This is a genomic window from Streptomyces sp. NPDC001536, from assembly GCF_042894505.1.
Classification (GTDB): domain Bacteria; phylum Actinomycetota; class Actinomycetes; order Streptomycetales; family Streptomycetaceae; genus Streptomyces.
The window spans coordinates 284613-341207 of sequence record NZ_JBIAVQ010000002.1 but is presented as its reverse complement, the minus strand read 5'-3'; the positions used below and the strand labels follow the sequence as shown (position 1 = coordinate 341207).

At 71.2% G+C, this 56595-nt stretch carries 46 protein-coding genes (1 of these 46 cut by a window edge); 23 read left to right on the top strand and 23 right to left on the bottom strand.

Annotated features, from left to right (window positions below; genetic code table 11):
• Positions 1 to 2 precede the first annotated feature (2 nt).
• Positions 3 to 1991, top strand: a complete 1989-nt coding sequence (locus ACFY0U_RS06745) for a PE-PGRS family protein (RefSeq protein ID WP_388631273.1) — start codon at positions 3 to 5, stop codon at positions 1989 to 1991.
• A gap of 105 nt (positions 1992 to 2096) precedes the next feature.
• Here the strand turns inward: ACFY0U_RS06745 and ACFY0U_RS06740 are convergent, their stop codons facing one another.
• Positions 2097 to 3479, bottom strand: coding sequence for a hypothetical protein (locus ACFY0U_RS06740; protein ID WP_388631270.1), 1383 nt, complete (start codon positions 3477 to 3479; stop codon positions 2097 to 2099).
• A gap of 111 nt (positions 3480 to 3590) precedes the next feature.
• Here ACFY0U_RS06740 and ACFY0U_RS06735 point away from each other — a divergent pair, with 111 nt between their 5' ends.
• Positions 3591 to 3959, top strand: a complete 369-nt coding sequence (locus ACFY0U_RS06735; RefSeq protein WP_388631268.1) for a VOC family protein — start codon at positions 3591 to 3593, stop codon at positions 3957 to 3959.
• Between the two features lie 58 nt (positions 3960 to 4017).
• Entirely contained in the window at positions 4018 to 4476 is a 459-nt protein-coding gene (locus ACFY0U_RS06730) for a hypothetical protein (protein WP_388631266.1), read from the top strand.
• Between the two features lie 51 nt (positions 4477 to 4527).
• Here ACFY0U_RS06730 and ACFY0U_RS06725 read toward each other — a convergent pair whose 3' ends face one another.
• Positions 4528 to 5316 (bottom strand): alpha/beta fold hydrolase, encoded by a 789-nt coding sequence (locus tag ACFY0U_RS06725; protein WP_388631263.1) that lies wholly within the window; start codon positions 5314 to 5316, stop codon positions 4528 to 4530.
• The gene (locus ACFY0U_RS06720) at positions 5313 to 5912 is read right to left on the bottom strand and encodes a TetR-like C-terminal domain-containing protein (RefSeq protein ID WP_388631260.1); all 600 of its coding nucleotides are present in this window, start codon (positions 5910 to 5912) and stop codon (positions 5313 to 5315) included. Before ACFY0U_RS06720 ends, ACFY0U_RS06725 begins: the two co-directional genes overlap by 4 nt.
• A gap of 179 nt (positions 5913 to 6091) precedes the next feature.
• Between ACFY0U_RS06720 and ACFY0U_RS06715 the strand changes: the two genes are divergently transcribed.
• Positions 6092 to 6814: a VOC family protein gene (locus ACFY0U_RS06715; protein ID WP_388631257.1), complete on the top strand. Its 723-nt coding sequence runs from the start codon at positions 6092 to 6094 to the stop codon at positions 6812 to 6814.
• A 246-nt stretch (positions 6815 to 7060) separates the two neighbouring features.
• Here the strand turns inward: ACFY0U_RS06715 and ACFY0U_RS06710 are convergent, their stop codons facing one another.
• Complete coding sequence (locus ACFY0U_RS06710; RefSeq protein ID WP_388631254.1) at positions 7061 to 8380, bottom strand: jacalin-like lectin; 1320 nt, start codon at positions 8378 to 8380, stop codon at positions 7061 to 7063.
• 143 nt (positions 8381 to 8523) lie between these two features.
• On the opposite strand from ACFY0U_RS06710, the gene ACFY0U_RS06705 reads away from it, so the two are divergent.
• Both ACFY0U_RS06705 and ACFY0U_RS06700 read left to right on the top strand, forming a co-directional pair.
• Entirely contained in the window at positions 8524 to 9123 is a 600-nt protein-coding gene (locus tag ACFY0U_RS06705) for an ArsR/SmtB family transcription factor (RefSeq protein ID WP_388631251.1), read from the top strand.
• A complete protein-coding gene (locus tag ACFY0U_RS06700) occupies positions 9120 to 10610 on the top strand; it encodes an MFS transporter (RefSeq protein WP_388631248.1) in 1491 nt (496 codons plus the stop codon). Before ACFY0U_RS06705 ends, ACFY0U_RS06700 begins: the two co-directional genes overlap by 4 nt.
• Here ACFY0U_RS06700 and ACFY0U_RS06695 read toward each other — a convergent pair.
• From ACFY0U_RS06695 to ACFY0U_RS06650, 10 genes are all read right to left on the bottom strand, one after another.
• Positions 10576 to 11742: an MFS transporter gene (locus ACFY0U_RS06695; RefSeq protein WP_388631245.1), complete on the bottom strand. Its 1167-nt coding sequence runs from the start codon at positions 11740 to 11742 to the stop codon at positions 10576 to 10578. The two genes, ACFY0U_RS06700 and ACFY0U_RS06695, sit on opposite strands and share 35 nt — an antisense overlap.
• Positions 11739 to 12539: an ABC transporter permease gene (locus tag ACFY0U_RS06690; RefSeq protein WP_388631242.1), complete on the bottom strand. Its 801-nt coding sequence runs from the start codon at positions 12537 to 12539 to the stop codon at positions 11739 to 11741. Before ACFY0U_RS06690 ends, ACFY0U_RS06695 begins: the two co-directional genes overlap by 4 nt.
• Before the next feature lie 5 nt (positions 12540 to 12544).
• A complete protein-coding gene (locus tag ACFY0U_RS06685; protein ID WP_388631239.1) occupies positions 12545 to 13348 on the bottom strand; it encodes an ABC-2 family transporter protein in 804 nt (267 codons plus the stop codon).
• A 1-nt stretch (position 13349) separates the two neighbouring features.
• Positions 13350 to 14345, bottom strand: coding sequence for an ATP-binding cassette domain-containing protein (locus ACFY0U_RS06680; RefSeq protein ID WP_388631237.1), 996 nt, complete (start codon positions 14343 to 14345; stop codon positions 13350 to 13352).
• A 124-nt stretch (positions 14346 to 14469) separates the two neighbouring features.
• Positions 14470 to 17328, bottom strand: a complete 2859-nt coding sequence (locus ACFY0U_RS06675; protein WP_388631234.1) for a glycoside hydrolase family 2 TIM barrel-domain containing protein — start codon at positions 17326 to 17328, stop codon at positions 14470 to 14472.
• Positions 17329 to 17356: 28 nt separating this feature from the next.
• Positions 17357 to 18244 (bottom strand): carbohydrate ABC transporter permease, encoded by an 888-nt coding sequence (locus ACFY0U_RS06670; protein ID WP_388631231.1) that lies wholly within the window; start codon positions 18242 to 18244, stop codon positions 17357 to 17359.
• Positions 18241 to 19206 carry a carbohydrate ABC transporter permease gene (locus ACFY0U_RS06665; protein WP_388631228.1) on the bottom strand — a complete coding sequence of 322 codons (966 nt, stop codon included), beginning with the start codon at positions 19204 to 19206 and terminating at the stop codon, positions 18241 to 18243. The genes ACFY0U_RS06670 and ACFY0U_RS06665 overlap by 4 nt, the downstream gene beginning before the upstream one ends.
• A gap of 20 nt (positions 19207 to 19226) precedes the next feature.
• Positions 19227 to 20483, bottom strand: a complete 1257-nt coding sequence (locus ACFY0U_RS06660; protein ID WP_388631225.1) for an ABC transporter substrate-binding protein — start codon at positions 20481 to 20483, stop codon at positions 19227 to 19229.
• A gap of 231 nt (positions 20484 to 20714) precedes the next feature.
• A complete protein-coding gene (locus ACFY0U_RS06655) occupies positions 20715 to 21950 on the bottom strand; it encodes an ROK family protein (RefSeq protein ID WP_388631222.1) in 1236 nt (411 codons plus the stop codon).
• Positions 21951 to 22141: 191 nt separating this feature from the next.
• Positions 22142 to 23395 carry an FAD-binding protein gene (locus tag ACFY0U_RS06650; protein WP_388631219.1) on the bottom strand — a complete coding sequence of 418 codons (1254 nt, stop codon included), beginning with the start codon at positions 23393 to 23395 and terminating at the stop codon, positions 22142 to 22144.
• 106 nt (positions 23396 to 23501) lie between these two features.
• On the opposite strand from ACFY0U_RS06650, the gene ACFY0U_RS06645 reads away from it, so the two are divergent.
• From ACFY0U_RS06645 to ACFY0U_RS06630, 4 genes are all read left to right on the top strand, one after another.
• A complete protein-coding gene (locus ACFY0U_RS06645) occupies positions 23502 to 24509 on the top strand; it encodes a hydroxyacid dehydrogenase (RefSeq protein ID WP_388631215.1) in 1008 nt (335 codons plus the stop codon).
• Positions 24510 to 24602: 93 nt separating this feature from the next.
• Positions 24603 to 25274: a pyridoxamine 5'-phosphate oxidase family protein gene (locus ACFY0U_RS06640; protein WP_388631213.1), complete on the top strand. Its 672-nt coding sequence runs from the start codon at positions 24603 to 24605 to the stop codon at positions 25272 to 25274.
• 58 nt (positions 25275 to 25332) lie between these two features.
• On the top strand, positions 25333 to 26652 hold the full coding sequence (locus tag ACFY0U_RS06635; protein ID WP_388631211.1) for a radical SAM protein: 1320 nt from the start codon (positions 25333 to 25335) through the stop codon (positions 26650 to 26652).
• A gap of 263 nt (positions 26653 to 26915) precedes the next feature.
• Positions 26916 to 28379, top strand: coding sequence for a cellulose binding domain-containing protein (locus ACFY0U_RS06630; protein WP_388631208.1), 1464 nt, complete (start codon positions 26916 to 26918; stop codon positions 28377 to 28379).
• Between the two features lie 27 nt (positions 28380 to 28406).
• On the opposite strand, the gene ACFY0U_RS06625 is transcribed toward ACFY0U_RS06630, so the two are convergent.
• Positions 28407 to 29384: an anti-sigma factor RsbA family regulatory protein gene (locus tag ACFY0U_RS06625; protein ID WP_388631206.1), complete on the bottom strand. Its 978-nt coding sequence runs from the start codon at positions 29382 to 29384 to the stop codon at positions 28407 to 28409.
• Between the two features lie 394 nt (positions 29385 to 29778).
• Between ACFY0U_RS06625 and rsgA the strand changes: the two genes are divergently transcribed.
• The 3 genes from rsgA to ACFY0U_RS06610 all read left to right on the top strand — a co-directional run bounded on the left by rsgA (position 29779) and on the right by ACFY0U_RS06610 (position 32859).
• Positions 29779 to 30870, top strand: coding sequence for a ribosome small subunit-dependent GTPase A (gene rsgA, locus ACFY0U_RS06620; RefSeq protein ID WP_388631203.1), 1092 nt, complete (start codon positions 29779 to 29781; stop codon positions 30868 to 30870).
• Positions 30871 to 31021: 151 nt separating this feature from the next.
• Entirely contained in the window at positions 31022 to 32380 is a 1359-nt protein-coding gene (locus tag ACFY0U_RS06615) for a DNA-3-methyladenine glycosylase 2 family protein (protein ID WP_388631200.1), read from the top strand.
• Positions 32377 to 32859, top strand: a complete 483-nt coding sequence (locus tag ACFY0U_RS06610) for a methylated-DNA--[protein]-cysteine S-methyltransferase (protein WP_388631198.1) — start codon at positions 32377 to 32379, stop codon at positions 32857 to 32859. The genes ACFY0U_RS06615 and ACFY0U_RS06610 overlap by 4 nt, the downstream gene beginning before the upstream one ends.
• A gap of 20 nt (positions 32860 to 32879) precedes the next feature.
• On the opposite strand, the gene ACFY0U_RS06605 is transcribed toward ACFY0U_RS06610, so the two are convergent.
• The 3 genes from ACFY0U_RS06605 to ACFY0U_RS06595 form a co-directional block, all read right to left on the bottom strand.
• Positions 32880 to 33260 (bottom strand): PPOX class F420-dependent oxidoreductase, encoded by a 381-nt coding sequence (locus tag ACFY0U_RS06605; RefSeq protein WP_388631195.1) that lies wholly within the window; start codon positions 33258 to 33260, stop codon positions 32880 to 32882.
• A gap of 67 nt (positions 33261 to 33327) precedes the next feature.
• Complete coding sequence (locus ACFY0U_RS06600; RefSeq protein WP_388631192.1) at positions 33328 to 33810, bottom strand: DUF456 domain-containing protein; 483 nt, start codon at positions 33808 to 33810, stop codon at positions 33328 to 33330.
• Between the two features lie 65 nt (positions 33811 to 33875).
• Positions 33876 to 34856, bottom strand: a complete 981-nt coding sequence (locus ACFY0U_RS06595) for a helix-turn-helix domain-containing protein (protein ID WP_388631190.1) — start codon at positions 34854 to 34856, stop codon at positions 33876 to 33878.
• A 204-nt stretch (positions 34857 to 35060) separates the two neighbouring features.
• On the opposite strand from ACFY0U_RS06595, the gene ACFY0U_RS06590 reads away from it, so the two are divergent.
• The 3 genes from ACFY0U_RS06590 to ACFY0U_RS06580 all read left to right on the top strand — a co-directional run bounded on the left by ACFY0U_RS06590 (position 35061) and on the right by ACFY0U_RS06580 (position 42162).
• Entirely contained in the window at positions 35061 to 38753 is a 3693-nt protein-coding gene (locus ACFY0U_RS06590; protein ID WP_388631187.1) for a S8 family serine peptidase, read from the top strand.
• A gap of 181 nt (positions 38754 to 38934) precedes the next feature.
• Positions 38935 to 40392, top strand: a complete 1458-nt coding sequence (locus ACFY0U_RS06585) for a protein phosphatase 2C domain-containing protein (RefSeq protein ID WP_388631185.1) — start codon at positions 38935 to 38937, stop codon at positions 40390 to 40392.
• A gap of 27 nt (positions 40393 to 40419) precedes the next feature.
• Positions 40420 to 42162, top strand: coding sequence for a pyruvate dehydrogenase (locus ACFY0U_RS06580; protein WP_388631182.1), 1743 nt, complete (start codon positions 40420 to 40422; stop codon positions 42160 to 42162).
• Here ACFY0U_RS06580 and ACFY0U_RS06575 read toward each other — a convergent pair.
• Positions 42159 to 43562: a helix-turn-helix domain-containing protein gene (locus ACFY0U_RS06575; RefSeq protein WP_388631179.1), complete on the bottom strand. Its 1404-nt coding sequence runs from the start codon at positions 43560 to 43562 to the stop codon at positions 42159 to 42161. The genes ACFY0U_RS06580 and ACFY0U_RS06575 overlap by 4 nt on opposite strands.
• 225 nt (positions 43563 to 43787) lie before the next feature.
• Here ACFY0U_RS06575 and ACFY0U_RS06570 point away from each other — a divergent pair, with 225 nt between their 5' ends.
• Positions 43788 to 44402 (top strand): hypothetical protein, encoded by a 615-nt coding sequence (locus ACFY0U_RS06570; protein ID WP_388631177.1) that lies wholly within the window; start codon positions 43788 to 43790, stop codon positions 44400 to 44402.
• A gap of 826 nt (positions 44403 to 45228) precedes the next feature.
• Positions 45229 to 45681 (top strand): ATP-binding protein, encoded by a 453-nt coding sequence (locus tag ACFY0U_RS06565; RefSeq protein ID WP_388631175.1) that lies wholly within the window; start codon positions 45229 to 45231, stop codon positions 45679 to 45681.
• Positions 45682 to 45753: 72 nt separating this feature from the next.
• Here the strand turns inward: ACFY0U_RS06565 and ACFY0U_RS06560 are convergent, their stop codons facing one another.
• Positions 45754 to 46800, bottom strand: coding sequence for a DUF2637 domain-containing protein (locus ACFY0U_RS06560; RefSeq protein ID WP_388631173.1), 1047 nt, complete (start codon positions 46798 to 46800; stop codon positions 45754 to 45756).
• A gap of 303 nt (positions 46801 to 47103) precedes the next feature.
• On the bottom strand, positions 47104 to 47949 hold the full coding sequence (locus ACFY0U_RS06555; RefSeq protein WP_388631171.1) for a (2Fe-2S)-binding protein: 846 nt from the start codon (positions 47947 to 47949) through the stop codon (positions 47104 to 47106).
• 168 nt (positions 47950 to 48117) lie between these two features.
• On the opposite strand from ACFY0U_RS06555, the gene ACFY0U_RS06550 reads away from it, so the two are divergent.
• Complete coding sequence (locus ACFY0U_RS06550; protein WP_388631169.1) at positions 48118 to 49002, top strand: FCD domain-containing protein; 885 nt, start codon at positions 48118 to 48120, stop codon at positions 49000 to 49002.
• A gap of 255 nt (positions 49003 to 49257) precedes the next feature.
• Here the strand turns inward: ACFY0U_RS06550 and ACFY0U_RS06545 are convergent, their stop codons facing one another.
• Together ACFY0U_RS06545 and ACFY0U_RS06540 are read right to left on the bottom strand one after the other, a co-directional pair.
• Positions 49258 to 50031 carry a hypothetical protein gene (locus ACFY0U_RS06545; RefSeq protein WP_388631166.1) on the bottom strand — a complete coding sequence of 258 codons (774 nt, stop codon included), beginning with the start codon at positions 50029 to 50031 and terminating at the stop codon, positions 49258 to 49260.
• Positions 50032 to 50158: 127 nt separating this feature from the next.
• Positions 50159 to 51832, bottom strand: a complete 1674-nt coding sequence (locus ACFY0U_RS06540) for a PucR family transcriptional regulator (protein WP_388631163.1) — start codon at positions 51830 to 51832, stop codon at positions 50159 to 50161.
• 367 nt (positions 51833 to 52199) lie between these two features.
• Between ACFY0U_RS06540 and ACFY0U_RS06535 the strand changes: the two genes are divergently transcribed.
• The 4 genes from ACFY0U_RS06535 to ACFY0U_RS06520 form a co-directional block, all read left to right on the top strand.
• Positions 52200 to 53090, top strand: a complete 891-nt coding sequence (locus tag ACFY0U_RS06535; RefSeq protein ID WP_388631160.1) for an FAD binding domain-containing protein — start codon at positions 52200 to 52202, stop codon at positions 53088 to 53090.
• On the top strand, positions 53090 to 53692 hold the full coding sequence (locus ACFY0U_RS06530; protein WP_388631158.1) for a (2Fe-2S)-binding protein: 603 nt from the start codon (positions 53090 to 53092) through the stop codon (positions 53690 to 53692). The genes ACFY0U_RS06535 and ACFY0U_RS06530 overlap by 1 nt, the downstream gene beginning before the upstream one ends.
• Before the next feature lie 2 nt (positions 53693 to 53694).
• A complete protein-coding gene (locus tag ACFY0U_RS06525; RefSeq protein ID WP_388631155.1) occupies positions 53695 to 56091 on the top strand; it encodes a xanthine dehydrogenase family protein molybdopterin-binding subunit in 2397 nt (798 codons plus the stop codon).
• Positions 56092 to 56313: 222 nt separating this feature from the next.
• Positions 56314 to 56595: the beginning of an NCS2 family permease gene (locus ACFY0U_RS06520; RefSeq protein ID WP_388631152.1), read on the top strand. The gene runs 1176 nt beyond the window's last position; only the first 282 of its 1458 coding nucleotides appear in the window; it begins with the start codon at positions 56314 to 56316; the stop codon falls past the right edge of the window.

Here is a 56595-nt window from a genome sequence, read left to right as displayed (position 1 = left end):
TCATGGGTGGGACGGAAGAACTCATAGAACTGCTGGGCCGGGCCGGGCTGGAGGTCGTGGGGGAGCGGCGGGTCGAGGAGGTGTTGCCGGCTCCGTTCGCGTGGCGGCATGTCGTCGGGTGGGAGGCGGAGCCGGCCGTGGCGGTGGCGTCCGACCGGGCCGATCTGGTCGCCGAGGTCAATGGTCAGTGGTTCCGGCTGGCGTCCGAGGCGGGGATTCTCGGTGGGGACGGGGTGTTCCTGGTCGACGTAGGGGGTTCGGACCGGCGGTGGGTACGGGTTCGGCTCGGCGCCGACTGGGATCTGGCCGGGGTTCTCGGTGAGCGGCCCGGGCAGCCGGAGTTCCTCACGATGTCACTGGACGGGGACACTCTGCTGGGCGTCACGACCGAGGAGTACGCCGTCTGGCTCGTCGCCGTGGACCGGATCAGGGAGCGGCAGGAGGAGGCCGCGCGAGCCGCGGGGCGGGAGACGGCGGAGGAGCGGGCGGCCGCCTGGGAGTCGCTGTTCCAGGGTCCGAAGCCCCCGGAGAAGATCCTGGACGCCTGGGCGAGCGGGCTCTCGCTCAACGCGGCCACCCCGAAGGAGCTCCGGGCCAAGTTGGTGGACAGGTCACCGTATGCGATATACAGCGCATTGCCTACGGAAGCCCTGGACGCCGTCCTGGCCCATCCGGACTGGAAGACGCGGATGGGGGCGGCCGAGCACCAGCCGAACATCACTGCCGAGCAGTGGGCCCGACTGATCCTCGGCGAACAGGAGGAGCGCCGGCGATGGCTGCTCACCATGATCGCCGCCGAGCGCTGGGCCGAACTCGACGAGGACACCTGCCGCGGCCTCGCCGCCGATCCGTCCCCGCGCGTGCGCTCCGAGGCCGCTCGCTTCCAGGGCCTGCCCGTCGATCTGTCGGTCGCGTTGGCCGCCGATCCCGACGGCGGCGTGCGGGCCGTGGCCTGCCAGGAGGCCTGGCCCCATCTCGACGCCGCCGCACGGGAGGCGCTCCTGGCCGATCCGCACGGCACCGTGCGCGTCCGGTCACTGCTGCTGCACCATCGGCAACACCCCATGCCCCGGGCCGTGTTCGAGGCGCCGGAGGTCCAGGACGTCCAGGACATCCGGCGCCAGGCACTGGAGACGTGCCGTCTGGAGCGCGGTCTCGCCGAACACCTGGCACGGCACGGCGAGTCGCACGAGCGCCGCTCACTGGCCCGCAACCCGCGTCTGGACCCGGACCTCGTCGCCCTCCTCGCCGAGGACCCCGACGCCGACGTGCGCTCCCTCGTGGCGGTACGGGCCGACCTCACCGAGGAGCAGCGCGCGCGCATCGACTACGAGTTCGACCCGAACCTGCACTCCTGGGCCCTCGACTGGGTCGTCGCCCTGCACCAGGACGAGGACGCCATGCGCCGCCTGGCCGCCTCCTCCCACCCCCTCATCCGCAGAAGCGTCGCCCGCGCCCGCCGTCTGCCGCCGGACGCCGTCGCACGCCTCGCCCGGGACGAGGACCGTGTCGTCCAGCTCTTCCTGGCCGAGTCCTGCGACGACGCGCCCGCCGACATGCTCCTCGCGGTGTGGCAGTGGTGGACCGGCAGCCTCAGCACCCCCGACCGGCCGCGCGGCCACCCCAACTTCCCCCGCCACGACCTCCTGCGCTACGCCGACGACCCCAGCCCGCGCATGCGCCGACTGGCCCTGGACGACCCGGAGTCGACGCCCGAACTGGTGGAACGGCTCAGCCGGGACCCCGCCGAGGAGGTGCGCTACCGCGCCGCGACCGACCCACGGCTGTCGGCGGCGGCCGCCGCGAGGCTGCTGGAGGACCCGCACGAGCACATCCGGCACGCCGCCGCGCTCCACCCTCGGTTGCCCGCCCGGCTCCTGGTCTGGCTGCTGAGAGGTACCGGTGCGGAGACGGCTGCCCGGAACCCGGCGCTGCCGGTCGAGGTCATGCGCCGGATGGTCGGAGCGCTCGTCGCACCGGCAGATGACTGACGCCGACGAACGTCGCCAACAGCGCCACAGTCGTTGACGCGTAGACGCAGTACTGCACCCACGACGAGTGGGAGGCAGGCGGCACGGCGTGCATGAGCCGGACTCTCAGGGAGCGAGGCGCGTGATCTTCAGCGTCTTCGTCGTCGGTGACGCCCCGTTGAGGGCCGTCGCGTACGACGGGGTGACGGGTACGGACGCCCAGGTCAGTGTGCCGTCCTTCTGGACCGCGATGTCACCGGTGATCCGGGTGTTCACGACCTTGTCCGCGCCCTGGAACTTGCCGTTCCAGTCGATGAGACGCAGATGGGTGCCCGCGAAGGTGCCGGTGCAGGTGCCGGCCGTGCACTTGGCGTTCTTGACGGACTCCCAGGAGAGCAGGAGGCGGTCCTTGCCGTACGGGGCGAGGCGGACGTTGACGTGGTCCGTGCCCTTGGTGGTGGAGAGGTAGACCGCCTTGCCGGGACCGGAGTTGCGGTTCTTCATGAACGCGACCGCGACCTGGTGGGTGCTGGTCCTCGGGGTGACGGACCAGCCGCGTCCGCTGGAGTCGTCGGGGTTCTTCTTGGCCGACGCGGCACCGCGGGAGGCGAACGCGGTGGCGTAGCGGCCGGTGGCGGACTTCACCAGGTCGCCCGTACGACCCGGGAACGTACCGCCGCAGTAGCCCGCCCAGCACTGCTCACGCTGCACGACCGGCGCGACGTCGGGGGCGCCGATGCCGGTGGACACGAACAGACCCGAGCGCCAGTCGTCGAAGCAGAGGGAGGTGAAGGCGCCGGACGTCTCGGCGTGCAGGGCGATGCCCTCGTTGTGGCTGCACCCCCAACTCCAGCCGCCGCTCAGCTTCTTGCCCTTGCCGCTGATGTACGACAGCTTGTCGCCGAAGTGCCCGTCGGCGAAGCCGCCCGCGCCGTGGACCACGAAGTAGGCGCCGTACTTGGTGCCGTTCCAGGTGAGCTGTCCGTCGAGCGTGGGGGACGTGTCGTTGGTGGCGGTGCCGGTGAGCTTGGTCTGGAAGGTCTTCTTGCCGTTCGCGTAGCGGACGATCGCGGCCGCCGTCTCCTTCCACTTGTTGGTGTCGGAGACCCGGGTGAGCAGCGCGAACCCGTCGTTGTGCGCGACCAGCCCGCCGACCTCCTTGGCGCCCTTGACGACCGTGTCCGCCCCCGAACGCTTGCCGGCCGCCGTCAGCGGGGTGACGTGGATGCCGTCGGAGGCGGGCCAGGCCACACGCAGGGTGCCGTTCGGGGCGGCCGCCGTCGCCGTACGCGTCCACTCGCGGCTGTTGTTGTAACCCGCCGACAGATAGGGGAACTTGGCGGCCAGGGACATCGTGGTCGTGGACACGGTGAGCCCGGTGGCCGTGCTCGCCCCCGCGGTCGCGTACCAGGCGCCGACGAGCGCGGCCGTGGCGGCGAGCCCCGCGATCAGCGGCTTGCGGGCGCCCCGGATACGGCGGTGGCGCGTGGTGCGTCGTGCTGAAGTCATGCCCTGAAGTGGCCGCAGGTGAGGGAATGGTTGCCGCGCGCGTCGATCTCTTCGAAAGGCACTTCGAAAGCACATTGATCTCGCCGACGCCACTGCACAAGAATCCGCCGTATGACTTCCGCCATCCGCCATACGACGATCGACTGTGCCGACGCCTACGCCCTCGCCGGCTTCTGGTCCCAGGTCCTCGGCCTGCCCCTGCACGAGGACGACCACCCCGGCGACGAGGAGGCGCTGATCGAGGCCGCGGGTCTGCTCTTCGTCACCGTTCCGGAGCCCAAGACGGCCAAGAACCGGATCCACTTCGACATCCAGCCGCAGGACCGCACCCGCGACGAGGAGGTCGAGCGGCTGCTCGGCCTGGGCGCCAAGCTCCTCGACGACCGGCGCAACCCGGACGGCACGGGATGGGCGGTGCTGACCGATCCGGAGGGGAACGAGTTCTGTGTGGAGCGCAGCGCGGGGGAGCGCGGCGTGTAGGGGGCCCCTCGGGGACACTTCGGCGGGCACCGAACCGACCCGCCCCTAGCGTGCCGGTATGACCGAGAACCCGCGGGAGACCCCCGCCCTGGCCGTCACCGGGATGGTCGACCACGTCCTGGCCCTGGCCGCGACCTGGACCGCCTGGGACGGCAAGCTGTACGAGATCGACGAGCGTGTCTACACCCCGCACAAGGCGATCCGCCGGGTCGCCGACCACCTCGTCGACCATCTCGCGGAAATGGAGGCCCGGCTGGCGGGCGCCGACCCCCGGCCGGACCACTGGCACGCCTCGGCGATCACGACCGAGGCGGACCTGGCCCCCTTCACCCAGGAGGACCTGGACGAGGCCCGCAGCCGCCTCACCCGACTCGCCGGCATCTGGTCCGCCCGCCTCGGCGCGCTCACCGAGGCCGACCTCGACGACTCCCCCGGCGAGGGCTGGAGCTTGCGCGAACTCGCCCTCCACCTCGGGGGATCGACGTACTACGCGGACGCCGTGGGCGATCTGTCCTGACCTCGTTCGCCGAACTCCACGACGGAGACGAGCGGTTGCCGCCTCCCGACGTCAGTCGGACGAGCCGAGGAGTGCCGTGGTGAGGTGCTCGGCGAAGGCGTCGGGATGCTGGACGGCGCCGAGGTGTCCGCCGGGGAACTCGGCGAAGGCGGCGCCGGTCTCCTTGGCGACGAACTCCGCTGTGCGGTACAGGAGTTGGCCGCGTGAGTCGGTACCGGCGGCGAGGGTCAGGGGGCCGGAGGCCAGGGCGGTGAGATCGGGGTCGTAGGAGGTGAAGGGGAGGAGGACGTGGGCGAGGGAGAGGGCCATGGGGTTGCCCAACTCCTCCTCACGGGTGAGGGGTTGGCCCGCGAACGGCGTCGAGGCCGGCTGTTCGGTGAGTCCGGCGGTCATCCGCGCGGCGGCGGCTCGCAGCCCGGCCGTGCGGTAGATGCCGACCACCTCGCGGAACATGGCCTGCTGGCGGTCCCCGTCCGGGAGTACGCCCACACACGGCGGCTCGTGCGCGACGACGTGCCGCAGCCGCTCGGAATGCCGGGCGAGCAGGTCGAGGGCGACGACGGCGCCGGCGCTGGTGCCGAGGGCGTACGCGGTGTCGCCGTCGGCGAGGACGGTGTTTAGCACCCGCCGGGCGCGGTCGCTCCAGTCCTCGACGCGCTGGTCGTCGACGGGTGCGCCGAGCCGGCCGTGGGCCAGGCCGAGAGGGTCGAGGACGACGACGGTGAACCGGTCCGCGAGCGCGTCGGTCAGCGGACCGAGCCCCATGGGATGGCCCGCCCCGCCGGGGAGGACGAGGAGCACGGGCCCGCTGCCCTGGATGTCGTAGTAGAGGTCGGTCACTTGTCTTCGCTCTCCTCTTCTTCGCTGTCCTCGCGGGGCCAGTTCTGGAGCAGGACGTGCAGGGCGTCGATGGCGCGTTTCCAGGACTTCTGTACGTCGCGGGGGGCGCCGAAGCCGCCGCTCGCCTCCAGCGCGCAGTAGCCGTGGAAGGTGCTGCGCAGCAGGCGGACGGCGTCGGTGAGGTCGGGTTCCTCGAGGCCGTAGGCGCGGAGCATGCCGTAGGTGATCTCGGCGGTGCGGCGCAGGCCGGGGGAGTCGGCGACGAGGGCCTGGTCGATACGGATCTGGGTGGCGGCGTACCGTCCCGGCCGTTCCAGCGCGTACTCCCGGTAGGCCCCGGCGAACGCGGCCAGCGCGTCCTTCCCGGCCCGCCCCGCCACGGCGACGGCGATCCGGTCGATCATCTCGGCCCCGGCGAGCAGCGCGACCCGGGTCCGCAGCTCCTGGAGGTTGCGGACGTGCGAGTACAGGCTCGCGTCCTTCACGCCGAAGTGCCGCGCCAGCGCGGAGAGGGTGACGCTCTCGAAGCCGACCTCGTCGGCGAGGTCGGCGGCGGCCGCGGTGAGGCGGTCGGGGGTGATTCCTGCGCGGGCCATGGGGGTCTCCGGGGTGCCGTGAGGGAAACCTAGGGGGTCTAGGCTACACGCTAGTGAATGAAGGTCCAGTCGAATAATGGGCTGCGGGTGGCCTCGGCGCGCGCCTAGGCTTCGGCCTCGGGGGCCGGTGAGGCGACCTGTCGGCGATGCTCAGCAGCGGATCGGAGATGCGCGGGGCCATGACTTGTCAACTGTTCGCGTTGAGTTTCGGGTCGGGCGAGCCGCGGAGCCTCGGAGAGTTCTGGTCCGGGGTCCTGGGGCGGGAGCTGGTCGACGATCCACGGGACGGCGTCACGCTGCTGCCGGAGGATGAGCACGGGTTCCGACTCCGCTTCCTCGCGACCCAGGAGAAGAAGGTCGGCCAGAACCGGATGCACTTCGACCTGACGAGTGCCTTCCCTGAGCAGCAGCAGGAGACGGTGGACCGGGCGCTGCGACTCGGCGCGCGCCACATCGACGTCGGCCAGCTCCCGGAGGAGGGGCACGTGGTGCTCGCCGACCCCGACGGCAACGAGTTCTGTGTGATCGAGGCGGGCAACAACTTCCTCGCCGACACCGGGTTCATCGGAGCGCTGGCCTGCGACGGTTCGCAGGCCGTCGGGTACTTCTGGAGCGAGGCGCTGGGCTGGCCGCTGGTCTGGGACCAGGACCAGGAGACCGCGATCCAGTCGCCGCACGGCGGCACGAAGATCACCTGGGGCGGTCCGCCGGTCGCGCCGAAGACGGGCCGGAACCGGATGCACTTCGACCTCGTGCCGCCCGCCGGCGGTGACCAGCGGGCGGAGGTCGACCGTCTCCTCGCCCTCGGGGCCGAGCGCGTCGACACCGACCCGGGCGAGAACGGCAGGGTCGAGATGATCGACCCCGACGGCAACGAGTTCTGTGTGCTGGCGCCCCGGTAGGCCGGCCGGCGGACCAGACCGACCTCACTGGTGACGGACGGACCGAATGGCTTGGCGGGGGCGGGGGCGCGCCGGGGTTCTGGCGGTTGCCCGAGCCGTTCGAGAAGACCCTCGCCGCCTGGTCGGCCGACGGTCCGGTGGCCTGCGGGGAGGCCGTTGCGGTGAACACGCCCGTCGCCGACGCCGGTTCGCCCGGCCGTCGCGTATTCCGACGACCGGGCGAACTCCGCGGAACTGTCGCCGTGTTCAGCTGATGGGTGCGTACAGCACACCCAGCTTGTCGATCTCGGTGCCGGACCGTCCGGTGAACCCGACGATCTGCCAGCCGGAGGGTGCGGTGAAGGTCTTCGTGTCGGACGTGGCCGTTCCGGAGGACAGGGTGCGGTTCCTGTCGGTCGTGAAGGCGGCCGAGAAGATCCTGGTACGGCCGTCTTTCTGACCCTGCGTCAGCTTCACCGACGTGAGGTGCTCACCGGACGCCAGGGTCAGCGACGACGCGGTGCCGCCCGTACCGCCGTGGCTCAGCGTCGTACCGCCGTCGTGGGTCAGGGACACCGCGTCGAGGCGGGAGGCGCCGCGGAGGGTCAGGGTGCGTGGGGACACCGTGGCGGGCAGGTCGTCGGCGTCGTTGTACGCCGTGCCGTGCGGGCCGCCGAAGAAGTCGCTCGCCCGCAACGAGGAGTTGAGGGTGTACGAGAAGTCGACCGTGTGCGGGAAGTGGTCGGAGAGGTTGCCGCCCGCCGAGTCGAGGAACGACGCCCATGCGTTGTTGTAGCGGGTGGCGTTCAGGGACAGCAGATCACTGCCGCGGTAGAGGACCTTGTCCACCACCTCGCAGCCGTTCGGCGGCGCCGTCGTGGGGCACAGCAGCGCGTCCGCGCCCTGGGTGGGCCGCACGCCGCCCTTCGCCAGCTGCACCCACGCGTCCGTGAGCCCGTTGGCGTCGGCCAGAGTGCGGATGTTGTCGCCGCTGCGGGTGTAGCGCGTGTTGGTGTCACCCATGACGATCACCGCGTTGCCCGAGGAGTTCGCCTGGATGAAGTTCGACAGCTGGGTGATGTTGGCGCGCCGGGCGGCGAGCGCGTCGTCGGTGTCGTCCGCGTTGGTGTGGACGTTGTAGAGGTCGACGAAGACCCCCTCGGCGAGCCGGACCCGGGCGAGCGAGAAGCCCTTCGGGGTGAGGCAGTTGGTGCCGGTGCAGCTGTTCCACTTCACCCGCTCGAAGTCCTCGAAGGCGTAGTCCGAGAGGGTGTTGAGCCCGTCGCCGAAGGGCACACCGCCGCTGGTCGCGGTGCGGTACGGGTGGTTGTCGCCCGCGTACAGGGCCGCGTGGTAGTTGAAGTCCTCCTGGACGTTGACGATGTCGTACGCCCCCAACCGCGGTGAGATCAGCGGGGTGTTGGTCTCCGGGTTGCCGGAACTCAGGCCCTCCGGGAGGCCGGCGACGTTGTACGTCAGCACGTTGAACGAGCCGCTGGTCGCGGCGGCCGCGGGCGTGGCGCCGGTACCCGCGAGGCCGGTGACGGCCAGCGCGGCGGCCGCGAGGGTGCCGAGGAGTCTTCTCATGGGGGGCTCCGGTCGGAAGGGGGGCAGAAAGTGAATGGTGCTCAGGTTCGACGGCAACCAGTGTGGCGGGCAAGGCCTGTTGGGGAAACAGTGAGAGTCATGAGAGTTGACTCTCATACTTTGTGAGAGGACACTCTCACGTCATGGATTCCAGTAATCGCTTCGGCGACTTGGAGATCTCCGACCCGAAGGCCATGCGCGCGCTGGCCCACCCCGTACGGCTCGCCGCTCTGGAGCGGTTGCAGCGGTACGGGCCCGCCACCGCCACCCAGCTGTCCCCGCACGTGGGGGCCACCCCGTCCGTGACCAGCTGGCATCTGCGCCACCTCGCGGGATTCGGACTGGTCCGGGACGCGGAGGCCGGAGCGGACCGGCGCGAGCGGCGCTGGGAGGCCGTGGCGCGCGGCTACCGGTTCGAGGTGCCCGAGGACGAGGAGGGCCGGGCGGCAGCCCAGGTGCTCGCCGGCGAGATGTTCGCCAGCCGCGCGGAGCTGCCCATGCGGTGGCTGACCGAGACAGCGCCGCGCCTGGAGCCGGAGTGGATCGGCGCCGCGATGTCCAACAACACCGGGCTCGTCGTCACCGCCGAGGAACTGGCCGCGCTCAAGGACGCGATGGAGGAGCTCCTCGCCCCCTACGTCACCCGCGACCCCGCACAGCGGCCACCGGACGGCAGGGGCGTCCGGATGCTTCTGTACGCCCTGCCGGAAGCGGCGGACGACGAGTCCGGGACGCCGGAATGAGGCGCCCCCGGACACCTCGCCCCCGGACACCTCGCCCCCGGACACCTCTCTCCGAGACCTCCCTGTGGCGCGACCGCCCCTTCCGGCTCACCTGGACCAGCGGGGCCGTCTCGCAGTTCGGCGACCGGATCTCCGAGGTCGCGGTCCCGCTGATCGCCGTCGGCCTCCTGGACGCCTCGGCCGCACAGGTCGCCCTGCTGACCGCGCTCGCCTGGGCACCGAACCTCCTCGGGATCGTGCTGGGCGCCTGGGTCGACGGGCGGCGGCGCAAACGGCGGCTGCTGATCGTCACCGACCTTGTGCGGGCGGGCGTACTGCTGTCGCTGCCGCTCGCCTATCTGTGGGGCACGGTCACGCTCGGCCAGCTGTACGCGGTGGCCCTGCTGACCGGCCTCGCGGGCGTGGTGGCCGGCTGTGCGTGGCAGCCGCTGTTCGCGCGGCTGGTGCCGCCTTCCTCGTACGTCGACGCCAACAGCAAGTTCAGCGCCGCCCGTTCCGCCTCGTTCGTCGCCGCCCCCGCGGTCGGCGGAGGCCTCGTGCAGGCCCTCAGCGCACCGGTCACCGTCGTCGTGGACGCCCTGTCCTTCCTCGCCTCCGCGCTGCTGCTCGGCCGGATCACGGTCGACGAACCGGCGCCCCCGGTCCGCACCGGCGCCGCCGTACCCGCGCTGCTGCGCGACGCCCGCGACGGTCTGGCGTTCGTCGTCCGGCACCCGGTGCTGCGAGCGAGCCTCGGCTGCTGCACGACCGTCAACTTCTTCACGTTCCTGGCCGGCACCGGCATGGTGGTGCTGTTCGCCGACCGCGTCCTGCACCTCTCCCCGGGGGCCATCGGGTTGACCCTGGGCATCGGGGCGACCGGCTCCCTCGTCGGCGCGCTGACCGCACCGCGGCTGTCCCGGCGCATCGGCGTCGGGCGCGCCGTCGCCGTGGGAGCCGTCCTGTTCCCGGCGCCCTACGCCCTCGCCGCGGTCGCCGGCGGACCGGCCTGGGCCGCCGCCGGGTGCCTGGGCGGTGCCTACTTCCTGGTGGGCCTCGGGGTGATGTGGTTCGACGTCAACCTCAACTCCCTCCAGACCGCGGTGACGCCGGACGGCCTGCGCAGCCGCGTGACCGGCGCCTTCAGCACCGTCAACTACGGCGTACGCCCCCTCGGCGCGCTCGCCGGAGGGGCGCTCGCCACGGCCTTCGGCCTGCGCGCGACCCTGGTCACGGTCGCCGTCGGCGGGGTCCTTTCGGTGCTGTGGCTGCTGCCGTCACCGATACCGGGGATCCGCTCCCTGGCGGAGCTCCCCGCCGAACCGACGCCTCGGACAGCCGGGTTGGGCCCGTTGGACAACCCCGTGCAGGCCGGTTTCGCCGCGCAGCGGGATGCGGATGTCGAGCTCGGTGACCGAGACCTCCAGACCGACCGCACCGGCGAGATCGACAGGCCGCCCCACGACTCGGCGATCACCCACCGTGCCGAGCCCGGTCCTCGCGTATGACAACCCCTTGCGTCAGTACGACAGCACCCAGCCCGGCGAGGGCCAGCACACCCACCGCGACCCGCAGGCTGGTCGCCCCCGCCAGGATCCCCACGGCCGGGCCCGCCATCAGGAAACCCGGCCACTGGCCGATGGTGACGACCGACACCCCTTCACCGGCCGGCACCCCCGGTTGCCGGCCGGCCAGGGCGATCAGCGCCGGGAGCACACACGCGATACCCGCGCCGAGAATCGTGAACCCGGCGACTGCGTACGGCAGTTCGGGCCGTACGACGATGACGGCCACGCCCGCCACCACGGTCACCAGCGACACCCGCAGGAAGCGGCGACGGCCCAGCCGGGCGACGAACCGGTCGCCCAGCAGCCGTGTCACGAGGATCGCGACGGAGAAGCACGTGTACGTCGCCGCACCCGCCGCCGCTCCCTCGCCGAGGTAGTCGGCCGTGTAGGCCGAACTCCACTGGGAGGCCGCCCCCTCGGCGAAGGCCGCCAGGAACGCGATCGAGGCGAGCAGCACCAGCTGCGGTGTGAACCGGTGCCGTACAGAACGGCGTTGCTCCTTGCCGACCGCCGCCTCCTCCGGCAGCCATCTCCCCGTCACCGGCATCAGCACCCCGAGAACCCCGCTGCTGAGCGCCAGCTGGACACCGGGGGAGACACCGGTCGCCGCCGCCAGCGTGCCGAGGGCGCCGCCCGCCAGCATCCCGCAGCTGTACGTGGCGTGGAACCCCGACATCAGCGGCCGTCCCTGGCTCCGCTCCACCGACACCGCGAGCGCGTTGACCGGCGTCGCCAGGAAGGTCGCCCCCACGCCCCACACCGACAGCCCCACCACCGCCGCGGGCACGCCCGAAGCCCCCGCCAGGACAGGCGCGTTGAGCAGGACCACGATCGCGCCCACGAGACAGAGCAGCCGGGTGCTCACCCGGCCGATCAGCACCGTCATCAGCACGATCGCCACGAGGTCCCCGGCCGCCGCCGAGCTGGTCAGCAGACCCCACTCGGCGGTGGACACCCCGACCTGGTCGCGGATCGCGGGGATACGGGCCATCCACCCGCCGTGCGTGCCGCCCAGGACGACGAAGACCAGCCCGACGGCGAGCCGGGGACGTAAGTCGCCGGCCCCTTTCATCCGCTGACCCCGGTGTAGTGCTTGAGGCTGAACCGCCACAGCCGGCGTGACCCGAGGTAGGCGAGCGCCCCCAGCAGTGGCGAGGCCGCCGCCAGCCAGTACGGGACGCCGGTGTCATGGCCGTGGCCGGTGAGCACGGCGGCCGGGAAGTAGGCGACGAACGCGAGCGGGAGGCCGTACGTCAGGAGGCCGCCCACCGCCCTGGGCAGCACGTTGAGCGGGTAGCTGCCGAAGGTGCCGAGGAGCTCCTCCAGCCAGCGGCCCCAGTAGTCGGCGGCCGGGAAACGCAGCGACGCGCAGGCCACCACGGTGAACAGGGCCGCCTCCAGGAGCATGCCGCCGAGCACGGCCACCACCAGGTACGAGATCCGGCCGGCCGTCCAGTCCAGGTCGCTGCGGCTGAGCGCGCCCGCCATCAGGCCCGCCGCCACCGTCAGGTCGCCGAGCGCGTTGGTCGGGAAGTAGGAGAGCTGGAGCTGGCGGTAGACCGGCATCGGGCGGACCAGATAGGTGTCGATGACCCCCTCCTGGATGTGCCGGCCCAGACCGTGCACCCGGCCGAGGAACAGCACGAACAGGCCGTGCGCCAGCATCCGTGTCGCCGGGATCAGCAGCACGTCCGAGCTGTCCCAGCCACCCATCCCGGTGAACCGGGTCAGCAGCACCGTCGCGAACACGATCACCGACACCTGCCAGACCGCGCCGATCGCGATCATCATCAGGAACTCGGAGCGGTACTCCAGCTGGGCACGGAAGTTGAGACGCGTGATGCGCCACGCGATCCGGACGGCATTCATAGGCCTCAGCCTCCTTGCGAGATGACACGGCGGGCGGCCCGCCGCCACAGCAGACGGGTGAACAGGGCCAGTGCGAGGACCCAGGCGGCCTGGATCGCCAACTGGAGGGCGGCGTCCGACAGTTCGATCCGCCCGATGTAGATCGACAGGGGCACGCTCAGCGTCGCCTGGAACGGCAGGAACGTGCTCAGCGTGATGAACCAGTCGGGGAAGAACCACAGCGGCGCGTACACCCCCGCCAGGAGGTTCTGCGCGAAGATCAGGATGAGCATCGCGGCGCCGTTGCGCAGGGTCCAGAAGCACAGCTGGTCGATGACGAGCATGACGTAGTAAAGGACCCACTGGCCAAGGAGCAGGCTCAGCGCGAACACCCCGGCCACGGCCGCCGACTCGGGCGGCTCGACGACACCGAAGGACAGGCAGACCGCGTAGCCGCCCAGCGCCCAGACGAGGCCGTACAGCTGCTCGCCCAACGCCCGCAGGGCGTAGTACCGCTGGGGCTTCAGCGGGCGCAGGTACCAGTAGATGATCGTGCCGAAGTGCATGTGCTGGAGGACGGTGTCACGGCCCGCGTACTGGTCCAACTCCCGCAGCCGGGACGCCAGTACGGCCAGGACCGCGTAGGTCACCGCCTGGTCGCGGTCGAGTCCGGCGGTGGTGCCGGTGTTCTGGTACAGGCCGTGCCACAGGGACGCCACCAGCACGATCTGCACGGTCAGCCGGAGCAGTGCGGCCGTCATCCGGGGCGGTGTGTGCAGTTCGCCGAGAGGGGTGACGCGGGCGGCGCGCCAGGCGTGGATCGCCGCCATGTCAGACCTCTTCCGCATGGACGTAGGCGGCCCGCATCACGTCCTCGAGGTCCGCCTCGTCGATCGCGATGTCCGTCACCTCGTACCGCTCGATGACGGCCTTCAGCGCCTGGTGCACGGTCGGTGCGTCGGGGCCGTCCGGGCCGAACACGAGCCGTGGGCCGCTCTGTTGGAGCAGTGTGGTGCCCGGCAGCGGGACGATCTCGGCGTGCGGGTCGGCGAGGGTGGCCCGCACCTGCCAGGTCGAACCGAACTTGCGGCGGATCTCGTCGAGGGAGCCGTCGAGGACCAGCCGGCCGTGGTTGACGAGGACGACCCGCTCGGCGAGCCGCTCGACCTCCGTCATGTCGTGGGTGGTGAGCAGGACCGTACGGCCGCGCTCCTCTACCTGGTGCCTCAGGAACTCCCGGACCTGCTCCTTGACGACCACGTCCATGCCGATGGTGGGCTCGTCGAGGAAGACGACCGGCGGATCGTGGAGCAGGGCGGCGGCGAGGTCGCTGCGGACGCGCTGGCCCAGGGACAGGTGGCGCACCCGGGTGTCCCAGAAGGACGACAGGTCAAGGAGGTCGTCGAACTCCTTGAGACGGGCGATGTGTTCGGCCTTCGGCACCTCGTAGATGTCCCGCAGGATCGCGAACGACTCACGCACCGGAAGGTCCCACCACAGCTGGGTGCGCTGCCCGAAGACCGCCCCGATGTTGCGGGCGTTGCGTTCGCGTTCCTCGTAGGGCACCACGCCCGCGACCCGGGCATGGCCTGCGGTGGGGGTGAGGATGCCGGTGAGCATCTTGATGGTGGTGGACTTGCCGGCACCGTTCGGGCCCAGCAGGGCGAGGAGTTCGCCCGGGGACACGTCGAAGGTGATGTCGGTGACGGCGTGTTTGGCGACCCGCTCCGGGTTGACCAGGGAACGGACCGCGCCGGTGAAGCCCGGTCGGCGGACGGTGGAGTGGAAGGTGCGGGACAGTCCGCGGACCTCGATGCTGGCATCCAAGTGGCATCAACTCCCTTGTGGGAAAACAGAAGTGCGGCCGGTCGGCATGGATGCCGACCGGCCGCTGGCGACGTCTCGACAGTGTCGGAATGTCGATCAATCAGTCAATCGATTAACGGTCTTCTTACCTGGCGGTCGAGAACACGAACGAGAACTCCGCCGGCTCAGCCCTGAGGTGGTACTGCGGCAGCGGGCCCGGGCCGCAGGACTGCGAGCCGACGCCGTGGTGGCCGTGGTCGAGGTTGACCCAGACCGTCTCGCCCGGGGTGAGGTCGGTGCGGTGGGTGGCCGCGTCCAGTTCCTCGGTGGTCCAGCGGCGGGCGGTGAACCAGAACTCCGGGTCGCCCTCGATCCGCAGACCGCCGATCTCGGCCCAGCGGACGTCCGCACGGGCGCCGTTCTCCTGCGGGCGGAGGTACGGCGTCTGAAGACTGTCGACAGTCGTCCGCCAACGGCCGACGGTCGACGCCAGACGGCTGTCCGGATACGCCTCACCGGGACCGCCACCGAACCACTCCACCGCGTCGGCCTCGGCCAGCCCCAGCCGGATGCCCAGACGGGGCAGCGGCACCGTCCACTGGCCCTCGGGCGCCACGGACACCGTCAGCTTCAGCTTGTTGCCGTCGGAGGTCCACCGGTACACCGTCGCCAGCCCCACCTCGCGGGCCGCCGGCGACACCCGGGTCCGGACCGTCAGCGCGTCGTCGGACAGCTCCACCGAGTCCAGGCGGTGCCGCATCCGGTGCAGGCCGAGGGAGCGCCACAGCTTGCTGTAGCAGATGCCGCCGTTCCACTCGCCCTCGTCGTTGTCGGTGGTCGCCCGCCACACGTCCAGGCGCGGGCTCTCGACGGCGATCCCGCCGATCGACCGCAGCGCTCCGGTACGGGCGTCGAAGGAGGCCGGGCCCAGCGTGATCTGCTTCCCGCCCGGCACGGGTCCGTCCGTGGGGGTGACGGACGGCAGCGCGCGGGCGGTGACCGGGAACTGGCCCCATGCCACCACGTGGCCCATCGGCCCCCACGAGGAGTCGTCGGCCAGCTGCGCCCGCACGGTCCACCGCGTCTCCGCGCCCCGGTGGTCCGCGGGCGGCTCCGGCAGCTTCACGTCGGCGCTCTCACCGGGCTTCAGCGCGGGCACCGACAGCGAGCCCGACTCCACGCTCTCGCCCTCGACCTCGTACGACCACGTGAAGGCGAGCGCCGACAGGTCGGCGAAGTCGTACTTGTTGGTCACCCGCACGGTGCCGTCGGCGCCGTCGCCCTCGATGCCGACGGGCTCGATGACCTTCTTGTACTCGATCAGACCGGGGGACGGCGTGCGGTCGGGGAAGATCAGGCCGTCGCAGACGAAGTTGCCGTCGTGCAGCTCCTCGCCGAAGTCACCGCCGTAGGCGTAGCCCAGCTCGGGATGGGCGATGCCGTGGTCGATCCACTCCCAGATGAAGCCGCCCTGGAGTCGCTCGTACTTCTCGAAGAGCTCCTGGTAGTCGGCGATGCCGCCGGGGCCGTTGCCCATGGCGTGGCCGTACTCGCACTGGATGAAGGGAAGTTGACGACGCTTGTGGGTGCCTCCGTCGAGCTCCTTGCCGATTCTCTCGACCTCGGCGTGGTCGGCGTACATCCGCGAATAGACGTCCGTGTCACGGCAGTTCCAGTCGCCCTCGTAGTGCACGAGGCGCGAGGAGTCCCGGCCGTGGATCCACTCGGCCATCGCGGTGAGACCGCGCCCGGTGCCGGCCTCGTTGCCAAGGGACCAGAAGACGATCGACGGGTGGTTCTTGTCGCGCTCGACCATCCGGGCCGCGCGGTCCAGCAGGGCCGGGGTCCAGCGGTCGTCGTCGACGGGGTTGTCGCGCCAGTCCTGCTCGTGGAAGCCGTGGGTCTCCAGGTCGGCCTCGTCGATGACCCACAGGCCGTACTCGTCGCACAGGTCCAGGAAGGCCGGATGCGGCGGGTAGTGCGAGGTGCGGACCGCGTTGAGGTTGTGCCGCTTCATCAGCAGCACGTCCTCGCGCATGGTCTCCAGGTCGAGCGCGCGGCCCTTCTCGGGGTGCCACTCGTGGCGGTTGACGCCCTTGAAGAGGATCGCCCTGCCGTTCACCTTGATCAGGCCGTCCTCGAGGACGACCGTGCGGAAGCCGATCCGCAGCGGGACGCGCTCGCCCTCGGTGACCAGGACGCCGTCGTACAGCTTCGGCACCTCGGCGGACCACGGCTCTACGGGCACCGTCACGGACTCGCCGGTGGCGACATCGATGTCCAGCGCCGCGACCTGCACCCGCCCGTCGACGTCGGAGTCCACCCGGAGGGTGCCCTCGCCCGTGACATGGTCGTAGTCGGCGTGCACGAAGAAGTCGAGGACACTGCCCGCCGGGCGGTGCAGCAGGGTGACGTCACGGAAGATGCCGGGCAGCCACCACTGGTCCTGGTCCTCCAGGTAGGAGCCGGCCGACCACTGGTGGACACGGACGGCCAGCACATTGCCCACGGGCTTCAGCAGCTGGCCGACGGCGAACTCGTGGGCCACCCGCGAGCCCTTGAACTCACCGATGTCCGTGCCGTTCAGCCACACCCGGGCGCAGGACTCGACACCGTCGAAGCGCAGGACGGCGCCGGCCTCCGACAGGTCCCAGTCCCCGGGCAGGTCGAAGACGCGCAGGTGGTCGCCGGTCGGGTTCTCGGTCGGGACGTGCGGCGGATCCACCGGGAAGGGGTACAGGTGGTTCGTGTAGATGGGTGAACCGTGTCCCTGGAGGACCCAGTGCCCGGGGACCGACACCTCGGCCCAGTCCCCGGCGTCGTAGCCCTCCTCGGCGAACGAGTCGTCCTCGGCGTCGATCGTCGGTGACACCCGCAGCCGCCAGCTGCCGTTCAGGGACAGGGACTTGGCGTCCGAGGCCGCGTACCAGGCGCGGGGCGGCAGAGCCCCGCTGCCCGGTGAGACGTCCTCGACGTAGTCGACGTCGGTGGTGCGGAAAGACATCGGTCTCCAGGTCGTGTGAATCGGTGGGTCAGCCCTTGATGCCGGTCTGCGCGATCCCCTGCACCAGCCAGCGCTGGAGGAAGAGGAACACGAACACCAGGGGCAGGATGGAGATGGCCGTGGCCATGAAGATCAGGTGGTAGTTGACGGTCTGGTTGGTGGCGTACGACGAGAGCGCGACCTGCACCGTCCACGCACTGGGGTCCTGGCCGATGACCAGGGGCCACAGGAAGGCGTTCCAGCCCGCGATGAAGGTGATCGTCGCGATCGCCGCGAAGAAGTTCAGCGAGTTGGGCACCACGACGCGCCAGTACGCACCCCAGTAGCTCAGCCCGTCCACCCGCGCCGCCTCCTCCAGCTCCTTGGGGAACCCCAGGAAGTACTGCCGGAACAGGAAGCAGGTGAAACCACTGAACAGACCCGGAATGATCAGACCGCGGTAGGTGTCCACCCAGCCGAGTGACGAGACGAGCACGAAGCTCGGCACGAAGGTGACGGCCGTGGGCACCATCAGGGTCGCCAGGACGGCGTAGAAGACCTTGTTGGCGTGCTTGTAGGGGATGCGGGCGAGACCGTAGCCGGCCAGCGAGCAGATCAGCAGGATGCCCGTGGTGTGCAGGACGGCGACGACCAGGGAGTTCCACATGGAGCGCGCGAAGTCGACCGTGACGTCGTCGAACGGCTCCTTGACGTTGCTCCACTGGATGTCGGTGGGGAACCACTTCCATTCCTCGCCCGTGATCTCCGGGTCCGTCATGAAGGCGTTGCGGACGATCAGATAGAACGGGATCAGGAAGAGGAGGACGGCCACGCCGGTCGCGATGTACAGACCGGTGCTGCCCATGACGCCGCCGAGACGCTTGGCCTCGGTCCGCTTCGCGGGCGCGCTCTTGAGGTCGGGTGCCGTGGTGGTCACTGGGACTCCTCACCCCTTCCGAAGCCCATGATCTTGCCCTGGAGCAGGGTCACGAGGCAGATGAGCGCGGTCAGGATCAGCGCACCCGCGCTGCCCGCGCCGTAGTTCTGGTTCTCGCCCAGCGCCATCTTGTAGAGCTCGACCAGCGGCGGCATGCCCCAGGTGGCCTTGCCGAGCAGGATGAAGAACTCGTCGAAGGCCTGGTACGCGGCGATGAGCAGCAGCAGGATCACCGCAGTCGACGTCGCCCGCAGCTGCGGCAGCGTGATGTACCGGAAGGTCTGCCAGCCCGGCTTGGCGCCGTCGATGGCGGCGGCCTCGTACAGCTCCCGCGGGATGTTCTGGAGCGCCGCGAGGAAGAGGATCATGTAGAAGCCGGACTGGAGCCACAGCCGGACGGTCACGATGACCAGCCAGTACCACGGCGGATCGGGGTTGCCCAGCCAGGCGATGTTCTCGACCCCGAACCAGCCGATGACCGTGTTGGCCAGGCCGAAGCGGACACCGTTGAAGATGGACATCTTCCAGATCAGCGCGGCGGCCGCGTAGCTGACCGCGGTCGGCAGGAAGAAGACCGACCGGACGAACGCCCTCATGAACCGCAGGCGGTTCACCAGCAGCGCGAGGCCCAGCGACATGGCCCAGGTGGTCGGCACGATGAAGGCGGCGAACACGGTGAACGTGACCAGGGAGTTCCTGAAGTCCGTGTCCGACAGGATCATCCTGAAGTTCTCGAGCCCGACGAACTCGCTCGGGGTGACCGTGAACCGGGCCTCGAAGAAGCTCAGATAGAGGCTCCAGCCGATCGGCACGAAGACGAAGATGATCAGGCCGATGAGGAACGGCCCGGTGAAGAGCCAGAAGTTGAAGGTGCTGCTCGCCCTCAGGCCCCGCCGCGGCCGGTCCTTGGAGACCTTGGCCGGGGCGGGGGAGGCGACCCCGCGTGTGGTGGTGGTCGACATGTCGAGATCCGTCCGCCGGCCTATCCGAACAGCTTCTTGAGTTCGGCGTCGACCTTCTTCTCGGCCGTGGCGAGCTGGGCCTTCGGGTCCTCGTTCTTGCGGACGGAGTTCGCGATCACATCGTTGACCGCGGCGATCATGGCCTGGGTCCAGCCGATGTTGTCGAAGTGGCCGAACTCGTTGAAGAGCTTCACGCCCTCGGCCGGCAGGCCCGTCTTGAGCTTGGTGGCGGTCTCGGCGATGGACGTGCGCGGCGGGATGTGGAAGCCGTAGGACAGCGCCCAGTCCTCCTGGTACTTCTTCTGCTCGATCCACAGCCACTTCACGTATTCCTTGGCCGCGTCGACGTTCTTGCCCTTGGCGTTGACGAACATCGACCAGCCGCCGTTGGTGACCGACTGCTTGCCGGCGGAGCCGACCTTCGGGAAGGGGAAGATGCCGATGTCGTCGCCGAGCGCCTCGATCATCGCGGGCATGGCCCACATTCCGCACCACTGGATCGGGGTCAGGCCCTGGGTGAAGGCCGACGGGTCCCACCAGTCGGTGGGGGCGTCGAGCAGCAGGTTGCCGCTGGTGAACAGGGAACGCAGCTGCTTGAGGCCGTCGGCGACCGCATCCGTGTTGAAGGCGGGCTTGTTGTCGGCGGTGAGGGTGTCCGCGCCGGCCGACCAGATGAGCGGGTTCTGCACCGTGGTGAGGTCGTTGCCGAGGAAGGCGCCCTTGACCTTGCTGGTGGTGAGCTTGTCGGCGGCCTCGATCAGCTCCTCCAGCGTCTGCGGAACCTCGATCTTGGCCTTCTCGAACACCGACGGCCGGTAGAAGAAGAACTGCGGGTCGTCGATCATGCGGACGCCGTATATCTTCCCGTCGACCGTGTGCGACGCGATGTCGGCCTGGTTGAAGTCGCTCTTGACCGGCTCGATGATGTCGGTCAGGTCGGCCACCTGACCGCTCTTGATGAGCTGGATCTGCGGGTGGAACTCGAAGACGTCGGGCGCGTTCTTGGTGAGCAGCGCGGCGAACAGCTTCTGCTCGAAGTTGTTGCCGGTGATCCACTGGGTGGTGACGTTGGCTTCCTTGTAGGCCTTCGCATAACGCTTGATGGCCTGCTCGGTGCCCGCCTCGCCGTACGCGTGGAAGTACTGCACCAGGCTGTCACCGGAGCTGCTGCGGCCGGTGTTGCCACCGCACGCGGCCAGTCCGCCGGCGGCGGCCATACCCATGGCGGCCCGCAGGACGGTACGGCGGTCCCAGTTGACGTTTCTCATTGCCGACATGCTGACGTCCTTGTCTCGAGTACGGCTGAGGCTCTGCGCCCGGTGCCTGAAGCGGCTCAGCGCCAGGTGGCTCAAAGGGTGGTGCGGTGCGGGACGTTAACCTTCGGCTAAGGCTTCGGCAAGGGGTTGGACGAAGTCTGTTCGAAGCGTTGCGGGGCGTTCGGGATACCGGACGTCACGGGGTGCGGGCCGCCGTGTCAGCGGTCCGCAACTTCCTTACGGCGTCGCGAGTTACTGCCGTCTCGCGGGCGCGGCGGTGCGTTTCGGCGACTTCTGGCCGACCGACTGGAGGGCCCCTTCGAGCGCGAACGTGGCCGCGCCCAGGCACACGGGGTCCGTGGGGATGGGGGAGAGGACGATCTCGGTGGCGGCCATCGGCCGGGGCAGCGCGTGCCGGGCGACGGCCTCGCGCACCTCCTCGGCCAGGGACTCGCCGAGGGCGGCGGCGACCCAGCTGCTGAGCACGATCACCTCGGGGTTGAACAGGTTGACCAGGTTGGCGATCCCGGCACCGAGGTAACGGACCGTGTCACGGAGGGTGTTGACCGCCACCGGGTCCTTCTGCCGCAGCCCCTCGGCCAGGGCGGCGATGGTCGCCGTCTGGTCGTCCTCGTGCAGCAGCGGGCTGTCAGGGCTCGACTCCCGCAGATTCAGCATGATCCCGGACGCGCCGACGTACGCCTCCACACAGCCGTGCTTGCCGCAGCGGCACTCCCGGCCGTCCAGCACGATCGTGGTGTGGCCCCACTCGCCGGCGCTGTTGCTGACCCCGCGGTGCAGCCCGCCGCCGAGCACGAGCCCGGCGCCCACACCGGTACCGAGGTTCACCACCACGGCGTTCCCGCGCCCGCGCGCGGCACCGAACCACAGCTCGGCCACCGCGGAGGCGCGCAGCGGGTTGTCCAGGTACAGCGGGTAGGCGATGTGCTCGGTGAGCAGATCGAGCAGGGGCACGTCGTGCCAGTCCCAGTTGGGCGCGTACTCGGAGAACCCGGTGTCCCGGTCCACCTGACCCGGCACGCTCACCCCGACGCCCAGGACCCGGGCGCCTTCGACGCCGGCCTGCGCGACCACCTGGCCCACCACCGCGGCGACATGGCCGACGACCTGCTCGGGGAGGCTCTCTCCCGGGCGGACGTCCTCCTCGGCGCGGGCCAGCACGTTCAGCGCGAGGTCGAACAGCTCGACATGGACGTACGTCTCCGCGATGTCGACGCCGATCAACGCGCCCCCCGACGCGTTGACCGCGACGAGTCCCCGGGGGCGGCCTCCCGCCGAGTCCTCGAACCCGACCTCCGTGATCATCCGGAGGTCGAGCAGCTCGCCGACGAGCGTGGCGACCGTGGCCAGGCTCAGCCCGGTGGCGGCCGCCAGCTCCTGCCGGGAGGTGGGCGACGCGGCGATGATCTGGCGCAGCACCTCGTAGCGGTTCGCGGTGCGGATGTCACGTGAGGTGCCGCGCTTCATCGAACTTCCCTCCCTGGCCGGCGCCGGTCCGTGTACTCGGCCGGGGGCCGGGGGCGGTCCCCCGGGAGGGCACAGCACCGGGTCGCCCCGTCCCTTCGGCTCCCGCCGGGACGACATCGGCACCGGCGCGGCGCAAGGCTATGGGCTGCCGACGACTTTCGACAAGGGGTTAGGAAAGGGGCTTTATAAAGTCAGCCGGCCAGCACGTCCCGGACGAAGGCGTTGGCGAATTTTGCCTCAGGGTCCAGGCCACTGGCCAGCGCCCGGAAGTCGTCCAGCCTGGGGTAGCGGCCGTGCAGGACCTCGCCCGGCGTGGTGAACACCTTCCCCCAGTGCGGCCGCGGGCCGAAGCCGTCGAGCACCTCCTCCAGCCGCCGCACCACCGGCAGCACGGCCGCCGTGTCCTCGATCCAGGTGAAGTGCAGCGCCACCGTGTCGCGTCCGTACGACGGGCTCAGCCACTGCTCGTCGGCGGCGACCGTACGCACCTCGCAGGTCTGCAGTACGCCGGCGACCGTCTCCCGGATACCGTCGATTGCATACAGGGCGTCGACGGCGGACCGCCGCGGCAGCAGATACTCCGACTGGAGCTCCGCCCCGCTGCTCGGCGTGAACTCCGCCCGGAAGTGCGGCAGCCGCTCATGCCACGGCCCCGGCACCCCGAACTGCTCGGTGCAGTTCACCGCCGGCATCCCCGGCACCGGGTGCAGCTTCTCGGTGGCGGGGGCGGCCCAGGTGAAGGGGGCGAGCGGCTGATCCACCCGCCGCTTCAGCCACACCTGCCGGAAGCCCGGTTCCCGCCAGTCCGTGAACAGGCTGACGCTGTACGCCGCCGACATGATCGCCGAGAACGACGCGAAGTCCAGCCCCTCCAGCGGCAGTTCGGTGAAGAGATGCTGCTCGACCTCGAAGGCCGGCTCCAGGTCCAGGGTGAGCGCGGTGACGACACCCAGGGCGCCCAGCGAGGTGACGGCCCCGCCGAAGCGTTCGTCGTCCCGCCCGATCGTCACCCTCGATCCGTCGGCGACGACCAGTTCGACCTCCCGCACCGCCGCGCCCAGCGGACCGTTGCCCACACCCGAGCCGTGCGTCCCCGTCGCGACCGACCCCGCCACCGAGATGTGCGGCAGCGAGGCCATGTTGGGCAGTGCGAGGCCGTGGGCGTGGACCGTGCGGGCGAGCTCCGCGTACCGGACGCCGCCCCCGACCCGCACCGTGCGGGCCGCCGTGTCCACGTCGATCACCGCGGGGAGTGCGGCGATCGACAACAGGACACCGTCGGGGCCCGGTTCGGCGATCTCGTTGAAGGAGTGCCCGCTGCCCAGCACCCGTACCTTCGCGCTCTCGGCCACCAGTGCCCGGAGCGCGTCGAGCGAGCTCGGCCGGTGCAATTCCTTGGCGGCGTAGGTGATGTTGCCGGCCCAGTTGGTGACTGTCTCCGTCATCCGTGTCGTCCCTTCCACGCAGAACCTGTCCGTTGACCCTCTCATCCGCCGACACCTAACGTAGAGAGCGGTTTCTATCCGTTTGCCTCGACCGGGGGTCACCACCTTGCCCGAGCGTCCCCAGGCGCTGTTCGCCATGACCGCCGCCAATCTCCCGCACGTCTTCCCGTCGCAGGTGCTGGAGCGGCTGCGGGAGGCGGTGGACATCGACCCGGATCTCGTGGCCGAGGACTTCACCGACCCGCGCGTCAAGGAGGCGCTCGCCCGCACCGAGATCCTCGTGACGGGCTGGGGCTGCCCCCGTATCGACGCGACGGTCCTCGACGCGGCACCGAAACTGCGGGCGATCCTGCACTCCGCCGGCTCGGTCAAGGGCTTCGCCACGCCGGAGGTCTGGCGGCGGGGCATCGAGGTCTCCTCGGCCGCCGACGCCAACGCGCTCCCTGTCGCCGAGTACACCCTCGCCATGATCCTCCTCGCCGGGAAGGACCTCTTCGCCGCCCGCGAGCGCCTGCGCACCGCACGTGCCCACCCCGGCTGGGGCATCGTCCCCGGCATCGGCAACCACGGCCGCAGGGTCGGCGTCATCGGCGCCTCCCGCATCGGCCGCCGGGTGCTGGAACTCCTGCGCCCCTTCGACCTGCGGCCCGCGCTCACCGACCCGTACGTCACCGAGGCGCGGGCCGCCGAACTCGGCGTACCGCTGATGGAGTTGGACGAACTGCTGCGAGGTTCGCAGATCGTCACGATCCACGCCCCGGAGACCCCTGAGACACATCACCTCATCGGCCGCCGTGAGCTGTCCCTGATGCCCGACGGGGCGGTCCTGATCAACACCGCGCGCGGCGGACTCGTCGACCACGACGCCCTGGTCGCCGAACTCCGCACCGGCCGCATCGGCGCGATCCTCGACGTCACCGACCCCGAACCCCTCCCCGCCGACTCGCCGCTCTACGACCTCCCGAACGCCTTCGTCACCCCGCACCTCGCGGGCTCGCAGGGCAACGAGCTGACCCGGCTCGGCACGGCGGTGGCCGAGGAGGCGGAGCGGCTGGTGACGGGCCGGGGAATGGCGTACCCGGTGGAGCCGGCGGCGCTGGAGCACGGAGCCTGACCGGGTGCGGATTCAGTTGTTCTGGAAGGGCTCGACCGGCGCTATTCGTAAAAACATGGCGCTCTGGAAGCGATATCAGTAGCGTCCACCGGCATGGCCCTCGATCCGATCGCCCCGCTCCCCGAGACCGACCTCACCCGCCACCGTCGCCTGCGCGACCAGGGCAGCCTCGACCGTGCCGATCTGAACGCCATCCTCGACGCGGGCTTCGTCTGTCACCTGGGCGTGGTGATCGAGGGCCGGCCGCTGGTCGTCCCGACCGTCTACGGGCGTGACGAGCGGCAGCTCTACGTCCATGGCTCGGTGGCGAGCCGCAGTCTCTCCGGCGGCACCCCCGTCTGTGTCACCGTCACGCACGTCGACGGGCTGGTCCTCGCCCGGTCCGTCTTCGAGCACGGCGTGAACTACCGCAGCGCGATGATCCACGGCGAGGCCCGCAAGGTCACCGACCCCGACGAGAAGCTGGCGGGCCTGCGCCGGGTCACCGAACACGCGACCCCGGGGCAGTGGTCGTACGCCCGAAGCCCGAACCGTAAGGAACTCGCCGCCACCACCCTCCTCGCCCTCTCCCTCGAAGAGGCCTCGGTCAAGATCCGCACCGGCCCGCCGGACGACGGCGACGGACCCGACGCCGATCTCGGTCTCTGGGCCGGGACCCTGCCGCTGACCTCGGTGTGGGGCGCGCCCGTCGGCGATCCCGTACTGCCGGACGAAACACCCGTACCGGAACACATCGCGCGGCGCGAGGGGACCCGGTACGCGTGACGGGCGGGCGGGGGCATACCGTGAGGAGTCGAACGCCTGAGCCGGGAGGAGATTACGGATGGGCAGCCGCACCGCACTGGTCGAAGATCTGATGGAGCGATTCCCGCACGTACCGCGGGAAGCCGTCTTCAAAGAGGATCTGCTGCGAGGTGGCGTGGCCTTCGACCCGTCCGCCCTCAGCGACAACGAGGGGGGTGAGGTCAAGCCGAAGTCGTACTTCATCTTCTCCTTCGACCACGGCACCCTGCCCGAGCTCGGCGAGGCCGCCCTCAGGCGCCCGCCGGAGGAGATCATCCTCACGGGCGGGCCGTACGACCTGCGCCGCACCGTCGTCTCCGTGCGGGTGAACCCGAGCTCGCCGTACCGCGTCGCCGCCGACGACGAGGGTGTGCTCGGCCTCTACCTCGACGGCAAGCGCATCGCCGACGTCGGTGTGCCGCCGATGCCGGAGTACTACAAGCACAAGCTCTCCAACGGGAAGTCCGTCATGGAGGTCGCGCCCACCATCCAGTGGGGCTACCTCATCTATCTGACCGTCTTCCGGGTCTGCCAGTACTTCGGCGCCAAGGAGGAGTGCCAGTACTGCGACATCAACCACAACTGGCGCCAGCACAAGGCCGCCGGCCGCCCGTACACGGGAGTCAAGGACGTCGAGGAGGTCCTCGAAGCCCTGGAGATCATCGACCGGTACGACACCGCGAAGACCTCCACCGCCTACACCCTCACCGGCGGCGCGATCACCAAGACCGTCGCCGGACGCGACGAGGCCGACTTCTACGGCCACTACGCCAAGGCCATCGAGGAGCGCTTCCCGGGCCGCTGGATCGGCAAGGTCGTCGCCCAGGCGCTGCCCAAGGACGACGTACAGCGCTTCAAGGACTACGGCGTCCAGATCTACCACCCCAACTACGAGGTGTGGGACGAGTACCTCTTCAAGCTCCACTGCCCCGGCAAGGAGCGCTACGTCGGCCGCGACGAGTGGCACAAGCGGATCCTCGACTCGGCGGAGATCTTCGGCGCGCGCAATGTGATCCCCAACTTCGTGGCGGGCGTGGAGATGGCCGAGCCCTTCGGCTTCAAGACGGTCGACGAGGCCATCGAGTCCACCACCGAGGGTCTGCGCTTCTTCATGTCGCACGGCATCACGCCCCGCTTCACCACCTGGTGCCCGGAGCCGACCACCCCGCTCGGCAAGGCCAACCCGCAGGGCGCGCCGCTGGAGTACCACATCCGGCTGCTCCAGGCCTATCGCCAGACGATGGAGGACTTCGGTCTCTCCTCGCCCCCCGGATACGGCGAGCCCGGGCCCGGCCGCGCGGTGTTCTCCGTGAGCTCCTTCATGGACAGCCTTCCGGCGCAGGAGCCCGCCGAGGTGTAGTCGCGGGGAGCCGCGGGGGAGAGTCAGTCGAGCAGTCAGGGCCCGGATCGAGACGTCCGGGCCTTTTCTGCGTATGTCTCCAGGAGTAACACGCGCAACAGCGGCAACGAGGTGTGGACAGGCTCGAACTCCCGGTAACCGGATTTGAATAGTGAGCTTGTCAGTTGTGTGGAAGCCGTGAAAAGCTCGTGCACTGTCGCGAGGTTCCCCACAACTCCGTTGCCAATAAGGTGAGTTGACCTCGCTCCCGATGCAGGAGTCTGATGCCCGACCTGCCGACCCCCCAGGACGCCGCCGAGGCCGCGCTGTTCACCGAGTGCTGGGACGCCGTCCTCTCCTACGCCGACCTGTGCACGGCCGGCTCCACCGCGGCCACCCAGCTGGCCACGGAGGCGTTCGCCCTCGGTATGCGCGAGGCCCGCACCGACGGCAGCACCAGAGGCGTGGGCCGCCGTGCGCCCCGGCTGCCCGTGATCCCCTTGCTGCTGACCGCCGTTCGCACCACCGCCACCGCCTGGGAGACCGCGGGCCAGGGCCACCGGCTCGACCCCGACCTGCGCCTGTGGCTCAACTCGGACAAGGCCGCACGCTACACCGGCCCGCCGCTGCAACGCCCGCTCGCCCTGCGCGGACTGCGCGACATGCAGGAGCACGACGCGGACCTGCTGTGGCTGGCCGAGGTGGAGGCGCTGCCGCTGTCCGTGGTGGCCCGCCGACTCGGTCTGGACCCGGCCCATGTGTCGGAGGAACTCACGCAGGTGCGCGGCCTGTTCCGGGACCGCAGCCACCGCAACCACCTCGACTCACCGATGGCCCCGCAGTGCCGCAGCTACGCCCGCCTCCTCGACGCGGTCACCCGCTCGACCACCGGCGACACCCCGGAGGACCTCTCCCGGCACCTCGCCACCTGTGTGCAGTGCGCCGAGGCCGCCGCCTGTCTGCGGCTGCACGGCGGCGGACTGCCCGGGGCGCTCGCGGGCGGTGTGATCGGCTGGGGCGGCCTCGCGTACCTGGAGCGCAGACGCCGGGCCGCGGAGGTACGACTGGGCGCCGGACGCCCGGAACCGGCCGACGCCGGTCCGCCGAACCCCGGTGCGCACAAGGCGCGTGTCGTGCGCAGCGGACTGCTCGTCACCGCCGTACTGGTCTCGCTGCTGGCCCTCGCCGTCTCGATGATGCCGATGGGCGGCGGCGCCATGGACGACGACGCCTCGCTGCCCACCGACCGTCAGCCGGTGGCCGACCCCGGCGTCACCGTGCCGTCCCCGTCCTCGACCTCCGCGCCGGCGGCCTCGCCCACACCGTCCGCGGCCGGCAGCACCTCCGCGCGCAAGAACCCCGACCCCGAACCCCAGGGCACCTCCTCCTCCGCCCGCGACGACGACAAGCCGACCCCCACCAAGAGCGCCTCGGCCACCTGCGAGGTCCGCTACGACCTGGTCAACCAGTGGCCCGACGGCTTCCAGGCCACCGTCACCGTCACCACCGACGAGGCCCTCGACGACTGGCGTGTCGCCTGGTCCTTCAAGGACGGCCAGAAGGTCGGCCAGATGTGGGACGCGAGCTTCGCCCAGAACGGATCCCGTGTCACCGCCACCGCCGCGGACTACAACAAGTCCGTCCGCGCGGGCGCCGACCTCGCCTTCGGCTTCCTCGCCTCCTGGCAGGGCACGAACTCCCCGGCGTACGACTTCACGCTGAACGGACACAGCTGCACCAAGGCCTGACCGCGGCTGCCCCTCATCCGTGGTCCGTCACCCCGAGGGTGCCAGTGCCGTCTCCATCCGGATCGTCCACCCGTCCTCGGCCGCGTCCCCGGACCTCAGGTCCACGAACTCGCAGAACTGACGGGTCTGCCACAGCCCGTCCGCCGGGCCCGCCTCGGGGCCGGGCGGCCGGAAGCCGAGGAACGGGTCGGTGATCCGGCCGTGCGGGGTGCGCAGTTCGCAGACGATCCGTTCCCCGGTCGACCACAGCAGCAACCGCGCACTGTCGAGGCCCTGGGCGGCCGCATAGCCGGTGGCCCCGGACACGGCCACCCCGAAACGGTCCGCCCGCTCGACCGCCATGCCGCGGGCCTTCGCCTGCTCCGCCGCGAACCAGCGGGCGGCGGCCATGTCCCCGGCGAGGCTGACCCCCACAGCTTCCGGCGGGGGCTCGGGCAGTGGGGCGAGGTCCCGGGTCGCGTACTCGGCCGGTTGTGTGAACAGCGGGCTGGGCCGGACGCCGAGCCGGTCCAGCACGGTCGGATGGGTGTGCCGGGCGGCCGCGACGACATCGGGCGGTACGACGCGGGTGTCGTACAGACAGATCAGGTCGGGCGGGGCTCCGGTGAAGAGCTCGGTGGCCAGGGCCTCGTACCGCTTCCACTCGCCGACCTGACGTGGCGAGCGTCCGCTCCAGAGCGGTTCGCCCGCCATGTGCAGCCCGCCCGTCGGACCCGCGTGCGTGACGTAGTAGTCGAGGGCGATGGCCATGCTGTTCGCGGGTGACCCGTGGTACCAGTGCGCGGAGTTCTGGAAGTCCACGTGCCGGGCGTCCGGGCCGAGCGCCTCGCGCAGCAGGTCCAGTTTGCGCGGGGTGGTGATGGCCACCGGGTCGGGTTCGTCCTCGGCGGCGATGCCGTCCCTGAGGAAGGGCACCATCACCGTCAGGAACTCCTCGTCGCAGGAGTGGATGCCGGCGTGGTGCTTGATGGGGGCGGCGGATCGCTGCGGGGGGTGGTCCGTCATGTCCGTTCCCTTTCGTGTGAGTCGTGGGGGGCGCGGTCCGGACGGCGACCTGTGGTACGCCCCGTGCGCGCCAGGGAACGTACGGCGGCTCTTCCAAGAACATTAGGAGCGAGGCGCAGGTCAGGCGCCTGTAGTGCGACATTGCCAACTGAAGGCGCTTTTCTGACAGAACGTGCTCGCGTCCTGTCGCGCGGCGAAAAAAACTCGTGGCGTCCGCGGGCGCACCTGTCTAAGGTGGGGGCGTTCCGGCTTCGACCGAGTGCGTACGAGGAGGTGTTGACCGATGGCTGTCACTGCGACGAGCGCTGCCCGCATTCAGTTCATCAAGTCCACCTCCGTGGCCGCCGGCTGACCACTCCACTCCTCGCCGGGGCCACCCTGTGAAGGGTCACCCTTGACTTCCACCTCTGTTTTCTCCGCGCTCGCTCCCTACGGCTGGGACGACGCATGGGCGGACGAGTTCGCCCCCTACGACGCCGAAGGACTGCTGGCCGGGCGGGTCGTCCGCGTCGACCGCGGGCAGTGCGACGTCGTCACCGCGGACGGTCTCCTGCGGGCGGACACCGCGTTCGTCACGCCCCACGACCCGCTGCGGGTCGTGTGCACCGGGGACTGGGTCGCCGTCGAGCCCGGCGGCAACCCGCGCTACGTCCGCACCTATCTGCCGCGCCGCACCGCCTTCGTACGCTCCACCTCCTCCAAGCGGTCCGAGGGGCAGATCCTCGCCGCCAACGTCGACCACGCGATCATCGCCGTGTCCCTCGCCGTCGAGCTCGACCTCGGCCGCATCGAGCGCTTCCTCGCGCTCGCCTGGGAGAGCGGGGCGCAGCCCGTGGTCGTGCTCACCAAGGCCGACCTCGTGCCGGACGCGGTGACGCTCTCGTATCTCGTCCAGGACGTGGAGACCACGGCGCCGGGCGTACCGGTGCTGACGGTCAGCGCCCTCGACGGCGACGGGCTCGACGTGCTCGTCGCGGTCGTCTCCGGCGGTACGAGCGTGCTGCTCGGGCAGTCCGGAGCGGGCAAGTCGACCCTCGCGAACGCCCTGGTCGGCGCGGACGTCATGGACGTGCGCGCGGCCCGGGACGTCGACGGCAAGGGACGCCATACGACGACCACCCGCAACCTCCTCGCCCTCCCGGGCGGGGGCGTGCTGATCGACACCCCGGGGCTGCGCGGGGTCGGGCTCTTCGACGCAGAGAACGGTGTCGGACAGGTCTTCTCCGAGATCGCGGAACTGGCCGAGCGGTGCCGGTTCCACGACTGCGCCCATGAGGCGGAGCCGGGGTGTGCGGTGCTCGCCGCGGTCGAGGACGGTGAGCTGCCGGAGCGGCGGCTGGAGAGCTACCGGAAGCTGATTCGGGAGAACCAGCGGATCGTGGCGAAGACCGATGCGCGGGTCCGTGCGGAGCTTCGTCGGGACTGGAAGCGGCGGGGGGCTGAAGGGAAGGCTGCGATGGAGGCGAAGCGGGGGAGGGTGCGGTAGCGCCTATTGGGGTGCCTCGCTGTGTCGTCGGGCGGCTGCGGGCCTGTTGTGGCTGGTCGCGCAGTTCCCCGCGCCCCTTCGGGGGCGCCCCAGTACCGTGTCTGAAATCCGCCAGCCCCGTTCTCGTGCAGGCCGCACACTGGACTGTGTGATGGACGAAGACAGCAGGTACGAGGCGGTGCGGAGTCGGGACGGGCGGTTTGACGGGGAGTTCTTCTTCGCCGTCGAGACGACAGGGATCTACTGTCGGCCCAGTTGTCCCGCCGTCACGCCCAAGAGGCGCAATGTGCGGTTCTTCGCGACGGCCGCCGCCGCGCAGGGTTCCGGGTTCCGGGCCTGCCGGCGGTGCCGTCCGGATGCCGTGCCGGGCTCGGCCGAGTGGAATGTGCGGGCCGATGTCGTGGGGCGTGCGATGCGGCTGATCGGCGACGGGGTCGTCGACCGGGAGGGTGTCGCGGGGCTCGCGGACCGGCTGGGGTACAGCGCCCGGCAGGTCCAGCGGCAGCTCACCGCGGAACTCGGCGCCGGGCCCGTCGCCCTGGCCCGCGCCCAGCGCTCGCACACCGCGCGGGTCCTGTTGCAGACCACGGAGCTGCCGGTCACCCAGATCGCGTTCGCCTCCGGCTTCGCCAGCGTGCGGCAGTTCAACGACACGATCCGCACCGTGTACGCGCAGACCCCGAGCCGGCTGCGCGAGTCCGCGCCCGCGTCCCGTCGTACGGCCACCCCGGCGGCCGGCGTGCCGCTGCGGCTCGCCTACCGGGGCCCGTACCGGTCCGGCGCCGTGTTCGACGTACTGGCCGACGAGGCTGTGCCCGGCGTCGAGGAGGTGAGCGGCACCGAGGGGAAGCGCACCTACCGGCGCACCCTGCGGCTGCCGTACGGCACCGGGATCGTCGCCGTCGAGGAGCGGCCGCGCGGCTGGCTCGACGCCCGGCTCCACCTCACCGACCTGCGGGATCTGACGACCGCCGTACAGCGGCTGCGGCGCCTGTTCGACCTCGACGCCGATCCGTACGCCGTCGACGAACGGCTCGGCGCCGACCCGCGGCTCGCCCCGCTGGTCGCGGCACGGCCGGGGCTGCGGTCGCCGGGCGCGGCCGACCCCGAGGAACTGGCGGTACGGGCGCTGGCCGGCCCGGCACAGGCCGCGCGGCTCGTGCAGCGGTACGGCAAGGCGCTCGACGCGCCCTGCGGCAGCCTCACCCACCTCTTCCCCGAACCGGCGGTCCTCGCGGAGGCCGAGCCCGAGGGCCCCCTCGGCGCGCTCACCGCCGCCCTCGCCGACGGCGCCGTCCACCTGGACCCCGGCGCCGACCGCGACGACGCACAGACGGCGCTGCTCGCCCTGCCCGGCATGGACGCCCGTACCGCCGCCGTCATCCGCACCCGCGCCCTCGGCGACCCCGACGTGGCCCCGCCCGACCTGAACGCCCCCGACACCTGGCGCCCCTGGCGCTCGTACGCCGTACAACACCTGCGTGCCGCAGGGGAGTTGGAGACCCGATGACCACCCACTGGACGACCGTCGACAGCCCCGTCGGCCCCCTTCTCCTCACCGCCGACCCGACCGGCACCCTCACCTCCCTGTCCGTACCGGACCAGAAGGGCGGCCGCACGGTCCAGGACGGCTGGCCGCACGACCCCGCCCTCTTCCGCGAGGCCGAGGAGCAGCTCGCCGCGTACTTCGCCGGTGAGCTGAAGGAGTTCCGGCTGGAACTGCGGGCCGAGGGTACGGAGTTCCGCGAGCGGGTGTGGGCCGCGCTGGACGACGTCCCCTATGGCGCGACGACGACATACGGCGAGATTGCCGCCCGGATCGGCGCACCCCGGGCCGCGGTGCGGGCGGTGGGCGGAGCGATCGGCGCCAACCCCCTGCTCATCGTCAGGCCGTGCCACCGGGTGATCGGCGCGGACGGTTCGCTGACGGGATACGCGGGCGGCTTGGAGCGCAAGACGACGTTGCTGAGCCTGGAGGGTGTCCTGTAAGGCCCTGGTCCGCAGGGGGGCTACGCCCCTTCCAGGGGTTCGAGCCCCCAACTGTGAATCCGTCGAGGATGGATCCTGATGACCTCCTCACTGAAGTGCGCCCCCAGCTCATGCGGCCCCACCAGCAGCTCGGCCTCCCCCCGGATATCGACCCCCCGCACCTTCCAGGGCCGCAGACTGACGATGTCGTCGACCACGAGCGCGACCTTCGGGTTCTTCTGGAGGTTGCGCCACTTCTTGCTGCGGCCCATCTGGTAGCCGCCGACCAGAATCGTCCCGTCGTCCTGGGGGAAGAAGCCGACCGGGTTGGCCTGCGGCTGCCCCTGGGGGGACACCGTGGCGAGCCGCCCCAGCCGCTGCGACCTCAGATACGCGCGTTCGGCCTCGCTGAATTCGGTCATGCGGCCACCCAAACACGCCCGCCGCGGCGGGCGCATCGGTTTCTCGGCCTAGGGCCGTGGCCCTACGTCATCCCCACAGCACCGCCCCCAGCCACGCCCCCATGATCAGCAGGCAGGCGAACAGCTCCGCCAGCACGCTGGAGCCGCCCGAGCGCATGACCGTGCGCAGGGCCGCCTCGGCCTCGCCGTGGCGGCCCAGGCGGCGGCGCTCGTGCAGGTAGATGCCGGCCATGAAGCCGGGGATCGCGCCCAGCACCGGGACCAGGAAGAAGCCGAGGAACGCGCCGAGACCGGCGTAGACGCCCATCCGGGGCGTGGCACCGCTGGTGCGCAGACGGCGGGGCGGCAGCGCCCAGCGCACCACCTGGGACAGGAACAGCACGACGGTGGCCCCCACCAGCACCCACCACGAGACCGGCCGCGGATCCTTCAGCGCCCACCATGAGACCGCGGCCCACACGAGCCACGACCCCGGCACCCCGGGCACCAGCACTCCGCACAGGCCGAGCAAGAGGACCAGGCCGACCAGCAGGAGGTCCCACACTCCCATCTGTCCAGAGTGCCGGACGCTCGGAGAAACCGCAGGTCAGCCAAGTACACCCCCGGGACCGGCGGTCACTCCCGAGCCACCCAGCCCCGCTCGTACGCATGCCACCCCAGCTGCAACCGGGTCGTCACCCCGCTGAGCTCCATCAGCCGCTTCACCCGGCGCTGTACGGTCCTGAGGCCCAGGTCGAGCTGTTTGGCGACGCTCGCGTCGGTCATCCCGGCCAGCAGCAGGGACAGCACCTCCAGATCGGTGCCGTCGGGGCCGTCCGCCGACTCCTCGGTGACGCCGGAGGCCCCGAGGCGCAGCGGCAGCGCGTCGCGCCACACCGACTCGAACAGTCCCGACAGCAGCTCCAGCAGACCGCTGGCGTGCACCACCAGCGCGGCGGGCTCGGAGGCGGGCGCGGTCAGCGGTACGAGGGCCTGGGCGCGGTCGGCGACGACCAGCTTGGTCGGCACCTTGTCCACCACCCGTACCTCCTCGTCGCGGCCCAGTGCGGCGGACAGCTCGGTGAGGCCGTGGGGGAGGTCCAGGACCGCGCGCTCGACGACCACGCGGTAGCGCACCCCGCGCCCTGCCGCCTGCTCCTCGGCCTCGTTCTCGATGCCGGAGACGACCGCCGGCTTGCCGGTGACCAGTGCGCACACCTCCTCGCTCGCCCCGAGCTGGAGCTGGAGGAAGCGCTGCGCCACCGCGCCCGCGCCGCTGACCACCTCGACCAGATCGTGCACGGCCGGTTCGGCGGCGGCCGCCCGGTACTCCTCGGCCAGCAGCGCCGCCGCCAGCTCCGCCCGCTCCAGCTCGTGCCGCTGCTGGGTGAGCAGCGCCCCCAGCGCCACCCCGGGCGGCGCGGCGACCCAACGCCCGGGCCGCGCCGACGACTGCGCCGCGAGCCCGTGCTGTTCGAGGCGGCGCAGGGCCCGCTCCGTGTCGTGCTCGCCGAGCGTCAGCCGGCGCGCCAGATCCGGCACGTCGGCCGCGCCGACGGAGACCAGCGCCCGGTACGCGGACTCGTGCCGCTCGTCCAGCCCCAGCACGCCCAGCATCGGCAGCCCCCTCCCCAGTGGTGCCGTGGCGGGAATCGGCCACGGCGCAAACCCGCCTCGGCACATCATCCCCGCACCACCCGTCCCTCTGCCAAGGTGGCGCCACCGCAGCATCAACCACCGTCCGCAATGCCCGTCCTGGGCCACTTCGGCCTGCGCGTTTCGCGCTCGCGGGCATGCGGCGACACGGCAGGAGAAGCGATCTTGGCGAGAGCGATACGCCGGACGGCCCTGGGGGCGGCGACCGCCGCCGTCCTGGCCGTCACGACCGCCGTGCCCACGCACGCGGCAGAGGAACACCGACCGCTGACCGGCAGCCGGGCCACCCCCGCCGCCGGCTCCGTCGTCACCCTCGTCACCGGCGACCGGGTCCTCGTCACCGAGGGCGGGGCCGTCGCCCTGCCCGGCGAGGACGGCACGATCCCCTTCACCCAGACCCGCCAGTCCGGCGACGACCTGTACGTCTATCCCGAGCGCGCGATCGAGGCGCTGGGCGCGGGCCGGGTCGACGAGGAGCTCTTCAACGTCACCGGACTGGTCCGGCAGGGCTACGACGACGCGCACAGCGACACGCTGCCGCTGATCGCGACGTACGACCGCGCCGTCACCGCCCGCAGCGTCCCGAAGACCCCGCGCGGCGCCGAACGCGACCTCGTCCTCGGCTCGATCGACGGTGTCGCCCTGGACGCGGACAAGAAGAAGGCCGACGACTTCTGGGCCGACGTCACCCAGGGCTCGGTGAAGAAGCTCTGGCTCGACGCCAAGGTCGAGGCCACCCTGGACCGGTCGACCCAGCAGGTCCACGCCCCCGAGGCCTGGGCCGCAGGCTACGACGGCAAGGGCACCAAGGTCGCCGTCCTCGACACCGGCGTCGACGCCGACCACCCCGACCTCAAGGGCCGTATCGCCGCCTCCCAGAACTTCACCGACTCCGCCGACGCCGACGACCACCAGGGCCACGGCACCCACACCACCTCGACCGTCGGCGGCACGGGCGCGGCGAGCGGCGGCAAGAAGAAGGGCGTCGCGCCGGGCGCCGACCTCCTCAACGGCAAGGTCCTCAACGACTACGGCTCCGGCGAGACCTCATGGATCATCGCCGGTATGCAGTGGGCCGTCGACCAGGGCGCCGACGTCGTCTCCATGAGCCTCGGCAACCCGGCCCGCACGGACTGCACCGACCCGATGGCCCAGGCCACGGAGGAACTCGCCCAGGCCAACGCGAACACCCTCTTCGTGATCGCCGCCGGCAACACCGGACCCGGCAACAACACGGTCTCCTCGCCCGGTTGTGCCCCCAGCGTCCTCACCGTCGGCGCCGTCGACCGTGACGACTCCACCGCGGACTTCTCCAGCCGCGGCCCGGTCTACGGCTCCCACACCCTCAAGCCCGAGATCACCGCGCCGGGCGTCGGCATCTCCGCCGCCGCGGCGGGCGGCCGCGGCGTATACGCCTACCAGTCCATGAGCGGTACGTCGATGGCGACCCCGCATGTCGCGGGCGCGGCGGCCGTCGTCAAGCAGCGTCACCCCGACTGGAGCGCCCGGCAGATCAAGACGGCCCTGGTCTCCTCGGCCGACGCGGACATCCCCGGCGACGTCCGCGAGACCGGCGGCGGCCGCCTCGACGTGAAGGCGGCGATCGACCAGACGGTGCTGGGAGCGCCCGCCGTCCAGGCCGGCACCTTCAACTGGCCGCAGGACCCGAGCGACCGTACGGCAGTGTCGGTGCCCTACACCAACACCACTGACCGGGCGGTGGAGTTGAAGCTGTCGGTGGTGGGGGTCACCGGCAACGACGGCTCCGCCGTCCGCTCCTCCGTCGCCCGTCCGGGTGCCGGGTCCGTCAAGGTCCCGGCCGGAAAGACGGTCGAGGTCCCGCTCCGCATCGACCCGACGGCGACCCTCAAGCGCGCCCAGTACGGCGACATCACCGGCCGCGTCCTCGCCACCGCCGACGGTGTCTCCGTCTCCACCCCCTTCGCGCTCTACGTCCAGCCGGAGACGGTCACCCTGCGCGTGAAGCTGATCGACCGCCTCGGCAAGCCCGCCACCGGCGCCTCCTCCGTCGACCTGATCGGCACCGACGACGCGAGCGGCGAGCGCCGCTTCAACGACGGTGCGAGCGACCAGACGTACGAGATCCGCCCCGGCGGCTACTTCCTCTCCAGCTTCGTCACCACACCGGAGACCGAGGGCACGCTGCTCGACTCCCTCACCTATCTGGCCCGTCCGCAGCTGGAGATCCGCGGTGACACGACCGTCGTCCTGGACGCCCGCAAGGCCCACCGGCTGAGCGTGCAGACGGACCGGCCGACCGAACTCCGCGGCGTCACGCTCGGTTTCGCCCGCACGTGGGACGACACCTGGCTGCACGCCGGGACCGCCGCGGCGGGTCGCTCGGTGGGCGGCTACTACGCCTCCGTCACCGGCAGAGCCACCGACGGCACCTTCGAGTTCGACAGCTTCTGGAGGGCGGCGGCTCCTCAGATCACCGAACTCGCCGTGGTCGGCGGCCAGAAGCTCCACCCGGTCACCGCGTCGACCAGCTCGGTCAACCTCGACGGCACCGGGCGAGCGCCGCTCTTCGACGCCAAGTCCGGTACGGAGGAGGAGTTTTCGGGCGCCAAGGGCAGGATCGCGCTGGTGAAGCTGGACGACAGCGGCAGCGCGTACGAGGTCGCCAACCGTGCGAAGGCGGCCGGCGCCGTGGCCGTGCTCGGCTATCGCGAGGCACCGGGCCGCTGGTACCCGTCGGTCGGCTTCACCGGCGGGACGCTGCCGGTCCTCGGCATCCCGACGGACGAGGCGAAGTCCCTGCTCGCCGCGGACGAGGTGACACTGCGCTGGACGGCCACCGCGAAGAGCCCGTACGTCTACAACCTCGCCCACCCGGAGACCGGCCGGATCCAGAGCGACCGCGTCTACCGGGTGCGGGACCGGGACCTGGCGGCGACGACGGCGACGTACAACTCGATGGCGGGCACCGCCACCGACCACATCGACCTCCAGTCGATGACCCGCCCGAGCGGACTGACCGGATATTTCGGCGAGATCGAGACGGTCCCCGCGCCCTTCGAGCGCACCGAGTTCCACACGCCGGGCACCACCGGCTGGGAGCACGAGGTGTCCAGCAGCTTCCCCTGGGGCGAGTTCATGATCGACCCCGTGCGGACCTACGAGAAGGGGGAGAAGCGGACCGAGGAGTGGTACGGCGGCGTCCTCGCGCCGAGCACCCCGCTCGACGCGAACGGCGACCAGGCGCTCGCCGCGGAACGCCAGGGCAACCTGATCGGAGTCGCGCCGGCCTTCTGGGGCGACGGCCGACACCAGGGCGTGCAGGGCAGTTTCGGTGACATCGGCGGCATGGTGCTGAAGCGGGACGGTGAGACCGTCGGCGACAGCCCCTACCCGTTCGGGGTGTTCGAGGTCCCGGCCGCGGAGTCGTCGTACGAACTCACCCTGAACACCACGAAGTTCGGTTCCCCGGCCAGGGTGTGGAAGCGTTCGACGGCCATCTCGACGACCTGGTCCTTCCGTTCGGCGCTGGACGAGAACGCGTACTCCCAGGGCATCCCGCTCCTCTTCCCGCGCTACGACCTCCCGGAGGACGGCCTCAAAACGCTCCCGGCCCGCGACGGTCAGCGGATCACCCTCACGGCCACGGGCCACGCGGGTTACGAGCCCGGGGCGTTGACCTCGGTGAAGCTCGCGTACTCCTACGACGGCGGGGAGACCTGGACCCAGGCGCGGACGTCGAAGAAGGGGACGGTCTGGGAGGCGTACGTCGACCACAGCGCAGCGACAGGAAAGCAGGTCACACTCAGGTCCGACATGACCGACGCGAACGGCAATTCGGTCAGCCAGATCGTGTCCCGGGCCTACGACGTGCGCTAGCGCGTCGGGGATCGGAGGTCCGGGTCACCCGGGCGTCGCCGGGCGGTTCTCCCGTGGGGGGTGGATCCGTCCGGCGGCGCCGCTCGTACGGCTGTTCGGTGACTCACCCTCCGTACGGCGAGCCGCCGATTTTTCCGGATGCCCCGTTTTCATCCGGCCCGTGCGGTGGACAATTAGGGGCATGAGCCAGCAGGGGGGAAGGCCCACCGGTCACGAGGACGACTGGTGGGGTCAGCTGTACGACGACACCGAGGACGCGGGCCCGGCCGCAGCGCCCGACTCGCTGGACGACCGGTTCGCCTCGGCGGCGGGGGCGGTGAACACGGGCACGGGCGTTCCGGCGCCGAGGGAGGGTGAGCAGGACACCCCGCCGACGAGGTCCCGGGCCCCTTGGGAAGCGACGCGGACGACCACGGGCCCGACGAACCTCACGCCGGGCGGAGATCCGCCGAGGCCGGCGGACGGCCCGCCCGCGCAGCCCGCCGACACCGCACCGGCGGACCCCGCGGACCGTCGTGCCGCCGCGGCCGCTCCCGTCTCCGGGCCGCGGCCGAGCGACACCCACCCGCCGGTGGCGACACCGGGCGACGCGGCACCCCCGCCCACCGACACACCCCCCGGACCGGCACCCACCCGCACCCCCACCCGGGTCGACCTCCCCACACTCCCGCCCGGCCCCCTGGACTTCGTGGGCTCCGGCCCGCCCACCTACGACGCCGAACCCACCGCCCTCCCGCCCGCGGACCCCGACGACCTCGACGACCTGGTCGCCGACACCGTCCTGGACGGCGCCCACTACGGCTCCTGCACCCTGCGTGCCGCCTCCGTGCGGGGCGACTCCGCGCGCTTCCGGGGCGAACCCCGCCGCGACTCCCTCCTCACCGCCCGCTTCGGCACCGGCGACCACGCCCTGGTCCTCGTGGCGATGGCCACCGGCGCCCGCGCGACCCCCGGCGCGCACCGGGCCGCCGCCGAGGCCTGCCACTGGATCGGCAGGGCCGTGGGCCGCAGCCACGCACGCCTCGCCGAGGACCTCCGCGCCGCCCGCCGCGGCGACCTGAAGTCGGGGCTGCACCGGCTCACCGACCGCAGCCTCGGCAAACTCCGCGCCAGCGCCACCGAACAGGGCATCGACCCGGAGGAGTACTCCGCCACCCTGCGCTGTCTGCTCCTGCCGGCCGACACGGACTGCCGTACGCGCGTCTTCTTCGGCGTCGGCGCGGGCGGACTGTTCCGCCTCAGGGACGGCGAGTGGCAGGACATCGAGCCGCGCGTCCAGGACATCACCGGCGAACCGGTGGTCGGCTTCGGCTCGCTGCCCGCCGAGACCCCCGAGGGCGACCGCCTCACCATGGACCTCGGCATCCCCACCCCGCCCAGCCCCTACGAGGCCGCACCCGAGCCGCCCCGCGAACCCTTCCGCTTCCGCGCCTCGGTAGCCCGCCCGGGTGACACGCTCCTGATGTGCAGCGGCGGCTTCGCGGAGCCCCTGCGCGGCGAACCGGAGCTGTGCGAGTACCTCACGGGCCGCTGGTCCGGCCCCACCCCACCGGGCCTCGCCGCGTTCCTCGCGGACACCCAGGTGCGGGTCAAGGGCTACGCGGACGACCGGACGGCCGCCGCCGTGTGGGAGGCGTAACGGCGGGGGTTGTGGATTGATGGATCCATGGCCAAGCAGAACGTCGCCGAACAGTTCGTCGACATCCTCGTCCGCGCCGGTGTGAAGCGCCTCTACGGCGTCGTCGGCGACAGCCTCAACCCGGTCGTCGACGCGGTACGCCGCAACGCCGGCATCGACTGGGTGCATGTGCGGCACGAGGAGACCGCCGCCTTCGCGGCCGGCGCCGAGGCGCAGATCACCGGGAAGCTGACCGCCTGCGCGGGCTCCTGCGGTCCCGGCAACCTGCACCTCATCAACGGCCTGTACGACGCCCACCGCTCCATGGCCCCGGTCCTCGCCCTCGCCTCCCACATCCCCTCCAGCGAGATCGGGCTCGGCTACTTCCAGGAGACCCACCCCGACCAGCTGTTCCGCGAGTGCAGTCACTACAGCGAACTCATCTCCCACCCGAAGCAGATGCCGCGACTGCTCCAGACCGCGATCCAGCACGCGGTCGGCCGCTCCGGCGTCAGCGTCGTCTCGCTCCCCGGTGACATCGCCGACGAACCCGCCCCGGACAAGCCGCTGGAGACCGCCCTGGTCACCTCCCGGCCCACCGTCCGCCCCGGCGACACCGAGATCGACCGGCTGGTGGAGATGATCGACGCGGCCGACAAGGTCACCCTGTTCTGCGGCAGCGGCACCGCGGGCGCGCACACCGAGGTCATGGAGTTCGCGGAGAAGATCAAGTCCCCGGTGGGACACGCGCTGCGGGGCAAGGAGCACATCCAGTACGACAACCCCTACGACGTCGGCATGAGCGGACTGCTCGGCTACGGCGCCGCCTACGAGGCCACCCACGAGTGCGATCTGCTGATCCTGCTCGGCACCGACTTCCCGTACAACGCGTTCCTCCCCGACGACGTCAAGATCGTCCAAGTCGACGTCCGCCCCGAGCACTTGGGCCGCCGCTCCAAGCTCGACCTCGCGGTGTGGGGCGATGTGAAGGAGACCCTGCGCTGTCTCACCCCGCGCGTGCGGGCCAAGCAGAACCGCACGTTCCTGGACAAGATGCTCAAGAAGCACGCCGACGCGCTGGAAGGCGTGGTCAAGGCGTACACCCGCAAGGTGGAGAAGCACGTCCCCATCCACCCCGAGTACGTGGCCTCCGTGCTCGACGAACTCGCCGACGACGACGCCGTGTTCACCGTCGACACCGGCATGTGCAATGTCTGGGCCGCCCGTTACATCTCACCCAACGGCCGCCGCCGCGTCATCGGCTCCTTCTCCCACGGCTCGATGGCCAACGCGCTGCCGATGGCGATCGGCGCCCAGTTCACCGACCGAAGGCGTCAGGTCGTGTCGATGTCCGGCGACGGCGGATTCACCATGCTGATGGGCGACTTCCTCACCCTGGTGCAGTACGACCTGCCCGTGAAGGTCGTCCTCTTCAACAACTCCTCCCTGAGCATGGTCGAGTTGGAGATGCTGGTCGCGGGCCTGCCCTCCTACGGCACCACCAACAAGAACCCCGACTTCGCCGCCGTGGCCCGCGCCTGCGGTGCCCACGGGGTGCGCGTGGACAAGCCCAAGCAGTTGGCCGGCGCGCTCAAGGACGCGTTCAAGCACAAGGGCCCGGCCCTCGTCGATGTCGTCACCGACCCCAACGCCCTGTCCATCCCGCCGAAGATCAGCACCGAGATGGTGACCGGGTTCGCCCTGTCCGCCTCGAAGATGGTGCTCGACGGCGGCGTGGGGCGGATGCTCCAGATGGCGCGGTCCAACCTGCGGAACGTGCCCCGGCCCTAGGACACGTACGGCACCCACTGACGGCCGGAGGTGTCGTACGAGTAACGCGGCAGCCCCTTGATGGCACTCGTGCGGAACGGGCTGCCGTGGTCGTCGATCCGGATCGTGCCGGTGCGGCCCTGCGAGGACCAGTCCAGTTCGAGGTACCAACTGCAGTCGCAGGCCGCGGTCTTCGCGGTGACCAGCAGCACCTCCGGATCCTCCGCCGAGACACGGTAGGGCAGCTGGATCGCGGGGATGGGGCCCTCGGCGTCACCGCCGGGTTCGGAGCGGGCGACGGGACGGTCGGCGTCCAGGTCGACGGAGAAGAACCGGGGGGTGAGGGCTCCGCCGCAGCCGTTGTCCATGGCGTAGGCATTGCCCTCGAACGGGGCCGCGCGCCCCACGACGCGCACCCGGAGGGCTTCGAGCACCACCGCCGTGGAGTTCCGGCCCTGCACCGAGATCTGCACGTTGGTGTCACGGCCGTGCCGGGCGCCCTGCGCCGCCGCCCATGTCCTGGCGTCCTGTGCGGCCGGGGGCGGCGGGACCTGCGCGGGCGGCTTGGCCACCACGTAGTCGTGGCCGCAGCCCTGGTTCCAGACATGCGAGTTGACGGTCCAGGTCAGGGGCACGGCCGCGCCCGGACCCGCCCCGCCCGTGGGGCTGTCGCCGGGGACCGAGCCGGACGGGGAGGGGGTGGGCCCGCCGGCGCCGGCGCCGGGGGAGGCGGGCGGCGAGGTCCGGTCCGGCGAAGGCGAGGCACTGCCCTTCGGCTTCTTCGAGGGGCCAGAACCCGGGGACTCGGGAGCGGCCGAGCTGGTGCGGCCGGGATCGGTGGGGCGTACGGCGTCGGCGGAGGAGGAGCGGTCGTGCGACAGGGCGGACAGCCCGGCGAGGGTGGCGGCGGACGCGACGGCGACGGCCGTCGTCACCAGGATCCGCCGACGGCGGTACCAGGGGAGCGGGGCGGGAGGGGCGCCCAGGTTCGTGACCGTCTCGCCCGCGGGCTCTGACTCCGGCTCCGGCTCGGGAGCGGGCTCAGGCCCGGAGTTGGGCTCGGGCTCGACTTCGGCGGCGGGCTCGGGCTCGGCGGCGGGCCCGGGTTCGGCGGCGGGCCCGGGTTCCGGCACGACAGCGGCCACCGGTGTCCGTGGCCGCTGCCGTGCCGCCACCGCCGGCAGCCACAGCCGGTGCAGCTCCAGCCGCTCCTCCGCCGTCGCCCCGCACAGCGCGGCGAAGCGCTCCACGGGGGCGAAGTCGAGCGGGACCGCGTCCCCCGCGCAGTAGCGGTGCAGCGTCGAGGTGTTCATGTGCAGCCGCCGGGCCAGCTGGCCGTAGCTGCGGTCCGTACGTTCCTTCAGCCGCGTGAGCAGCGCCGCGAACTCCGCGACCTCGTTCGCGCCGTCCCGTTCTGACAACGTTCCCCCTGCGTGTCCCGGACCGGTGCCGCCATCCCAGGCACCCCATGTACCTGCACGTCAGACGGGCTGGGATGGTTCCACCGTGGTGGATCGGGCGCCGGCTGTTGCGCAGGCCGCCTGTGACGGCTGATGCTCTTGGTGTCGCACCGACCGGGCCGGACCGACCATCCGCCGTCGGCGGCATTCCACATCCAAGCACTCACACGTACACGGGGGACACCCATGTCCATGCGCACCCGAGCCGGCGCGCTGCTCGCCGTCGCCGCCACGGGCCTCGCCCTCGGCGCGACGCTCGCCGCACCGGCGGACGCCGCACCGCAGGCCGCGCCGAAGTTCCTGTCGGCGGCCCAACTGCCGCCGCACCCCTCCTCCACATGGAAGGCGGGCAAGGTCACCGACGGCGTCCCGGACGAGTTCCTGGGCTGTCTGAGGGAGACGCTGCCCGGCTACGACTCCCGGTACCGCCCGTTCACCACGGATCTGGAGACCAACGCCCAGCAGCTCACGATCGTCGTCGGCAGCACCGCCAAGGCCAAGGCCCTCGCCGACCGTCTGAACAAGGAGATGCGCGAGTGCGCCGCGCGCGTCGAGGAGGCCGACCCGGAGACCGACGCCACGTACAAGAGCTACGGCACGCTGCCGGTGGAGGAGGGCGCCCGCGTCCACGGTCTGCACACCGTCACCTCCTGGGGCGCCTCCGACGTCCACCTGCTGTCGGTCGGCCGGGACGGGCGGACCGTCACCGTCGTGCAGTGGGGACAGATGGGCGACCTCGCCCACGCGCCGGTGAAGGCCTTCAAGAAGACGACCACCACCGCGGTCGACAAGCTCTACTGAGACCGTCGCCGCATGTGAGACCAACCGAAGAAGCGGAGCCGCCCTCCTGCTACGGGGGTACGGGAGGGCGGCTCCCGCTGTGTGACATCAGGTGCGGAAGCGGTGAGTTCAGGCCAGTTTCAACGGCGGGCAAAGAACCGCTCCGCCCGAGGCGTCCAGGCACAGCCGCCCCATGGCTTCGCCGCCTACGCCCGGATCGGCAGTCCGCCCTGGACGGTAGGTGCGAGGCCCCGCGGTCACCATGTCGCCGCAGCGCGCAGACCCGGAGCCGGATCGGAGCACCGGGTCGGCCGCGACCCGCGAGGGCGGACGCACCGGCTCGCCGCCGTCGAGCGGCACACGACGATCCGCGGGCGTACGCCTCCCGGGGACGCCCGGGAGCGCGCGGACCGCTGTGCGCGGGAGAGGACCGGGGCGGCGCAGGTCGTGGGCCCCTTCGTGGCAGCCCCACCGGAACCTCCGCATCGACCAGCGGTTTCCCGGTACTTCGCCGAGCGCCCGGTCGCGGTGCGCCGGGCAGCACATGCCACCTGCCGGAACCACCGGCACACCACCCCGCACCGGCCACGCCGTACGAGCGGCCCCACCGCGCACTCCCGTCCCACCATCATCGGCGCCCGACCGTCCCGCGCGCCCCCGATCACGATCCGTCCGCCCCTGCTCCGGCGCAGCCCAACCGTGGCCGAACACCTGGTCGTTGACGATTCGACATGACTGCCGCGTGTCCGACGGGGCATGGATCCCGTGAACGTGTTCGAGCAGGAGGGGAACCGACATCGGCACGCGGGCGGGGGTCATGAAGAGGCAGGCGCGAGGAGGCGGTCCCATGGCGATCGGGGCCTTCTCGGCACAGACAGTGGAGGACGTGGCCGCGGGCGCCGGGGATCAGGCGCAGGCGTCTCAGCTCAGGCGCAGACTCGGCAAGGCGGACCTGCGGGCGGTGCCCGAAGTACGCAGGGCGCTGCGGGAGTTGTTACGGCAATGGGGGAGGCCGGGGCGATCGGAGATAGCGGAACTGCTCACCAGTGAGCTCGTGACCAACGCGCTCATCCACACCGATCACGACGCGGTGCTGACGGCCACCGTCGGACCCGCCGGCCTCAGGGTCGAGGTACGGGACTTCGTGGCCCGCCGGCCCAGACTGCGCGTACCGAACGCCGACGACGGTACGCACGGCCGGGGCCTGGTCCTGGTCCAGTCCCTCGCGGACGCGTGGGGCGTGCGGGCGCACGGGGTGGGCAAGGCGGTGTGGTTCGAACTCGACGCCGGGACGGCATGACGCCGGTTCCCTGACGAACGGGAGGGGGGTACGGCCGTGAAGCCGTACCCCCCTCCCGTGGTGCCCGAAGGCCTAGCCGAACTGCTGCTCGAGGTCCTTGAGCTTGCGCTCCAGGGAGTCGAGGCGCGGCAGGGCCATGGTGTCGTCCTCCGCGGTGAGGTCGACGGTGATGGGGTCAGTACCCTTGCGGACGGGCTGCAGGGACGGCCGTGAGCGTACGGGCAGTTGCTCCGGCGTCGATATGGCAGGCTCCGCGGTGACCATGTCGGAGCCGCGCTCCAGGGCGGCCTGGGCCTCTCCCGGCCGACCGCCACCGCGGCCGATGAATCCGCGGTGACCGCGGCTGATGGCCTTGAGCTGGGCGCGCTCCATGCGCTCCTGCTCGCGGCGGCGCAGTCGGGCGGTCTCCTTCTGGCGCTTGTCCTCGCGGACCTCGTCGACCGCCTCGTCCAGGCTGCGCACGTTCTCCAGCAGCATCAGCGACCAGGCCTTGTAGGTCTCGCGGGGCGCCCGCAGCCAGCGGACGATGCGGATCTGCGGCAGCGGACGCGGCACCAGACCCTGCTCGCGCAGGGCGGCCCGGCGGGTCTGCTTCAGCGCGCGGTCGAAGAGGACGGCCGCCGAGAGGGACATGCCGGCGAAGAAGTGCGGGGCGCCCGCGTGGCTGAGGCCCCGGGGCGCGTGCACCCAGTTGAACCAGGCCGCGGCACCCGCGAACGTCCACACGAGTATCCGGGAGCCGAGGGCCGCGTCACCGTGGCTGGCCTCGCGCACCGCGAGGACGGAGCAGAACATCGCAGCGCCGTCCAGGCCGAACGGCACCAGGTACTGCCAGCCGTTGTCCAGGCCCAGGTTCTGCTCACCGAAGCCGACGAGGCCCTTGAAGGAGAGTGCGGCCGCGACGGCGGCGCAGCAGAAGAGGAGTACGTAGGAGGCCGTTCCGTATATGGCTTCCTTGCGCCTGCGGCGCTCCTCGCTGCGCTCCCAGGAATCCTCGGTCTTCGCGTGCTCCCCGGCGGACCGCTTGCCGCGCGCCAGCACCGCCATCGCTGCCAGCATGCCCAGGAGCAGTACGGCGCCCGGAAGCAGCCAGTTCAGCGATATGTCGGTCAGTCTCATCTGGGGTCCCTTGCATTGGGATAGGGCGTAACGCCCGCCATAGTGGCCCAATCCCACTGGCCCTCAGGGGGTTTCGGGGCAAGAGGCCGCCAAGGAGGTGCAAGGGAATGCCCAGGGCGGCTTTCTGCTCGAACTGCCGCGTGAGGGGCGGGAGTTGAGTTCGAATAAGACTACCCGTACGGGTGGTTCCACGGAAAGTTCCTGCGCCAGGTGAGGAAATTGTGAATCGCCTGTAACCGAGGGACAGCCCTGTTCACGGATGATCTTACGGGACGTCCGCTGCGGCCCGCGCCCGAGGGGTCCTCAACTGGCGGCTTCGGCCAGGAGTTTGACGACCCGGTCGGCGTCGCAGGTGCGCGGGCAGGTGGCGCAGGTGTCCTCGGGCTCCAGCGTGTAGTACATGCAGCAGCTGGCCCGGTCCCGGGTGGGCAGCGCCTCGCCGCGCGGTCCCGTCAGCTGCCGGAAGGCCGCCGCGCCGACGTACGGCTTCGTCGAGCCCGGCAGCAGCAGCTCCAGCTCCCGCTGGGCCCGCGCCTGCTCGCTCTCGCCGAACAGCTGGGCGACGTACCAGAGCCCCTCGACGATCTCGTCGGTCACCATGCCCCACAGTGCCCGCCCGCGCCGCCGCATCCGCGGCCCGAATCCGCCGAGCACGGGCTCCAGGTGCTCGGCGATCGCCTCCCGCACCTCGGCCCGCAGCGCCTCCTCGTCCGGCACGACGCGGGCACCGGGCAGCGCGGCGGCGGGATCGCCGGGCAGACAGGCGAAGTCACCGGTCCGCACGGCGAAGGTCATCGGCCCCTCGGTCCGGTCGTACGAGACATGCGTCACGGGGAAGCGCGGCACCCGGCGCTGGAGGAACCACGGTGCGGTGATCAGCAGACAGGCGGGCCAGGCGTACCGGTGCAGTCCGAAGCTCGCTATGACGTCCGGGCGCCCGCTGCGCCCGTGGTCCCGCAGTACCTGTGCGTCGTCCCACGCCAGAAAGGCGTCGAGGCCGGCCCCGCCCTCCGCGAGCGAGGTGGCGGTGACCCAACCGCCGCCCCGAGGGGCCTCGTCCCCGCTGTCCAGCTCCGCGACGGTGAATCCCGGGAAAGCCTCGGTCAGACGGTTGTAGGCGTCCGTGAGGGCCGAGGTGCGCACGGTCATGCGGGAACCACCGATCCAAGACAGTTGTACGACTGTTTTGAAGGTAAGCCTAACCTTACCCAAGATCGCCGGGATTTGAACCAGGGGCTTCTGCGCCTAAGGTGCTTGACGGACGAGTAACAACCCGCCGTAATGACCCCAAGTACCGACACGTCCGGAGGAGGACCCGTGAAGCCGAGCGCGCAGGGCTCCACCGGGACGGGGGTTCCCCCCGCGGTACGTGTCCCGCCGCAGCTCACCGCGGCGAGGGGGGAGCACACGCACGGCGAGCGGCCGCGTCCCGAGCCGTCCGTACCCCCGGCCGGCGTGGCGCGCCCGCGACCCCAGGGCGGGGTGCCGGAGCCCCGTACCGAGCGCACCCGTACCGACGACGCCGTCGCCCCGCCGGTCCGTGCCGACCGGCCGCCCGCCGAGCCGCCCGTCCGTCCCGTCGTGCAGCGGGCCTCCGTGCGCGGGCAGATACTCGACGCCCTGCGGACCGCGCTGGTCTCCGGTGAACTGATACCCGGCGAGGTCTACTCGGCGCCCGTCCTCGGTGACCGCTTCGGGGTGTCCGCCACTCCGGTCCGCGAGGCCATGCAGCAGCTCGCCCTCGAAGGCGCCGTCGAGGTCGTGCCCAACCGGGGGTTCCGGGTCGTGGAGCGGGGGGCGCGGGAGCTCGGTGAGCTGGCCGAGGTGCGCGCGCTGATCGAGGTGCCGGTGATGCTGCGGCTGGCACGGACCGTGTCCGTCGAGCGGTGGGCCGAGCTGCGGCCGCTGGCGGAGGCGACGGTACGGGCCGCGTCGACCGGCAGCCGCGCCGCGTACGCGGAATCCGACCGCGCCTTCCACCGCGCGGTCCTCGCCCTCGCCGGCAACGACCAACTCGTCCAGATCGCCGACGAACTCCACCGCCGCGCCCAGTGGCCCCTCGTCGGCGCGCCGGCGTCCCGCGGCCGGGCGGCACTCGTCGCGGACGCGGCGGAACACACGGCGCTGCTGGACGCGTTGATCGCCGGGGACGTGGATGTGGTGCGCGTACTGGTGGCCGAACACTTCACAGGCGCCGGCTGAGAGCTTCTTTCGCCCCCGCCGCCCTTACCCGTTCCCATCCCCAGGGGCGCTGCCCCTTCGACCCCGCTCCCAGGGGGCGCTGCCCCCTGGACCCCCGCTCCTCAAACGCCGGAGGGGCTGAATTCAGCTCAGCCATATCCAGCCCGTCCGGCGTTTGAGGACGAGGCCCCTTCAGGGCCGAAGCGGGGGTCTGGGGGCGCAGCCCCCAGGGACGGGACGGGTAGGGGCGGCGGGGGCGAAGAAAGCCCCGGACCTTCAGGCCGTCGCCGCCGGCGGTGGGGCCAGCTGCTGGGACAGCCACGTGGGCACCCCGCCCAGCAGCCGGAACAACCGCCGAGCCTCCTCCCGCAACCGCGAGGCCTCCGGCTCGACTTCCGCGTCCGCGAGGGAGGCCAGCGCCGGGGCGGTCCCCACCAGGTAGCCCAACTCCTCACGGATCCGCAGGGATTCGGCGAAGCCGTGCCGCGCCTCGGCCAACTCACCGTCACGCAGGGCGAGTCCGGCGAGATGGCGCCAGGTGAAGGACAGCAGCAGAGGGTCGGCATGGGCCACCGCCCCCGCATGCGCCCGCCGGTACGCGGCCCGCGCCGACTGCGGCGACCGCGCCAGGTTCTCCGCCAGCAACCCCCGCCGGAAGTCCAGCAACGCCCGCCCCGGCGCTCCCGGAGGAATCAACGCCGCCGCCCGCCCCAGCGCCGCCCGCGCCTCGTCGGCCCGGTCCCGCACCCCGTGCAGCGTGGCGGCGTACGCAAGGTGCCCGCGTTCACAAGCGGCCGCACCTCGCTCCTCGTCGGTGTGCGCCAGCGCCTCCGCGATCCGCAGCGCGTCCTCGGCGTCCTGCCAGCCCTGCTCGGTGTAGAGACATCGCTCGACCAGCAAGGACGCCCGCTGAACCGCCGAGTCCGCCTCCACCGGCTGGAGCAGCGCCGCCGCGTCGACCCAGCACGCGCGTGAGCGCAGCCGCCATACCGCGGTCTGGAGTGGATCGTCAGGGGTCGTTCCGTTACCAGACATGGCGGTATACGCCACCTCGCCCTCCCCGGCACACCATTGAGCTGTTGAGTGGTGGCCGCATCTCAGCACGAATTCCGTGGCCCGGCCAAGGGGGTGGGTGAAGGATTTCACAAAGTCGTGGGATCCCCGGCCCCGCCAGGTTTCAGCTCATCCTCAACGCCAGGAAGAAATCCAGCTTGTCCTCCAGCCGCGACAGGTCACGACTCGTCAACTGCTCGATTCGCCCCACCCGGTAGCGCAGCGTGTTGACGTGCAGGTGGAGACGGGTCGCGCACCGCGTCCACGAACCGTCGCAGTCGAGGAAGGCCTCAAGGGTCGGGATCAGTTCCGCGCGATGGCGGCGGTCGTAGTCGCGCAGCGGGTCCAGCAGCCGCGCGGTGAAGGCTCTGCGGACGTCGTCCGGCACGAACGGGAGCAGGAGGACGTGCGAGGCCAGTTCCTGGTGGCCCGCCGCGCACACCCGGCCCGGCCGCGCCGCCGCAACCCGCCGGGCGTGCCGCGCCTCCTCCAGCGCGCCCCGCAGCCCCTCCGCCGAGTGCACGGCCGCGCTCACGCCCAGCGTGACCCGGCCGTCGTCGTCCAGACCGGCGGCGAGGGGATCCCGTACGGACTCCAGGAGCACATCGGCGAGGATCCCCGCCTCCGATCCGTCGTGCTCGGTCGACACGGCCGGCAGCGGCACGAGCGCGATGGCCTCGTCGCCGGTGTGGGCCACGGCGATGCGGTCGGAGTGCTCGGGGCCGGTGGAGAGCGGGTCGACCAGGATCTCCTCCAGCAGCGACTGGGCGACCGCGCCGCCCTCGATGTCGCCGCCGTCCCACTCCACGCGGGCCACGACGACCTGCCAGTGCGGGGCCGCCCCGAGCCCGGGCAGCAGCACGGGGGCGGCCACCCGCAGACGCGCGGCGATCTCGGCGGGCGCGGCACCCGTCTGGACCAGCTCCAGGACCTCCTGGGCGAGGCGGCGGCGGACCGTGCGCGCCGCGTCCCTGCGGTCCCGTTCGACCGAGATCAGCTGGGTGACGCCCTGGAGCAGGTCCAGGCGCTCCTCGGGCCAGTCCCCGGCGTCCGCCTCGACGGCCAGCAGCCAGTCCGACAGCACCGTCTCGCGTACGTCCCGCGAGCCCTGCGGGGAGCGGCCGCTGCTGCGGACCGGGAAGAGCGAGTACGTCGTCGAGCCGAGGGTGAGCCGGTGCGGTCCGCGGCGGCCGGTGCGGGCGGCGGCCAGATGCTCGGCGGCGAGCTTCGCGCAGATGTCGGCGGGCAGCGCCGGGCCCGTGGTCTTCGAGCCCGCGATCAGCCGCCCGGTCGGCGACAGCACCCAGGCCCGCAGGTCCAGGTCCGAGCCGAGCAGGTCCAGGACCACGTCCGGGCCGCCGCCCGCCGGGCCCGAGGTCATCATCCGGCGGTGCCGGTCCACGACCGCGGCGAGGTCCCCGGCGCGCTCGCCGGAGACCTGTCGTACGACATGCTCGGTGATCGTCGCGAACGCCACCGACTCGTGCACCGCGAACAGCGGCAGCCGGTTCCGGGAGCAGGCCAGCACCAGGTCGTCCGGCACGGCGCCCAGCTCGGCCTCGCCGGCGGCCAGCGCGGCCACCCCGGCCTGCACCAGGATCCGTACGAACGCCTCCGAGTCACCGGCGTCCCGGCGCCAGGCCAGGCCCGTGAGGACCAGCTCCCCGCCCGAGAGGTAGCGGCTCGGGTCCCGGAGGTCGGTGGTCATCACACCCCGCACGGTGCGATCCAGCTCGTCCTCGCCGCCGAGCAGCCGCAGGCCCAGCGCGTCGGTGTCCAGCAGTGCGCGCAGCCGCATTCTCGTCGCCGCCGATCTTTGTCTCGAAATCTACGATGAACAGGGAGGGTCTTGTGGTGACAGGAGCCCGTCACGTGGGCCGAAGGGCACGTCTCCCGGCCTTCCGGGCTGTGTCCCAGGTCACGCCCACTGTGTCGCGCGTTTCCACAGGAAAACATGGAGGTTACTGAGGACCTCCGTTCATACGAATCTACAAGATGACCGCCCCGACCAGCCAACTCCTTCAGAGTTTCCGTGACTGACCCGGTCGGAGCACCGCGCTGTGTACTGAGCCCACTCCGCGTAAACAGCACATGAACGAGCCGGTACCGCCGCACCCGATCTGGCTCAATCTGAACGACCCACGAGACGAAGAAGAGAGCCGGTCATGGACTTCCTTCGCCCCGCCAGCTGGGAGGAGGCGCTCGCCGCCAAGGCTGAGCACCCCACCGCTGTGCCCATTGCGGGCGGCACCGATGTGATGGTCGAGATCAACTTCGACCACCGGCGGCCCGAGTACCTGCTCGACCTGAACCGCGTCACCGACCTCACCGAGTGGGAGGTCGGCGAGGACAGCGTGCGGCTCGGGGCCTCCGTCCCGTACACCCACATCATGGAGAACCTGCGCGCCGAGCTCCCGGGCCTGGCGCTCGCCTCGCACACGGTCGCCTCCCCGCAGATCCGCAACCGCGGCGGCGTCGGCGGCAACCTCGGCACCGCCTCCCCGGCCGGCGACGCCCACCCCGCCCTGCTGGCGGCCGGCGCCGAGGTCGAGGTCGAGTCGGTGCGCGGCAGCCGCCGTATCCCGATCGACGCGTTCTACACCGGCGTGAAGCGCAACGCGCTCGCGCCCGACGAGCTGATCCGCGCCGTCCACATCAAGAAGGCCGACGGCCCGCAGCAGTACTCCAAGGTCGGTACGCGCAACGCCATGGTCATCGCCGTGTGCGCCTTCGGTCTGGCCCTGCACCCCGAGACCCGCACCGTCCGCACCGGCATCGGTTCGGCGGCGCCCACCCCCGTGCGGGCCAAGGCCGCGGAGGAGTTCCTGAACGCGGCGCTCGAAGAGGGCGGCTTCTGGGACAACGGAAAGATCATCACCCCGTCGGTCGCCAAGCAGTTCGCGGACCTGTGCTCCGGCGCCTGCAACCCGATCGATGACGTCCGGGGCACGGCCAGCTACCGCCGCCACGCGGTCGGCATCATGGCCCGCCGCACCCTGACCTGGGCCTGGGAGTCGTACCGCGGCACCGCCGCCACCACGGAGGGAGTCGCGTAATGCGCGTCAATTTCACGGTCAACGGCCGTCCGCAGGAAGCCGACGACGTCTGGGAGGGCGAGAGCCTGCTCTACGTCCTGCGCGAGCGCCTGGGCCTGCCCGGCTCCAAGAACGCCTGCGAGCAGGGCGAGTGCGGCTCCTGCACGGTCCGCCTTGACGGGGTGCCGGTGTGTTCGTGCCTGGTCGCGGCCGGCCAGGTCGAGGGCCGCGAGGTCGTCACCGTCGAGGGCCTCGCGGACTTCGCCAAGCAGCGCGCCGAGCACGGCGGTTGCGCCTCCGGCGCCTGCGGTACGGCGGGCACGTCGGGTACGTCCGTCCAGGAAGCCCAGCAGTGGGCGGCCAAGGGGCAGGACTCGCAGACCGGCGAGGGCACCGAACTCTCCCCGATCCAGCAGGCGTTCATCGACGCCGGCGCCGTCCAGTGCGGCTTCTGCACCCCGGGTCTGCTGGTCGCCGCCGACGAGATGCTGGAGCGCATCCCCAACCCGAGCGACGCGGACATCCGCGAGGCGCTGTCGGGCAACCTGTGCCGCTGCACCGGCTACGAGAAGATCATGGACGCGGTCCGTCTCGCGGCCGCCCGGCAGGGAGAGGCGGTCTGACCATGCCCACGAAACCCACCAGCGGCGCGCCCACCAAGATCACCCAGGGTTCGCAGACCAAGGGCGGCATCGGCGAGTCCACGCTCCGCCCGGACGGCACCCTCAAGGTCACCGGTGAGTTCGCGTACTCCTCCGACATGTGGCACGAGGACATGCTCTGGGGGCAGATCCTGCGCTCCACCGTCGCGCACGCCGAGATCGTGTCCATCGACACGAGCGAGGCCCTCGCCATGGCGGGCGTCTACGCCGTCATGACGTACGACGACCTGCCCACCGACGTACGCAACTACGGCCTGGAGATCCAGGACACCCCGGTCCTCGCGCACGGCAAGGTCCGCCACCACGGCGAGCCGGTCGCGATCGTCGCCGCCGACCACCCGGAGACCGCGCGCCGCGCGGCCGCCAAGATCAAGGTCGACTACCGCGAACTGCCCGTCATCACCGACGAGGCCTCCGCGACCGCGCCGGACGCGATCCTCGTCCACGAGAACCGCGACGACCACCACATCGGCCACGTCCCGCACCCCAACATCGTGCACCGCCAGCCGATCTTCCGCGGCGACGCCGAAGCGGCCGCGAAGAGGGCCGACTTCGTCGTCAAGGGCGAGTACACCTTCGGCATGCAGGACCAGGCCTTCCTCGGCCCCGAGTCGGGTCTCGCGGTGCCGGACGAGGACGGCGGCGTCCACCTCTACATCGCCACCCAGTGGCTGCACAGCGACCTCAAGCAGATCGCCCCGGTCCTCGGCCTGCCCGAGAGCAAGGTCCGGATGACGCTGTCCGGCGTCGGCGGCGCCTTCGGCGGCCGCGAGGACCTGTCGATGCAGATCCACGCGTGCCTGCTGGCGATGCGCACGGGGAAGCCCGTGAAGATCGTCTACAACCGCTTCGAGTCCTTCTTCGGGCACGTCCACCGCCACCCGGCGAAGCTGTACTACGAGCACGGGGCGACGAAGGACGGCAAGCTCACCCACGTGAAGTGCCGCATCGTCCTGGACGGCGGCGCGTACGCCTCCGCCTCCCCGGCGGTCGTCGGCAACGCCTCCTCGCTGTCGATCGGCCCGTACGTGGTCGACGACGTCGACATCGAGGCCATCGCCCTCTACTCCAACAACCCGCCCTGCGGCGCCATGCGCGGCTTCGGCGCGGTCCAGGCGTGCTTCGCCTACGAGGCGCAGATGGACAAGCTGGCCGACGCGGTCGGTATGGACCGGGTGGAGTTCCGCCAGCTCAACGCGATGGAGCAGGGCACGATCATGCCGACCGGCCAGCCGGTCGACTCCCCGGCCCCGGTCGCCGAACTCCTGCGCCGCGTCAAGGCGATGCCGATGCCGCCGGAGCAGCAGTGGCTCGCGGCCGGCGAGGCCGCCGACGTACGCCAGCTGCCGGGCGGTCTGTCCAACACCACGCACGGCGAAGGCGTCGTCCGCGGTGTCGGCTACGCGATCGGCATCAAGAACGTCGGCTTCTCCGAGGGCTTCGACGACTACTCCACCGCCAAGGTGCGCATGGAGGTCATCGCCGGCGAGCCCGTCGCGACCGTCCACACCGCCATGGCGGAGGTCGGCCAGGGCGGTGTCACCGTCCACGCGCAGATCGCCCGCACCGAACTGGGCGTCACCCAGGTGACGATCCACCCGGCGGACACCCAGGTGGGCAGCGCCGGTTCGACGTCCGCGTCGCGTCAGACGTACGTCACCGGCGGCGCCGTCAAGAACTCCTGCGAGCTGGTCCGGGAGAAGGTCCTGGAGATCGGGCGCCGCAAGTTCGGCTCCTACCACCCCGCTTGGGCCACCGCCGAGCTGCTCCTGGAGGGCGGCAAGGTCGTCACCGACGGCGGCGAGGTCCTCGCGGACCTGGTCGACGTGCTCGAAGGCGAGAGCGTCGAGGTCGAGGAGGAGTGGCGGCACCGTCCGACCGAGGCCTTCGACCTGCGCACCGGTCAGGGCTTCGGCCACGTCCAGTACTCCTTCGCCGCGCACCGCGCGGTCGTCGAGGTCGACACCGAGCTCGGCCTGGTCAAGGTCATCGAACTGGCCTGCGCCCAGGACGTCGGCAAGGCGCTCAACCCGCTGTCCGTCATCGGCCAGATCCAGGGCGGCACCCTCCAGGGCATGGGTATCGCTGTGATGGAGGAGATCGTCGTCGACCCCAAGACGGCGAAGGTCAAGAACCCCTCCTTCACGGACTACCTCCTCCCCACCATCCTCGACACGCCGACCATCCCCGTCGACGTGCTCGAACTCGCCGACGACCACGCCCCCTACGGGCTCCGTGGCATCGGCGAGGCCCCCACCCTGTCGTCCACCCCGGCCGTCCTCGCGGCGATCCGGAACGCGACCGGGCTGGAGCTCAACCGCACGCCGGTACGGCCCGAACACCTCACGGGCACGGCGTAGCAAAGCTCTCCGGGCGGCGCGCGGGAACGTCACACTTCACCGCGCCGCCCGGAGCACCAGGTCCCGCACCGCTCGCGGCACTTGGAGCATGTCCCAGTTCCAGATCCTGATCGTTCGTCTCGGGCCGTCCCCCGGGTCGTGCGGCCGAAGCACCTTCCCAAATCCCGTAGCCGCAACGGCGGTTGGTACGGGTGCCCCTTTGAACCTTGGGAGTAGGCCCACATGACCCAGCAGTCACTGGAGCCGAAGACCGTTGCCGAAGACGCGGGCGAAGGCACCCGCGTCCCGGCCGGACGGTCTTGGCTCGACCGGTACTTCCACATATCCAGGCGGGGATCCACGGTCGCGCGCGAGGTGCGCGGCGGTACGACCACCTTCATGGCGATGGCGTACATCCTGCTGCTCAACCCCCTGATCCTGTCCGGCAAGGACGCGGCAGGGGCCACGCTCGGCCAGCAGGCGCTGATCACCGCGACCGCGTTCGCGGCGGCCCTCACCACCCTG

What these genes read in the sequence shown, in the direction of transcription:
- ACFY0U_RS06745 (WP_388631273.1), top strand. Translation starts at nt 3, where the DNA reads ATGGGTGGGACGGAAGAACTCATAGAACTGCTGGGCCGGGCCGGGCTG.
- ACFY0U_RS06740 (WP_388631270.1), bottom strand. Translation starts at nt 3,479, where the DNA reads ATGACTTCAGCACGACGCACCACGCGCCACCGCCGTATCCGGGGCGCC.
- ACFY0U_RS06735 (WP_388631268.1), top strand. Translation starts at nt 3,591, where the DNA reads ATGACTTCCGCCATCCGCCATACGACGATCGACTGTGCCGACGCCTAC.
- ACFY0U_RS06730 (WP_388631266.1), top strand. Translation starts at nt 4,018, where the DNA reads ATGACCGAGAACCCGCGGGAGACCCCCGCCCTGGCCGTCACCGGGATG.
- ACFY0U_RS06720 (WP_388631260.1), bottom strand. Translation starts at nt 5,912, where the DNA reads ATGGCCCGCGCAGGAATCACCCCCGACCGCCTCACCGCGGCCGCCGCC.
- ACFY0U_RS06715 (WP_388631257.1), top strand. Translation starts at nt 6,092, where the DNA reads ATGACTTGTCAACTGTTCGCGTTGAGTTTCGGGTCGGGCGAGCCGCGG.
- ACFY0U_RS06710 (WP_388631254.1), bottom strand. Translation starts at nt 8,380, where the DNA reads ATGAGAAGACTCCTCGGCACCCTCGCGGCCGCCGCGCTGGCCGTCACC.
- ACFY0U_RS06705 (WP_388631251.1), top strand. Translation starts at nt 8,524, where the DNA reads ATGGATTCCAGTAATCGCTTCGGCGACTTGGAGATCTCCGACCCGAAG.
- ACFY0U_RS06700 (WP_388631248.1), top strand. Translation starts at nt 9,120, where the DNA reads ATGAGGCGCCCCCGGACACCTCGCCCCCGGACACCTCGCCCCCGGACA.
- ACFY0U_RS06695 (WP_388631245.1), bottom strand. Translation starts at nt 11,742, where the DNA reads ATGAAAGGGGCCGGCGACTTACGTCCCCGGCTCGCCGTCGGGCTGGTC.
- ACFY0U_RS06690 (WP_388631242.1), bottom strand. Translation starts at nt 12,539, where the DNA reads ATGAATGCCGTCCGGATCGCGTGGCGCATCACGCGTCTCAACTTCCGT.
- ACFY0U_RS06685 (WP_388631239.1), bottom strand. Translation starts at nt 13,348, where the DNA reads ATGGCGGCGATCCACGCCTGGCGCGCCGCCCGCGTCACCCCTCTCGGC.
- ACFY0U_RS06675 (WP_388631234.1), bottom strand. Translation starts at nt 17,328, where the DNA reads ATGTCTTTCCGCACCACCGACGTCGACTACGTCGAGGACGTCTCACCG.
- ACFY0U_RS06665 (WP_388631228.1), bottom strand. Translation starts at nt 19,206, where the DNA reads ATGTCGACCACCACCACACGCGGGGTCGCCTCCCCCGCCCCGGCCAAG.
- ACFY0U_RS06660 (WP_388631225.1), bottom strand. Translation starts at nt 20,483, where the DNA reads ATGTCGGCAATGAGAAACGTCAACTGGGACCGCCGTACCGTCCTGCGG.
- ACFY0U_RS06655 (WP_388631222.1), bottom strand. Translation starts at nt 21,950, where the DNA reads ATGAAGCGCGGCACCTCACGTGACATCCGCACCGCGAACCGCTACGAG.
- ACFY0U_RS06650 (WP_388631219.1), bottom strand. Translation starts at nt 23,395, where the DNA reads ATGACGGAGACAGTCACCAACTGGGCCGGCAACATCACCTACGCCGCC.
- ACFY0U_RS06640 (WP_388631213.1), top strand. Translation starts at nt 24,603, where the DNA reads ATGGCCCTCGATCCGATCGCCCCGCTCCCCGAGACCGACCTCACCCGC.
- ACFY0U_RS06635 (WP_388631211.1), top strand. Translation starts at nt 25,333, where the DNA reads ATGGGCAGCCGCACCGCACTGGTCGAAGATCTGATGGAGCGATTCCCG.
- ACFY0U_RS06630 (WP_388631208.1), top strand. Translation starts at nt 26,916, where the DNA reads ATGCCCGACCTGCCGACCCCCCAGGACGCCGCCGAGGCCGCGCTGTTC.
- ACFY0U_RS06625 (WP_388631206.1), bottom strand. Translation starts at nt 29,384, where the DNA reads ATGACGGACCACCCCCCGCAGCGATCCGCCGCCCCCATCAAGCACCAC.
- ACFY0U_RS06615 (WP_388631200.1), top strand. Translation starts at nt 31,022, where the DNA reads ATGGACGAAGACAGCAGGTACGAGGCGGTGCGGAGTCGGGACGGGCGG.
- ACFY0U_RS06610 (WP_388631198.1), top strand. Translation starts at nt 32,377, where the DNA reads ATGACCACCCACTGGACGACCGTCGACAGCCCCGTCGGCCCCCTTCTC.
- ACFY0U_RS06605 (WP_388631195.1), bottom strand. Translation starts at nt 33,260, where the DNA reads ATGACCGAATTCAGCGAGGCCGAACGCGCGTATCTGAGGTCGCAGCGG.
- ACFY0U_RS06600 (WP_388631192.1), bottom strand. Translation starts at nt 33,810, where the DNA reads ATGGGAGTGTGGGACCTCCTGCTGGTCGGCCTGGTCCTCTTGCTCGGC.
- ACFY0U_RS06595 (WP_388631190.1), bottom strand. Translation starts at nt 34,856, where the DNA reads ATGCTGGGCGTGCTGGGGCTGGACGAGCGGCACGAGTCCGCGTACCGG.
- ACFY0U_RS06585 (WP_388631185.1), top strand. Translation starts at nt 38,935, where the DNA reads ATGAGCCAGCAGGGGGGAAGGCCCACCGGTCACGAGGACGACTGGTGG.
- ACFY0U_RS06580 (WP_388631182.1), top strand. Translation starts at nt 40,420, where the DNA reads ATGGCCAAGCAGAACGTCGCCGAACAGTTCGTCGACATCCTCGTCCGC.
- ACFY0U_RS06570 (WP_388631177.1), top strand. Translation starts at nt 43,788, where the DNA reads ATGTCCATGCGCACCCGAGCCGGCGCGCTGCTCGCCGTCGCCGCCACG.
- ACFY0U_RS06565 (WP_388631175.1), top strand. Translation starts at nt 45,229, where the DNA reads ATGGCGATCGGGGCCTTCTCGGCACAGACAGTGGAGGACGTGGCCGCG.
- ACFY0U_RS06560 (WP_388631173.1), bottom strand. Translation starts at nt 46,800, where the DNA reads ATGAGACTGACCGACATATCGCTGAACTGGCTGCTTCCGGGCGCCGTA.
- ACFY0U_RS06555 (WP_388631171.1), bottom strand. Translation starts at nt 47,949, where the DNA reads ATGACCGTGCGCACCTCGGCCCTCACGGACGCCTACAACCGTCTGACC.
- ACFY0U_RS06540 (WP_388631163.1), bottom strand. Translation starts at nt 51,832, where the DNA reads ATGCGGCTGCGCGCACTGCTGGACACCGACGCGCTGGGCCTGCGGCTG.
- ACFY0U_RS06535 (WP_388631160.1), top strand. Translation starts at nt 52,200, where the DNA reads ATGGACTTCCTTCGCCCCGCCAGCTGGGAGGAGGCGCTCGCCGCCAAG.
- ACFY0U_RS06530 (WP_388631158.1), top strand. Translation starts at nt 53,090, where the DNA reads ATGCGCGTCAATTTCACGGTCAACGGCCGTCCGCAGGAAGCCGACGAC.
- ACFY0U_RS06525 (WP_388631155.1), top strand. Translation starts at nt 53,695, where the DNA reads ATGCCCACGAAACCCACCAGCGGCGCGCCCACCAAGATCACCCAGGGT.